The sequence below is a fragment of the Vibrio sp. FF266 genome (assembly GCF_041439695.1).
Lineage (GTDB): Bacteria > Pseudomonadota > Gammaproteobacteria > Enterobacterales > Vibrionaceae > Vibrio > Vibrio tasmaniensis_A.
Map to the genome: position 1 here is coordinate 1 of NZ_JBGOOO010000031.1, position 51,130 is coordinate 51,130.

Annotated in this window: 47 protein-coding genes and 3 pseudogenes; 27 read left to right on the top strand and 23 right to left on the bottom strand. The window is 44.2% G+C overall.

The window, feature by feature from the left end:
• The 15 genes and pseudogenes from ACED59_RS18760 to ACED59_RS18830 all read right to left on the bottom strand — a co-directional run.
• A pseudogene (locus ACED59_RS18760) lies at positions 1–457 on the bottom strand (flagellin); the annotation flags it as partial.
• Positions 458–1,104: 647 nt separating this feature from the next.
• On the bottom strand, positions 1,105–2,304 hold the full coding sequence (locus tag ACED59_RS18765) for a flagellin (RefSeq protein WP_009848564.1): 1,200 nt from the start codon (positions 2,302–2,304) through the stop codon (positions 1,105–1,107).
• 401 nt (positions 2,305–2,705) lie between these two features.
• Positions 2,706–3,896: a flagellar hook-associated protein FlgL gene (flgL, locus tag ACED59_RS18770; RefSeq protein ID WP_017099165.1), complete on the bottom strand. Its 1,191-nt coding sequence runs from the start codon at positions 3,894–3,896 to the stop codon at positions 2,706–2,708.
• 9 nt (positions 3,897–3,905) lie between these two features.
• Positions 3,906–5,786 carry a flagellar hook-associated protein FlgK gene (gene flgK, locus ACED59_RS18775; RefSeq protein ID WP_009848566.1) on the bottom strand — a complete coding sequence of 627 codons (1,881 nt, stop codon included), beginning with the start codon at positions 5,784–5,786 and terminating at the stop codon, positions 3,906–3,908.
• A gap of 220 nt (positions 5,787–6,006) precedes the next feature.
• Positions 6,007–6,948 (bottom strand): flagellar assembly peptidoglycan hydrolase FlgJ, encoded by a 942-nt coding sequence (gene flgJ / locus ACED59_RS18780; protein ID WP_017099164.1) that lies wholly within the window; start codon positions 6,946–6,948, stop codon positions 6,007–6,009.
• A 10-nt stretch (positions 6,949–6,958) separates the two neighbouring features.
• The gene (locus tag ACED59_RS18785) at positions 6,959–8,050 is read right to left on the bottom strand and encodes a flagellar basal body P-ring protein FlgI (protein WP_009848568.1); all 1,092 of its coding nucleotides are present in this window, start codon (positions 8,048–8,050) and stop codon (positions 6,959–6,961) included.
• A gap of 93 nt (positions 8,051–8,143) precedes the next feature.
• Positions 8,144–8,920, bottom strand: a complete 777-nt coding sequence (flgH, locus tag ACED59_RS18790) for a flagellar basal body L-ring protein FlgH (protein ID WP_009848569.1) — start codon at positions 8,918–8,920, stop codon at positions 8,144–8,146.
• Positions 8,921–8,991: 71 nt separating this feature from the next.
• The gene (flgG, locus tag ACED59_RS18795; RefSeq protein ID WP_009848570.1) at positions 8,992–9,780 is read right to left on the bottom strand and encodes a flagellar basal-body rod protein FlgG; all 789 of its coding nucleotides are present in this window, start codon (positions 9,778–9,780) and stop codon (positions 8,992–8,994) included.
• A 21-nt stretch (positions 9,781–9,801) separates the two neighbouring features.
• Complete coding sequence (gene flgF / locus ACED59_RS18800; protein WP_009848571.1) at positions 9,802–10,551, bottom strand: flagellar basal-body rod protein FlgF; 750 nt, start codon at positions 10,549–10,551, stop codon at positions 9,802–9,804.
• A gap of 269 nt (positions 10,552–10,820) precedes the next feature.
• Entirely contained in the window at positions 10,821–12,125 is a 1,305-nt protein-coding gene (gene flgE / locus ACED59_RS18805) for a flagellar hook protein FlgE (RefSeq protein WP_009848572.1), read from the bottom strand.
• A gap of 45 nt (positions 12,126–12,170) precedes the next feature.
• Positions 12,171–12,881, bottom strand: coding sequence for a flagellar hook assembly protein FlgD (flgD, locus tag ACED59_RS18810; protein ID WP_009848573.1), 711 nt, complete (start codon positions 12,879–12,881; stop codon positions 12,171–12,173).
• 17 nt (positions 12,882–12,898) lie between these two features.
• The gene (flgC, locus tag ACED59_RS18815; RefSeq protein WP_009848574.1) at positions 12,899–13,312 is read right to left on the bottom strand and encodes a flagellar basal body rod protein FlgC; all 414 of its coding nucleotides are present in this window, start codon (positions 13,310–13,312) and stop codon (positions 12,899–12,901) included.
• Positions 13,313–13,316: 4 nt separating this feature from the next.
• Positions 13,317–13,712: a flagellar basal body rod protein FlgB gene (gene flgB / locus ACED59_RS18820; protein WP_009848575.1), complete on the bottom strand. Its 396-nt coding sequence runs from the start codon at positions 13,710–13,712 to the stop codon at positions 13,317–13,319.
• 255 nt (positions 13,713–13,967) lie between these two features.
• On the bottom strand, positions 13,968–14,795 hold the full coding sequence (locus ACED59_RS18825) for a protein-glutamate O-methyltransferase (RefSeq protein ID WP_009848576.1): 828 nt from the start codon (positions 14,793–14,795) through the stop codon (positions 13,968–13,970).
• Positions 14,796–14,806: 11 nt separating this feature from the next.
• Complete coding sequence (locus ACED59_RS18830; protein WP_009848577.1) at positions 14,807–15,733, bottom strand: chemotaxis protein CheV; 927 nt, start codon at positions 15,731–15,733, stop codon at positions 14,807–14,809.
• A gap of 76 nt (positions 15,734–15,809) precedes the next feature.
• On the opposite strand from ACED59_RS18830, the gene flgA reads away from it, so the two are divergent.
• The 3 genes from flgA to ACED59_RS18845 all read left to right on the top strand — a co-directional run bounded on the left by flgA (position 15,810) and on the right by ACED59_RS18845 (position 17,541).
• Positions 15,810–16,556: a flagellar basal body P-ring formation chaperone FlgA gene (flgA, locus tag ACED59_RS18835; RefSeq protein ID WP_017099163.1), complete on the top strand. Its 747-nt coding sequence runs from the start codon at positions 15,810–15,812 to the stop codon at positions 16,554–16,556.
• Positions 16,557–16,733: 177 nt separating this feature from the next.
• Positions 16,734–17,051 carry a flagellar biosynthesis anti-sigma factor FlgM gene (gene flgM, locus ACED59_RS18840; RefSeq protein WP_029224079.1) on the top strand — a complete coding sequence of 106 codons (318 nt, stop codon included), beginning with the start codon at positions 16,734–16,736 and terminating at the stop codon, positions 17,049–17,051.
• A 64-nt stretch (positions 17,052–17,115) separates the two neighbouring features.
• Positions 17,116–17,541, top strand: coding sequence for a flagella synthesis protein FlgN (locus tag ACED59_RS18845; RefSeq protein WP_017099161.1), 426 nt, complete (start codon positions 17,116–17,118; stop codon positions 17,539–17,541).
• Between the two features lie 254 nt (positions 17,542–17,795).
• On the opposite strand, the gene flgP is transcribed toward ACED59_RS18845, so the two are convergent.
• Positions 17,796–18,227, bottom strand: a complete 432-nt coding sequence (gene flgP / locus ACED59_RS18850; protein ID WP_012603423.1) for a flagellar assembly lipoprotein FlgP — start codon at positions 18,225–18,227, stop codon at positions 17,796–17,798.
• A 9-nt stretch (positions 18,228–18,236) separates the two neighbouring features.
• Positions 18,237–18,872: a FlgO family outer membrane protein gene (locus ACED59_RS18855; protein WP_012603422.1), complete on the bottom strand. Its 636-nt coding sequence runs from the start codon at positions 18,870–18,872 to the stop codon at positions 18,237–18,239.
• 192 nt (positions 18,873–19,064) lie between these two features.
• Here ACED59_RS18855 and ACED59_RS18860 point away from each other — a divergent pair, with 192 nt between their 5' ends.
• Positions 19,065–20,198, top strand: a complete 1,134-nt coding sequence (locus ACED59_RS18860; protein ID WP_017099160.1) for a flagellar assembly protein FlgT — start codon at positions 19,065–19,067, stop codon at positions 20,196–20,198.
• 139 nt (positions 20,199–20,337) lie between these two features.
• Complete coding sequence (locus ACED59_RS18865) at positions 20,338–20,844, top strand: hypothetical protein (RefSeq protein ID WP_009848584.1); 507 nt, start codon at positions 20,338–20,340, stop codon at positions 20,842–20,844.
• 170 nt (positions 20,845–21,014) lie between these two features.
• On the opposite strand, the gene ACED59_RS18870 is transcribed toward ACED59_RS18865, so the two are convergent.
• Genes ACED59_RS18870 through ACED59_RS18880 form a run of 3 tightly spaced genes read right to left on the bottom strand, consistent with a single transcriptional unit; the run spans position 21,015 to position 23,773 of the window.
• On the bottom strand, positions 21,015–22,256 hold the full coding sequence (locus ACED59_RS18870; protein WP_017099159.1) for an NAD(P)/FAD-dependent oxidoreductase: 1,242 nt from the start codon (positions 22,254–22,256) through the stop codon (positions 21,015–21,017).
• Between the two features lie 24 nt (positions 22,257–22,280).
• On the bottom strand, positions 22,281–23,354 hold the full coding sequence (locus ACED59_RS18875) for a methyltransferase (RefSeq protein WP_009848586.1): 1,074 nt from the start codon (positions 23,352–23,354) through the stop codon (positions 22,281–22,283).
• A gap of 29 nt (positions 23,355–23,383) precedes the next feature.
• On the bottom strand, positions 23,384–23,773 hold the full coding sequence (locus ACED59_RS18880) for a hypothetical protein (RefSeq protein ID WP_017099158.1): 390 nt from the start codon (positions 23,771–23,773) through the stop codon (positions 23,384–23,386).
• A gap of 71 nt (positions 23,774–23,844) precedes the next feature.
• On the opposite strand from ACED59_RS18880, the gene ACED59_RS18885 reads away from it, so the two are divergent.
• The 18 genes and pseudogenes from ACED59_RS18885 (at position 23,845) to ACED59_RS18970 (ending at position 39,583) form a co-directional block, all read left to right on the top strand.
• Positions 23,845–24,624, top strand: coding sequence for a beta-ketoacyl synthase chain length factor (locus ACED59_RS18885; protein WP_017099157.1), 780 nt, complete (start codon positions 23,845–23,847; stop codon positions 24,622–24,624).
• Positions 24,621–25,391: a 1-acyl-sn-glycerol-3-phosphate acyltransferase gene (locus ACED59_RS18890; RefSeq protein WP_012603417.1), complete on the top strand. Its 771-nt coding sequence runs from the start codon at positions 24,621–24,623 to the stop codon at positions 25,389–25,391. Before ACED59_RS18885 ends, ACED59_RS18890 begins: the two co-directional genes overlap by 4 nt.
• Positions 25,392–25,497: 106 nt before the next feature.
• The gene (locus ACED59_RS18895; RefSeq protein ID WP_009848590.1) at positions 25,498–25,758 is read left to right on the top strand and encodes a phosphopantetheine-binding protein; all 261 of its coding nucleotides are present in this window, start codon (positions 25,498–25,500) and stop codon (positions 25,756–25,758) included.
• Between the two features lie 10 nt (positions 25,759–25,768).
• Positions 25,769–26,026 carry an acyl carrier protein gene (locus tag ACED59_RS18900; RefSeq protein ID WP_009848591.1) on the top strand — a complete coding sequence of 86 codons (258 nt, stop codon included), beginning with the start codon at positions 25,769–25,771 and terminating at the stop codon, positions 26,024–26,026.
• Entirely contained in the window at positions 26,026–26,583 is a 558-nt protein-coding gene (locus ACED59_RS18905; RefSeq protein WP_012603416.1) for a septation protein IspZ, read from the top strand. Before ACED59_RS18900 ends, ACED59_RS18905 begins: the two co-directional genes overlap by 1 nt.
• 6 nt (positions 26,584–26,589) lie before the next feature.
• Positions 26,590–27,972, top strand: coding sequence for an AMP-binding protein (locus ACED59_RS18910; protein WP_017099156.1), 1,383 nt, complete (start codon positions 26,590–26,592; stop codon positions 27,970–27,972).
• 87 nt (positions 27,973–28,059) lie between these two features.
• Entirely contained in the window at positions 28,060–28,422 is a 363-nt protein-coding gene (locus ACED59_RS18915) for a 3-hydroxyacyl-ACP dehydratase (protein WP_017099155.1), read from the top strand.
• A pseudogene (locus tag ACED59_RS18920) lies at positions 28,415–29,207 on the top strand (glycosyltransferase family 2 protein); the annotation flags it as partial. The gene ACED59_RS18915 and the pseudogene ACED59_RS18920, both read left to right, overlap by 8 nt.
• A 62-nt stretch (positions 29,208–29,269) precedes the next feature.
• A pseudogene (locus ACED59_RS18925) lies at positions 29,270–30,235 on the top strand (glycosyltransferase family 2 protein); the annotation flags it as partial.
• The gene (gene hutH / locus ACED59_RS18930; RefSeq protein WP_017099153.1) at positions 30,213–31,760 is read left to right on the top strand and encodes a histidine ammonia-lyase; all 1,548 of its coding nucleotides are present in this window, start codon (positions 30,213–30,215) and stop codon (positions 31,758–31,760) included. The pseudogene ACED59_RS18925 and the gene hutH, both read left to right, overlap by 23 nt.
• A 39-nt stretch (positions 31,761–31,799) precedes the next feature.
• Positions 31,800–32,330: a thioesterase family protein gene (locus ACED59_RS18935; RefSeq protein ID WP_012603411.1), complete on the top strand. Its 531-nt coding sequence runs from the start codon at positions 31,800–31,802 to the stop codon at positions 32,328–32,330.
• Positions 32,317–33,015 carry an outer membrane lipoprotein carrier protein LolA gene (locus tag ACED59_RS18940; protein WP_012603410.1) on the top strand — a complete coding sequence of 233 codons (699 nt, stop codon included), beginning with the start codon at positions 32,317–32,319 and terminating at the stop codon, positions 33,013–33,015. Before ACED59_RS18935 ends, ACED59_RS18940 begins: the two co-directional genes overlap by 14 nt.
• Entirely contained in the window at positions 32,987–35,359 is a 2,373-nt protein-coding gene (locus ACED59_RS18945; RefSeq protein WP_017099152.1) for an MMPL family transporter, read from the top strand. Before ACED59_RS18940 ends, ACED59_RS18945 begins: the two co-directional genes overlap by 29 nt.
• Positions 35,356–35,979 (top strand): DUF3261 domain-containing protein, encoded by a 624-nt coding sequence (locus ACED59_RS18950; RefSeq protein WP_017099151.1) that lies wholly within the window; start codon positions 35,356–35,358, stop codon positions 35,977–35,979. The genes ACED59_RS18945 and ACED59_RS18950 overlap by 4 nt, the downstream gene beginning before the upstream one ends.
• 5 nt (positions 35,980–35,984) lie before the next feature.
• On the top strand, positions 35,985–37,184 hold the full coding sequence (locus ACED59_RS18955) for a beta-ketoacyl-[acyl-carrier-protein] synthase family protein (RefSeq protein WP_017099150.1): 1,200 nt from the start codon (positions 35,985–35,987) through the stop codon (positions 37,182–37,184).
• Positions 37,177–37,641 (top strand): hotdog family protein, encoded by a 465-nt coding sequence (locus ACED59_RS18960; RefSeq protein ID WP_017099149.1) that lies wholly within the window; start codon positions 37,177–37,179, stop codon positions 37,639–37,641. Before ACED59_RS18955 ends, ACED59_RS18960 begins: the two co-directional genes overlap by 8 nt.
• The gene (locus ACED59_RS18965) at positions 37,638–38,363 is read left to right on the top strand and encodes a 3-ketoacyl-ACP reductase FabG2 (protein WP_017099148.1); all 726 of its coding nucleotides are present in this window, start codon (positions 37,638–37,640) and stop codon (positions 38,361–38,363) included. The genes ACED59_RS18960 and ACED59_RS18965 overlap by 4 nt, the downstream gene beginning before the upstream one ends.
• The gene (locus ACED59_RS18970; RefSeq protein WP_017099147.1) at positions 38,360–39,583 is read left to right on the top strand and encodes a beta-ketoacyl-ACP synthase; all 1,224 of its coding nucleotides are present in this window, start codon (positions 38,360–38,362) and stop codon (positions 39,581–39,583) included. Before ACED59_RS18965 ends, ACED59_RS18970 begins: the two co-directional genes overlap by 4 nt.
• A gap of 83 nt (positions 39,584–39,666) precedes the next feature.
• Here the strand turns inward: ACED59_RS18970 and gltX are convergent, their stop codons facing one another.
• Positions 39,667–41,094, bottom strand: a complete 1,428-nt coding sequence (gltX, locus tag ACED59_RS18975; protein ID WP_017099146.1) for a glutamate--tRNA ligase — start codon at positions 41,092–41,094, stop codon at positions 39,667–39,669.
• 318 nt (positions 41,095–41,412) lie between these two features.
• Between gltX and ACED59_RS18980 the strand changes: the two genes are divergently transcribed.
• Together ACED59_RS18980 and ACED59_RS18985 are read left to right on the top strand one after the other, a co-directional pair.
• A complete protein-coding gene (locus ACED59_RS18980; protein WP_029224078.1) occupies positions 41,413–44,196 on the top strand; it encodes a heavy metal translocating P-type ATPase in 2,784 nt (927 codons plus the stop codon).
• Positions 44,186–44,626 (top strand): DUF411 domain-containing protein, encoded by a 441-nt coding sequence (locus tag ACED59_RS18985; protein ID WP_029223113.1) that lies wholly within the window; start codon positions 44,186–44,188, stop codon positions 44,624–44,626. Before ACED59_RS18980 ends, ACED59_RS18985 begins: the two co-directional genes overlap by 11 nt.
• A 249-nt stretch (positions 44,627–44,875) precedes the next feature.
• Here the strand turns inward: ACED59_RS18985 and ACED59_RS18990 are convergent, their stop codons facing one another.
• Both ACED59_RS18990 and ACED59_RS18995 read right to left on the bottom strand, forming a co-directional pair.
• A complete protein-coding gene (locus ACED59_RS18990; protein ID WP_009848608.1) occupies positions 44,876–45,589 on the bottom strand; it encodes an oligogalacturonate-specific porin KdgM family protein in 714 nt (237 codons plus the stop codon).
• Positions 45,590–46,125: 536 nt separating this feature from the next.
• Positions 46,126–48,780, bottom strand: a complete 2,655-nt coding sequence (locus tag ACED59_RS18995; protein ID WP_017099142.1) for a beta-N-acetylhexosaminidase — start codon at positions 48,778–48,780, stop codon at positions 46,126–46,128.
• 404 nt (positions 48,781–49,184) lie between these two features.
• On the opposite strand from ACED59_RS18995, the gene ACED59_RS19000 reads away from it, so the two are divergent.
• Together ACED59_RS19000 and ACED59_RS19005 are read left to right on the top strand one after the other, a co-directional pair.
• Positions 49,185–50,072, top strand: a complete 888-nt coding sequence (locus ACED59_RS19000; protein WP_017099141.1) for a TraB/GumN family protein — start codon at positions 49,185–49,187, stop codon at positions 50,070–50,072.
• Between the two features lie 121 nt (positions 50,073–50,193).
• Positions 50,194–50,616 carry a hypothetical protein gene (locus ACED59_RS19005; protein ID WP_017099139.1) on the top strand — a complete coding sequence of 141 codons (423 nt, stop codon included), beginning with the start codon at positions 50,194–50,196 and terminating at the stop codon, positions 50,614–50,616.
• The last annotated feature ends 514 nt before the right edge of the window (positions 50,617–51,130 follow it).

Below are 51,130 nucleotides of genomic sequence, written 5' to 3' on the forward strand. Positions count from 1 at the left end.
TGTCTGCACCAATTTGGAATGACTTAGTACCGTGAGTACCGTTAAGCAGCTTGTTACCACCAAAAGAGGTTGTTTCAGCAATACGATTTAGTTCATCGTTCAGTGCTGTAACTTCTTCTTGGATTGCAACACGGTCAGCTTTTGTATTCGAACCGTTTGTTGATTGCAGAGACAAGTCACGCATACGTTGCAGAATGTTTGATGTTTCATTCATCGCACCTTCTGCCGTTTGAGCGATAGAGATACCATCGTTCGCGTTACGTACAGCAACATCAAGACCACGACTCTGAACGTTCAAACGGTTCGAGATTTGTAGGCCTGCAGCGTCATCTTTTGCGCTGTTGATTTTAGAACCTGAAGATAGGCGTTCCATTGATGTTTGTTGAGCGCTGTTTGCACTGTTTAGGTAACGTTGTGCTGTCATTGCTGATACGTTGGTATTTACATTCACTGCCATGGTGATTTCTCCAATTGATTTTCCGGTATAGCGGTTTCCGACGTCTCGGAAAACCAAGTAGTTATCTCTAAGTTACTTTTAATAACGGCTCAAAATTCAGAAGCTTTAGAAAAACTTTCAAAAAACCACAAATTAAATATTAAAATCAAATTTATCAGGCACTTAAAATCTCAAATTTTCTATAACAGTGGCAGTCTTCAATTGAGAACGCATTTAAAAAGTGTTTAAAAAACACACTAATCACTATTTGAGTTACCCAATGTAGATAAATGAATAGTCGCCAAAGAGTTCAGATTGGTATGCTTCTTATACAAAGAGTTGAGTTGTTTGTCGTGAAACAGGTAAGTGAGATCGAGGTTTTACGGATTTGAAAAGTAAACTAGACGCTCTAAAAGAAAACAAAAGTGTAGAAATAGAAAGGAAAAAGCCCCTTTTCCTGTGAAGGAACCGGGGCTAGTTGGCGTGTCAGAGCCTGTGCGGAGATCATCGAGAAATGAACACATTTCCGACACGCCGTTGCATTCTTACCGTAAAAATGGATAGCAGGTGAGAGATGAGAGAGCTAAACACCCAATAGTAAGTATGCTTGCCAGTATCCCTCGCTAAGCGGTTCACGTCTGAACACGAATAGCGAGTTCAACCAATAACTATTGCAATAGTGATATTGCAGAGTTAGGCAACTGTTTTGCTTGAGCTAGTATAGATGTACCAGCTTGTTGCAGAATTTGAGCTTTGGTCATTTGCGTTGTCTCTTTCGCAAAGTCCGTATCTTTGATTCGGCTGTTTGAAGCGTCTACGTTCTCTTGAACGTTTGCCAAGTTATTAATACTGTGGCTTAGACGGTTTTGTTTCGCACCCAAATCAGCACGCTGTGAATCAACGTACTGCATTGCAGAGTCGATGACACTGATTGCGTTTTGTGAACCAGCTACAGTATTCAAATCGACATCTTGAACTAATGTCGTTCGACCTACAGCAGGTGCAGGTACAACTTTGCCATCCGCCGTGGTTGTGGTTTCCTGGCCTTCAGGAGCATCATTTTTGAAGCCTAGTTCAGAGGCTAAACCACCCGAGATTCTCATCTCACCATCTAAATCTGGCTCGGCAACAAATACCTGTATGCGACCTTCATCAGTAACCGATGCGTTAATTAAATCAGATTGACCATTAATGTAAGTTGCGAGTTCTTCGATATCGTCGCCGGCTTTAGCGCTTATATCGAGAGTAATCTCTTCACCCGCTTTAGTTTTGAATTCAAACTTAAGATCTTTTGCTGCTACTGGTACTTCCCAGCTTTTATCTTTAGCGTTTTCAGTGTCGAATGTTGTTCCGCCCATACGGAAATCATCCGCACGAATACTAGTCAGCGCCATAATCATCGCTTCACCAGAGTTTGAACCAATCTGGAATGAAGCTTCACCAAATGAACCATTCAATAAACGACGGCCACCGAAAGCTGTTGTCTCTGCGATACGGTTAAGTTCATCTTGAAGAGCCATTGTCTCTTCGTTTAATGCTTGACGCTCTGCTGGTGAGTTAGTGCCGTTTGATGACTGAATCGCTAGATCACGCATACGCTGTAGTATGTTCGTTGATTCGTTCATCGCGCCTTCTGCAGTTTGAGCAATCGAAATGCCATCATTTGCATTACGCATTGCTACATCAAGACCACGAGACTGTGCTGTTAAACGGTTTGATATTTGTAGGCCAGCTGCATCATCTTTTGCACTGTTGATCTTATGGCCTGATGACAAACGTTCCATAGAAGTCGCTAGTTCATTAGACGATTTATTCAAGTATCGTTGTGCTGTCATAGCAGATACGTTAGTGCTTACATTAATAGCCATATTGCTCTCCTTATGAGTTCGCAAAATTTCTGCGAAGCGGCCAGCTTTACTCTCATATGGATAAGCACTGACCGTGTATTACGCGATAAACCCTAGATAAGGTTTAAGATCTGTATTAATCATTTATGAAAAGTATAAAAGCATGTTGTGTGCCAACTTTTATTTTAATTTCAATAAATTTAAAATAAACATAAAAAACAAACACTTAAAAATGAATTACTATAAAAGCCAATTATATTAAGTAGAGAAAACAAGAGATTGATATCTCTCGTTGCCGTTTTTTGCCGCTATTTTTCAAACATGCCACTTTGAATAAAAAAGCGGCAATCGATAGAATCATTCGCACGTATGGCATAGCACATACGGCAGAGAACTAACCCCAGATTAACGACTGTTCACAGCTAAATATAATTAAACAAGGTCAGGTCTTTGGTCTTGCCAAACGCTTGTTGTGAAGCTTGTAACGCTCGAGAGTTTTCATTGAATTCAATGATGGCTTTCGAATAGTCCAAGTCTTCAAAGTTGCTTTTTGCTTTCGCTAAAGACAACTTAAAATCTTCATGTTGCTGCTCTTGAATATCCAACGTACTCAAACGTGCACCGACATCCGTTCTCGCCTTAGTCAAATGAATAAACGCGGCATGAAATTCTTCTGTCATTTGGTGCAGTTTTGCCGTTGCCGATGCATCCGATACTGGATTTTCAGCCTGTTCGGCGGTCTCTTTGAATGTATCAAAAATAGAAAATGTCTTTCTCGGCTCTAAAGTGATCGAGTCACCCTTCGTGATCTGCCCCTTGAATTGGATATTCAGACCTTCATAGACAACACCTTTCGAAGGATCAAAATCTTCCGAGGCAACCACTTCGCCATCTTTTTCAAGCTGGTAAGCGAACTTGCCTGTTTGCATATCAACAAAAGTCACTTTATAAGTAGAACTATCGTCAGCTTTATTGGTTGCGCGCCCTAGTAATAACTCAGAGGCTGGTTCAAGATCATATTGAGGCTCGTAGTCACCAAACGGGTTATCTATTTCCATAAACAACTTACTGCCCGGATCATTCATTGCCATTTCAAAGCTCGTTGCTACTCGCATCTTTCTTTGATAGTCATCACCTTGATAAGAAACGTTCCCTTCATTATCTTGAAAAAATGGCTGGCTCTTGGGCTTGGTTCCTGAAAATGTGTAGTTACCTGACTCATCTTGAGTATTAGCTAAATGCAGAAGATTATTCGATAACTCTTGAATTTCACGTTTCTTCGCTAAGCGGTCTTCCGGAGAAAGTGCACCGTTAATCATTTCCATCACGGTTCGTTTTGCTTCATCCGCGAACCCTTCCGAGTTGGCGACCATGACTTCATGATGTTCAAGGCGGTTTCTAATTAGAGTGATCGCATCGACATACTGTTTAAGTTGCTCAGATTGCTGACCGATGTTTTGTAAATAATGCGTCGCCAAAGGATCATCACTCGCCGACTGTAATTTCTTACCGGAAGCCAGTTGTGCTTGATTATGATGCACCTTGTTTTCTTGGCGGCGAAAGTCATTTTGTACTGACTGATAATTATGAAAGCTAGAAATACGAGTCAACATTTATATCTCCTACCTCAAAGCCAAAATAGTATTAAACGTATCATTGGCGGCTTGCATGATGCGTGAAGAAGCCATGTACGCTTGCTGAAATTTCATCATATTTGCCGCTTCTTCATCTAGGTTCACCCCAGAGACTGAAGCAATACGTTCTTGAGCTGACTCTTTTTCTAGCCTAGCAATATCACTCAAGCGATTTGCCGTTGAAGATTTCAAGCCCGTATTGGTATTCAAGTTGTGGTAAAGATCTAAAATCGTAGACTCACCATCATCCAAGACTTTGCCTGTTTGGAGATCTTGCAATTTACGCAAGTTGCCATTGTCACCTTCTGATGGGACAAGGTTTGCCGTAAATTTATCGTTTGCCACCGCGCCCGGTGTAAGTTCAAACGTTGTGCCATTAATTGTCACTGGGCCTTGTGGTGGATACGGTTGAGGCTGCATAAGTATGTTGCCCTTAGGATCGGTAACTGCAAACTGTTCGCCCTTTGGTGACACGATCACTTCAAATTCTCGTAATTGACCTGCCGCCAAAATTTTGAAACCTGCAGTGCCTTTGGCAAAGGTAGTTGATGCCTCATAGCTTTGCGCCGCAATATCTTTAGGGTCTTTGGTTTCCATCTGAATCTGCGCGGCAAAATTGCGGGTTGGGCGTAGTAAAAGCTTCTCACCCAGTTCAGGCGGATTTCGAACTTCCACTCGCATGCCATCTAAATAAAAGGCATTGCCGGTTGAATTAGTGCTAACTTTTACCGTTTCGCCATCTGGCTTAATCACCACATAATCGCTGCCATCGTATTTCAGACCATACTCGCCGCCTTTCAGAGCAGAAGTATCATCAATATAGACCGCGACATCCGCTTTTGACTGTCCGTGAGCAGTAACACGAGACTTAGCCACTAACTCAGAGTTCACATCGGTAAACAGGTTTTTACCTACATTGCCATTGAGATCCAAACCTTGCGATTGCAGTGCATTGACCTCGTATGAAAACGCGGTCGCCAAACGACCAAGCTCATCCATAACTGCAGGAATATGTTCATCACGCATGTCTAACATCGCGCCGATTTGTCCATCAATATCGCGGTTAGTAATCGCCTTTAATGACTTTCCTTCTACGATAGCAAGACGACGCTGATGTGCATCTGGTACGCCATCGATCATTTTCAGTTGGCTCGCTTCTGTACCAGAAACTAAGGTATGACCATTACCGATATGGACATTAAAGCCTTCATTATTAGCTCGTGGTGTCACCGTCACTTTAGTGTAACCAGAAAGCTCATTAACTAGCTGTTCGTGCTGATCTTGTAGATCATTATGAGGTCCAGGAGTTCGTACCATTAGTCGCTGAAGATCACGGATCTCGTATGCAATTTGGTTAACTCGCTCGATACCCATGTCTAATTTCTTATTCGCAGAATCAGACTGTTGACGAACGGTTTCATGAAATTCATTTAACGTTTTACTCAATAACCCAGCTTTTTCTATGACGACTTTTCGTGTACCCACATCATTCGGGGTATCAGCGAGCGTCTTAACAGAATCAAACCACTCATTAAGGTTCTCTGGGATTTTCTTCGAAACAACCGATGACAACATGCTTGACAGCATATCCAGGTTAGCTTCGGTATCCGCTTTGTTAGCGGCATTGGTTGTTGATAGGTTAAGTTCCTTGACGGCAAATTGGTCCCACGAGCGGCGAACATTTTCCACATGCACACCCATACCGTAGGTTTGACCACCGTACTGGCGCGGGTCATTCACACCTTGAACCACAGACTGGCGGCTATAGCCTTCTGTGTTGGCGTTAGAAATGTTATGACCAGTGGTGTTTAGCTGTCTCTGAGCAGTAAGAACACTTTGTGCTCCTACATTCAGAAGATCCGACGCCATAATGCCCCCAAAAAACTTAACAAAATCAGCATGAACTGATTAACTACTACAGCTTATTATTAAGATATTTAGCAATATATGTGCCAATAGAAATAACGGAGAGTTAAAAGACAATAATTTGTTGAAGTGTAAGGAGAAAACTATGGATGGTGCGTAAGACTGAAGGGGCGGATAAGAAAAGAGCCTGCCGGTGGCAAGCTCTCGAGTGCATTCAATAACGCTATTTCATCTCATCAATCTTAGCTTTAACTCGTAAAACTTTGTCGGCATAGTTAGGGTCGGTTGCGTAACCCGCCTGGTGAATGCCTTTGATGAAATTCTCAGAGTTACCTTGATGCTGCAATGCCGTTTCGTATCTTGGATTTTCGTTCAAGAACTTCACGTAATCATCAAAGCTATCTTCGAAATTAGAGTAAGAACGGAAAGAAGCAGACTCTTTAACGGCTGTTTTACCATGGAACTCTAGAGTTTGAGTAGCAACCTTATCGCCCTTCCAACTTCTATCGGCTTTGATATTGAATAGGTTGTTGCTGTTGCCCAAAGAGTTCTTAATCATCTTAGAACCCCAACCTGTTTCAAGTGCCGCTTGTGCCAATAGCAGTGATGAATCGACACCGAGCGCACTCGCTGCTTTTTCAGCGTAAGGCTTCATTGAGGCAACAAACGATTCTGGAGAATCGAAGGAAACTGGTTGTTTGGCTACTGACACGTCTGTTGCTGACATAGCTTGCACAGATTGAACTTCGGGTGTTCTATCTTGTGAACGCCCCGAGTACTGCGGTCTTTGCAGAGAGGTATCAAAGCCTTCATTGCGAACCTTATCTTCAGTTGCATCATTTGCTTGGCCAGCGCTTAACTGAGCTACGATCATGTCCGCAAGACCGAGCGAACCTGACGCACTGAGTTCACTCGCCATTTGGTCATCTTGCATCTGACGATAAAACTGTTCATTCTGGCTGTTTAACATATCTGACTTAAAGCTCGAGTTCGCATCACGCATCGACTTAAACAACATCGAGGTAAAAATAGATTCAAACTGTTTTGCTGCAGCGGTTAGCGCTTCTTTTTCACTGCCTTCTTCACCGCTTACCGCTTGTTGACGAAGACGGTCTAGGCTACCAATATCGTGAATAAAGCCGATGTCACTGTTATTTTTAATCATGCTTTATCCCTTAAATAATGATCAACTGACCTTCAATTGCACCCGCTTGTTTCAGTGCTTGAAGGATTGCCATTAAATCAGAAGGTGCGGCGCCGACTTCATTGACAGCGCGTACCAAATCATCGAGCGTTAAACCGGGTTCGAACTTGAACATTTTACCATCGGCTTCGGTTACTTCGATGTCCGAATCAGGAACGACTACCGTTTGACCACCAGAGAATGCGTTAGGTTGACTTACGTTTAGATTTTCTTTGATTGCGACTGTCATGCCGCCGTGGGTTACTGCTGCTGCTTTTAAGCGCACATGCTTACCAACAACAATAGTACCGGTACGAGAGTTAACAATGATTTTTGCAGAGCCCTCTGCAGGGTCAAATTCGATGTTTTCGATGGCAGACAAGAAAGCCACACGTTGGCTGATTTCACGTGGAGCACGAACTTTTACAGAAGTCGCATCTACCGCAGACGCCATTTGAGGGCCTAGAAAATTATTAACCGCATCAGCTAAACGCTGAGCCGTAGTAAAATCAGATTGGATTAAGTTGAAAGTGATGTAGTCACCACGACCAAATGGGGTTGGGATTTCTTGCTCTACCGTCGCACCGCTAGAGATGATACCGACGTTTGGGTTGTTACCAACGAGCTTAGAACCATCGTTGCCTTGAGCACTAAAACCACTCACAACCAAATTACCTTGTGCCACAGCGTACACTTGACCGTCCAGACCTTTAAGAAAAGTCTGCAGCAAAGTACCACCACGAAGGCTTTTTGCTGAACCAATAGACGACACCGTTACGTCTACTTCCTGACCTTGCTTGGAGAATGCCGGAAGTTCAGCGGTAACGATTACCGCCGCAACGTTTTTGGTTTTTGGCTTGGTGCCAGGCGGCAATTGAATGCCAAAATTTTGCAGCATTGCGTTAAACGTTTGATCGGTAAAGGGAGTTGTCTCACCGGTGCCCGGCAAACCCGTCACCAAACCATAACCGACAAGTTGGTTACTACGAACACCCGCTACTTTTGCCACGTCTTTTATACGCGCGGCATGAGCACTGGAGGCAAGAAATAGCATGCCGAAGAGTACGAGTGTTAGTTTTTTCATTGAGTAACCTGTCTGTATTGCTTTAATTTATAATGAGTTAGCTTGAAATTAGATAATTCTGAAAGTGTCAGTATGTCGACACAGTCTCAAGCTCTACAAAGATACATTAAAGAATCGTGCCAAGAACCCAGGTTCTTGCATATCTTTCTGCACACCCGTACCTGAGTACTGAATTCGTGCATTCGAAACACGGTTCGAAGCAATGGTATTCTCAAAGTCGATATCATCAGGGCGGATGGTGCCACTTAAGCGAATGTACTCATCACCCGTATTCAACGTCATCCACTTTTCACCACGAACCACTAGGTTGCCATTAGCTAATACTTCAATAACTTCAACCGTAATGTAACCGCTGATGCTGTTACTTTGGTTAGCTGATGCATCTCCAGCAAAGGTGTTGGTGTTACTCAGATCGTAAGAAAAGTTGTATTTACCAAGTTCTAGGTTTTCACCGCCTACAGCTAACGGTTCCATCGATGCATCGTTCGATTTAGACATATCTGCATTAGCTTTTTTAGTCGCTCGCGTATTCTCATCTAACGCAACTGTAATAATGTCACCAATACCGCGAGGTTTTGAGTCGTCATACATGCTACCAATGTGGTTAGCATTGAACAGTGAGCCTGTTGCTGCCGCATAATGCTCTTGTTTTTTCTTCGGGTTAATTGGCGCCCATGCAGGATCACCAGCAATAGGGTCCGTTCTATCTCGAAGTGTGTCGATAATACCAGAGCTTTCCTGGGCCGACTTGTCGCCTTCTACGGCATCAACCACTGTGGTTGCGTTCTCTTGCGCCGGAGTTTCAATTGGAGCCAATGGGGCGCAGCCAGTCATAGACAAAAATAGGGCTAAACAAACAATACGTTTCATGGCGACATACTCTCAGCGGGCAATGGTAAACAGAACGATCAAAAGAAATAAGTAAACAGCGAATTAACTAGCTACAGTTGTTGGTTAACGAAGCTCATCATCTTATCTACCGCCGAGATAACTTTTGAGTTCATTTCGTATACACGTTGAGCTTCAATCATGTTAACCAACTCTTCAGTTACGTTTACATTGGATGCTTCAAGCATAGACTGACGAACATTACCTAAGCCATTCAACCCCGGAACACCCTCTTGCGGGTCACCACTTGCACCTGTAGGCAAGTAAAGGTTTTGGCCAATGGGCTCTAAACCACCTGGGTTTACGAAATCAGTAATAGTGATTTGACCAACCACGACGTTGTCTTGCTGACCACGTAGACGAACCGACACCTCACCATCGTTCCCAACCGTTACCGAGATCGCGTCTTCAGGAATAACGATTTCGGGTTGTAGGGCATAACCTTGACCCGATGTTACGATCGCGCCGTCACCGTTCAATGTGAACTGACCATTACGGCTGTAACCTGTTTCACCGTCTGGCATCTCAACTTGGAAGAAACCGTCGCCTTCAATCATCATATCTAGGCTATTCGACGTTGTTTGTGCGTTACCGTGAGTGTGCACCTTTTGGGTTGCAACTACCTTAGAACCAGCACCCAACATCAAACCACTTGGCAACTCAGTATTCTGAGACGATTGGCCACCTGGTTGGTTAATATTCTGATAGAACAGATCTTCAAACACCGCGCGGCTCTTTTTAAAACCAATGGTTGAGGCGTTGGCAAGGTTGTTTGAAATTGTTGAAATATTGGTTTGTTGGGCGTCTAAACCGGTTTTACTTACCCATAATGCTGGATGCATAGTAATTTCCTTAAAATTCTATTAGCTCATACGAAGCAGTGAATCAGACGACTTGTCCATTTCCTCTGCTGTGCTCATCATCTTGACCTGCATTTCAAACTGACGTTGTAAGTCAATTAAGCTGGTCATTTCACCTACGGCATTTACGTTACTGCCTTCGATAGCACCTTTAAGCAACGTTACCGCTGCATCTGCTTCGTATGCCTGATCTGGGTTTTTCGAACGGAAGAGGCCATTCGTATCTTTAAACAAGCTTTGGTTATCTGGACGCACAAGCTTAATACGATCAACTACGGCTAATTCTTCAGCTGGAGCGCCTTGAGGAATCACCGAAATCGTACCATCAGTACCAATTTCTACTTTACTGATTGGGATTGGGAGCGTGATTGGTGCGTCGTTTTCCCCAAGCACTAAATGGCCACTTGCGTTGGTAAGTAGACCGTTTTGGTCAACCCTTAGGTTACCGTTACGAGTTAAACCTTCACGACCAGTGTTGTCCATAACTGAAATCCAACCATCACCTTGAATGGTGACGTCTAGATCTCGGCCTGTAGTAACCACACTACCCTGAGCGAAATTATGACCCGGACGCTCTGTCATGCTGAAAACACGAGTAGGCATACCTTCGCCATACGCTTGCATTGAACGTGCCTGTGCTAAATCAGCACGGAAACCCGTTGTACTTACATTGGCAAGGTTGTTCGAACGCAGCTGCAAAGCCTGCATATTTTGCTTAGCGCCGCTCATGGCAAGAAACAGTGCGCGATCCATAATTTTGCTCCAAAAATCATTTTCTGGAACTAATAAAGCAAACACTATGCCAATATTTTTAACTGTTATTTATCAAAAACTTAAACGGAGAAACAACAAAAAAAACTGACCATAAAGGATCATTGAGGAAGAATTGTTGCCAGAGGCATTACCGGGCGGCAATAGGGGCGGCAAATAGAAAAACAAACAGCCATACGTAATTCATCAACAATACCCAATTCAATAACATTGAATTGGGTATTCGCAGATGATTCAAACGCTCGAAACGATTAACGAATCTGAAGAATATTCTGTTGTAGTTGGTTGTGTACTTCTAGAGAACGAGAGTTCGCTTGGAAGTTACGTTGAGCAGAAATCAAATCAACCAATTCTTGAGTCATATCGATATTCGACTGCTCTAGTGAGCCATTGTTGATACTACCAAATGAACCTTTATTTGATTCACCCCAGATTTTATCACCTGAAGCGTTAGTAGAATCCCATTGAGTGCCGCCTTTCTTATCTAGACCATGCTCATTAGGTACACGAACTAAACCTACGCGGCCTAGTATCACATTTTCACCGTTTGAGTAACTGCCTAGAACACTGCCGTACTCATCGAAATCGATTTTCGTTAAGAAACCAGTTGTCGCGCCATCTTCATCAAACCTAGACAGTTCGAATGGAGCGGCAAACTGAGTTGAAGAATCCAGACCAAAGTTAAGTACCTGTGTCGGATCTGCACCGTTCAAATCAATTGCGTTCTCACCAGCGCCGATAGGATCAGATAGAATTGGCTGACCACTGTTAAGGCTTGCTAAGGTACCGTCATTGTTGAATTTCATGGTGTGACCAACATGACCTGCTGAATTCGTCGCGTCGCCACCAGTAATATTTACCGGCTTCTCGCCCGTTTCATCTGACATGGTGTAGTACGTTTGCCAAGTATTCGGTTGAGTCTGATCTTTTAGGTAGTAAGTCGTTAACTTGTAAGACTGTCCCATAGAATCGTAGACCGTCGAAGACGTTGCACGGTTATAGGTATCTGGATCTTTGAAGTCAAATGTTGCCGGGTCTTTAAGATCACCGTTCGCAGGAAGGTTAACCCCTACTTCAATGTTTTCTGTCTGTTTAGGCTTACCAAACTCAGCTGGAATGTCGAGAGGCTTTGGTGCATAAGAAAGAACTTCACCCGAGTTTGGATCGACATCATAACCTAAAAGAAACTCATCATTGGCCGTAACCATGTAGTTGTCTTTGTTTAGGTGAAATGCACCATTACGCGTTAGTTCATTGATCTCTGGCACCATACGGTCTTTCGATACTGCAAAGAAACCAGTACCACTTACACGCAAGTCCATTGGGTTATTCGTATAGATACTTGAACCTTCATGGAACTGTTGTGCCACTTGGCTAGCTTGCGCACCACCTCCTGGCGTCGTTTTTGCGTTAGTGAACAACGAGCTTGAGTAAACATCCCCGAACTCCGCACGAGACTCTTTAAAGCCAAATGTGTTTGCGTTCGCAATGTTGTTACTGGTTGTATTCAGGTCTAACTGTGCAGCGGATAGACCGCTTAAAGATACATATGACATTCCAATATTCTCCTAATCTAGCTAGCATAATCACTCTAAAAAGAGCTACGCTTTACCAACTTCTAGTACTTCAGCAAGTCGTACTGGCGATGTAAAACCAGCCAGATTGAGTAGTACGTTGCCATCACCTTTACCAAGAAGCACACTGTTCACGTTCGCATAACTCGACACTTGGAACTCTGTGTTCTCACCTTCCAATAAACCCGACGCTTTCACGTTGTATTTACCGGCCGGCAATGGATTACCGTCTTCGTCTTTTCCGTCCCACTCAACACGCGTGTCACCAGATGGTTTTGAGCCGATATCAAAAGTGCGAACCAATTGGCCAACTTCATTCTCAACACGGACCATTACATTGTCCATTGCCTGAGGAAGCTTAACCATTGACGCCATACCGCCATCACCTTGTTTCACACCTGCCGCTCCAGGAACCAATACATCGCGGCCAACCAAAGAAGATGCCTGCAGTGCTTGGTTAGAGGTCATTGATGAATTCAAGCTTTCAAACTGTGTATTCATTTTGCCAATGCCATCTACGGTCGCAAATGAAGCCATTTGCGCAATCATCTGGTCATTGCTAACCGGCTTAAAAGGGTCTTGTTGTGCAAGTTGCTTAGTCAACAACGATAAGAAGTCATCTTGTTTAAGATCTTGCTTACCTGTCGTTTCATCGGGCTTCTTAGCACCATCTTGAAGACTCTTCAGCTGGTCAACATAGGACAAGCCGCTTTGACCAACATTGTTGATTCCAGCCATTTGCTACCTCCTTATCCTTATTGACCCATCTGCAGCGTACGCAGCAGCATTTGTTTACTCGAGTCAGCAACCTGTACGTTTGTTTGATACGCACGTGATGCTGAAATCATGTTTGCCATTTCTTCCATAACGTTAACGTTAGGCTTATAGATGTAGCCTTCGTTGTTCGCTAACGGGTGATCTGGGTTGTACTCCGCATTCAGCGGTTTATCGCTTTCTACGATACCTAATACTTTTACTGGCACAGTGTGACCACTATTACGTGCCTGATTTAACTCAGCGCCAAACACTGCGTGACGAGCCTTGTAAGTGTCTTTAGCAGAGCTACTTACACTGTCTGCGTTAGCAAGGTTACTTGAGGTAGTATTTAGACGAACAGATTCAGCACTCATCGCAGAACCAGTCACATTGAATACATTAAATAAGCTCATCTAGTTATTCCCCTTTTATCGCTTTAGTTAAATTCTTGAACTTACTTCCTAAGAAGTCGAGAGAGGCTTGATGCCTAATTTGGTTTTGCATGAAAAGATTTCGTTCCAAATCCAAATCAACCGTATTGCCATCTCCAGTATCAGGTTGCGTAGGAATTCGATACTTCGTTTCCCCATTCACCGTTGTTGAGGCAGAAATATGCCGACCGTCTGTTCGGCTAAGACCAATGCTTGCCCCAGAACTTGCCGCCTGCAGTGATTTATTAAAGTCTAATCCCTTTGCTTTATACCCAGGCGTGTTAGCTTGCGCGATATTGGTGGAAAGCACCTCAGCGTTACGCTCACGTACACCAACTGTGTGCTGGTGAATGCCTAAAGCATTGTCAAAAGAAATAGCCATGTAAACCTCAACTCAAGAACTGACTGTTATGAAATAACCCAAGCAATATATATACCAACTTTAAAAATAAAGTGGCCGACCATTACTTTTACAGGTTACTCGTGGGTAAACTTGCAATATACAAGCCAACAAATAGAGTAAATTGGAATGTCACTCTGACTTAAAGATATAGATTAAATGAGAAAAAGAAAACCCAGCACTTGGCTGGGTTTTAAATCTGGACAGTAATATTGCACCTTAAAGTGGTGACACTAATTACTTTAATTTGTAGATGATGCCTGGATTACAGCGAACCATTTCAAAACGATCTGTTAAGCCGGTTAACGATTCAGACGCACCCAATAACAGGTAACCACCAGGATTCAGGCTATTTGCCATCTGGTTAAGTACTTTTGACTTCATATCCGGAGAGAAATAAATCAACACGTTACGACAAAAGATAATGTCGAATTTGCCTAACAGTGCATAGCTCTCCATCAAGTTCTGAGGACGGAAGTTTACCATTCGCTTAACGTTGTCTTTCACTTTCATACGACCATCGCCAGCATCTTCAAAGAAAGTGCGACGGCGCTCAGGAGAAAGTCCTCGGCCCAAGGCAAGGTTGTCATAAGCGCCAGTGCGGCACATATCTAACATACTTGCTGAAATATCAGTAGCGGTAATCGATACATTTGGCAACATACCCGGCTTACGTGCTTGGGTCTCAAGTATCGTCATAGCCATTGAGTATGGTTCTTGACCTGAAGAGCTTGCCGCAGACCAAATCTTGATAGGACGTTTATTTGCCGCTATTTCCGGTAGAAGTTTATCCGCTAGTACAGCAAACGGATAAGTATCTCGGAACCAAAGTGTCTCGTTAGTCGTCATAGCATCCACTGCCGCCACTCTCAACTCACGGTTTCGACCTGTCACTACATCTCTTAGCAAATCAGACAATGAAGCAACATTAAACTTCGTTACTAATGGGCTTAAACGACTGCGCACTAAATACTGCTTACTGTCACCTAATACAATGCCACATTGAGATTCTAAGAAACGGCTGAAATCGCGATACTCTTGATCACTTATTGTTATAGCAGTCATTAATGTCTCTTTTAGTTAGTTAACGCAGCTTTAACCGCGCCACCAAGCTCATCAGGATTGAATTTCGCGATGAAGGAGTTAGCCCCTACACGCTCAACCATGGCTTGGTTAAATACACCACTCAATGATGAGTGCAAAATTACGTATAAATCTTTTAGTTCTGCGTGACGACGAATCTCAGCAGTCAGCGTGTATCCATCCATTTCAGGCATTTCAATATCTGAAATCACCAATGAAATTTGATCGTAAATACTGCCTTCCGATGCCATTTTCATCAGAGTCTCATAGGCTTCTTTACCATCTTTGACAGCAATGACCTCAAAACCAATAGATTCTATAGCACGTTGAACCTGCTTACGAGCAACCGTCGAGTCATCAGCAATCAAGATTCGGCGAACCAATTCTTTCTCTTGTTCAACTTCTGCAATTTCCTCTGCGATTCTGCTATCCATGGTTTCATCAACAGGTGAGATCTCAGCAAGAATCTTTTCAACATCCAGAATTTCAACCAATTCATTATCGATGTTGGTTACCGCTGTTAGGTAATTATCTTTACCTGAACCATCTGGTGGTGGAAGAATAGCTTCCCAGTGCATATTAACAATTCTATCTACAGAGCTTACGAGGAATGCTTGGATAGTACGGTTAAATTCAGCAATCACCACAAAGCACTTATCGATATCAGATGTAGGACGTCCGCCTACCGCTAGGCTCAAATCAATGACAGAAACTGTCTGACCACGAATATGAGCCACACCTTTTACGAGATGATGTAAATTTGGCATTAAAGTCAGACGAGGGCATTGTAAAACCTCTTTCACTTTAAATACATTAATACCGTAACGCTGACGCCCCATTAGGCGAAAGGTTAGTAATTCTAATCGGTTTTGACCGACGAGTTGCGTACGCTGATTCACTGAATCAAGAATACCCGTCATGAGCTCATCTCCATATCAAACTTTTTGGATAGAAAGTGTTAGTCTACTGCAGGCTACGAACCACTAGAGAAATAAAATGACATATCATAAAGCAAACATATATCTTTTTTCCATAGCTATGTGTAGAACTATTTTTAAAACTGTCGCTAAGTTTATCGGCATTCTAACAATATTGTTTAGTTTTTTTACACACGCGGCAACGCCGGAACAAATTGACATGATCCAATCAGCGGCTGAGCAACACATCCTTGACTCGGTGGAGCAACCGCGAGGCGGTGAACTTTTTGTTAATTCCGCTAATGTAGACTCTAGAATCAAAGCAACAAATTGTCCTATCCCCCTTGAGACAAGTGCCTCTACAACAACCAACACTCGCAGCAGCATTACTGTTTTAGTTCGTTGTGTTCCTGATGAATGGCGTGTTTACGTGCCAGTGCGCCTTTCAATGTCAGTACCACTTGTCACAACGACTCGCTCACTGGCGAGAGGCGAAATTGTCGGTCAATACGACGTCACGACTACGATGATTTCTCTCAACAAATTTCGTCGCCAAGGCTTTACCACCCCACAACAAGTCATCGGTGCTAAGGTAAAAAAGAACCTAAGACCCGGTGATGTTGTCGAAAGAGGCGATATTTGTGTCGTATGCCGAAATGAGAAGGTTATCATACAGGCAGTAAAAGGTGGCATGACCATTACCACCAAAGGTACTGCACTTACCGATGGCTCAATGGGTGATCAAGTTAGGGTGAAAAATGACAAATCACAGCGTATAATCGAAGGTATTGTTACCAGCATGTCTGAAGTCACGGTTTACTTTTAACACTTCACTTTAAAGTGTCGGTATCGTTAGCGCTTTTATTCTCAACTCTAACATCCAATTATAACGGTTGAGGTGTTTGGTTCGTTTTCGACTATTGAGCTAAAAATTGCTAAAGTATTCTCACCCATGGTCGATATTGACTGTACAGGTTCCCATTTTGAAGAAAAAGGCTTAACTATGGCAGGTATTGATAATATTCGTTCAGGGCAAACCCTAGCGAGCACTAACCGCTCAGCAGTGCGCTCTGATTCTAAGTCTGAGGCATCAAGATCTGATGTATCATCTAAATCACCAGCAAGCAAAGATGCGGTTTCACTCAGCCAACAAGGCAAGGCGATTGGTCAACTCCATCAAGAGATGGCAGCACAACCAAGTTTCGATTCAGTGAAAGTCGCGGCAATAAAAGAAGCGATCGCAAATGGTTCATACACTGTTGATCCAGAAAAGTTGGCCGACAACATGATGAAATTTGAAAACGAATTAAAAGGTCTTTAAGCAAACATTAGCTTTTAAATAAAGTTATTACTTTAAAATACAAGAGGTTATAGTAGGTTACATTATGGCGGCACTAGCAGATTTAGTTAATTTCCAACTTCAAAATGCCAAAGCCTTATCTGAATTATTGAGTTCAGAGAAAATCGCTATTACAAGCCGACAATCAAGCGATATTGAGCGAATAGCCAAAGAGAAAGTGGTTCTTGTTGAACAACTAAGATCAACCGATCAACGAATCGCTGCCCATACTAATATATCTGAACTGACCGAGAGCCCTGAACTTGCTCAGTTAGTCACAACCATCAAATCCATAGTGCACGACTGCCATCAAGCGAACTTGGTAAATGGCGAAGCCTTGAATCGAGCACACCTTAGCTTCAAAAAACTCAGCAATATGATGCAGCAAAGTCACGGCAAAATTGGCATGACCTACAATGCCGGAGGCCAAACGCATACAATTTCTACGCTAGGAACCAACGTTAAAGCCTAGTTAGGTAAACCACCTCCCTCTCATATCTGTATCTGTATCTGTATCTGTATCTCAGCCTACCCTTCTCGTTACACTAGTCAAATCTCCCACTAAACCTGTGAATGTACTCCCCAAGCCGATAAACAAAAAAGCGGCAAGTACTTTAATACTTGCCGCTTTCTTATTCATATCCGTTACTGGTTGCCGTTACGCCATCTGGAAAGCGAATAGCAGCCAATATAACAGGAGAAACCTATAACTAGACGACCCTTAAACTAGAACAACGTTTGTTGTCTCTTCTCAGGCACTGGCTGAACTTCGCCATAATTACGCAGTTGTTCCATTTTTTGGATGTCTAACCGCAGTTCAGTCACATAGCTGTCGCCAACAGGGTAACTGCGCACCACTTCAGCACCACGGATAACACCATCAACCGCGCCTGAAGTTCTCTCAGTACCAAGACGCTGATCTTCAAGCTCAGCTCGACCACTCACGCGCATACCATACACTTGCTCGGCAAGTTCACGATACGCATCAATTTTAGAGGCTCTCATTGCTCGAATACGTTTCTCTTCGTCATTACGACCTTTCTGCTCGCTGACACTCGCGTAGCCAACCGCAACCAAAAAGTCATTAGGTCTCATGCTTTGTAATGGTTGGCAGCCGACAAGCAATAAAGCGGCAACAACAAATATTAACTTCTTCATCACGAACTCCTAAGGGCGAAGAATAACAGTATGAGGCTGACTGATCGTTGGATCAGAACGAATAATAACCCCATCTTGAGTTCGAATACTGTTCAGAGTATCTAAGTCACGACCAATACGGTCTGCAGGTAAAAAGCCTTGTGCGGAAGCAACAACGATGCGAGTTTGCATTCCGACCACACGAGCATTCACTAGAACACCGCCTTCTTGACGAAGCATAGTTCCAGTCAAAACATACTGGACGTCTTGCTCTTGGGCTAAGTCTTTCCAATCGCGGCTAATAGCAAAATCCCCCTGGTGGGTCACTTGGATAGAGCCTGTGGTTTTAAAATCAACCACTTTAAAACCTCGACGCTGAAACTGATGAATGAAACCTTCTGATACCGAGTTTCCTAACCAACTGGTTGTGTCCATGTGTTGCAGATCGACAAACGAGGTAATGGCAATGGGTGTTCTGGCTGAAATACTCGTATTCGACAAGATCAAATCTTCGGTCATGCTTTCCACGAAAAAATCCATGGTATGACGCGGGCTGTCCATCAACATAAACGGACTGCCTGAATACTCAGATTTACCGTTATAGATTGGCGAATAAGCGCATGATGTCATTAACATGACACTCATTACTACGAGCCATTTTTTCATTCTCTTATCTCCAGATATATTTAGTGCTTGCTGTTCCAATATGTTCTCGCCATGACTCTTTTCAATGGATTACAATGTTGGAACAATCTTTGCTTTTCATTAATGGTTCAGATTATGAAAAACGCACTTGAGTCAGCTTTAAGCTTATAGATATTTGTTAAGCAATATTTATACCCAACTGGTAACGAATAGATGAAAAAAATAATTTATTACTTATTTTCAATAAGTTTACTGACAACCATCAGCTTCAGTACTCATGCCTCTTGGTATGAAGTTACCGGTACTGCAACCATCGTATCGTCAGAGGATGCGGCAAGGGTTCATGCCCTAGAGGATGCCGTTTACAAAGCCATACAGTTCTCTGGTGCTGACATCGGCAGTATTGCAAACCTCACCCCCTACTTAGATGCAAAAAAGAAAGAATTTCAATTTACCAATCATGAAGTGCGCTACATCTTAGTAGAAAAAGAGAAGAAACGCGGTGGCAATATAATGGTCACTGCAAGGATAGACATCTACCCTTCGGCAAGTGCTTGCCATGAAAGCCAATATAAGAAGACGTTTTTGGTCGGTAATATTGATGTAAGCTCTCCACAACAAGCTGTGATGGGCCGAATCTATAACATTGGTGATGATTTTGGCCATGTTGTTAACCGACAACTGGCGCAAGAATCTCGCAGTTTTGTCTCTGTTGGCACAACAAATTACGACATTGACAAGCGTCGACCGGAAGTGATCAAAATGATCGCACAAGATACGGGGGCACAGTACATCATAGGTGGTGACATCACCGACTTAACCGCAACCATTGAATCGAAGCTTTTGAAAGACGACATTATCAATCGCCAATTTGCGTTAGAAATGCAGGTATTCGATGGTAAAACAGGTCATCAGGTTTACAACCGAAGCTATCGTGAAGTAGCAAAATGGCCATTTGCGAAGACCAGTGAAATCGACACCCGCAGTGCTCGTTTCTGGGCATCAACCTATGGCAGTATGATGCTTCGTGTCAGTCGTAATATTATGTTGGATTTAGAATCGGAAGTATCTTGTAAAATCACGCTTCCTGAAGTTGCTGCTGTGTTTGGGAATATGGTGACCATTGATTTAGGACGAATACACGGTGTAGAACAAGGCGACAAACTTCAGCTTTGGCACACAGGTTCATTTATCGACCAAAGAGGCTTGCCACGCAATAAGGTCTCTCAAAGCGATATCACCCTGACGGTTTCTCGCGTTTATGAAAACGAAGCTGAACTCACCATTGATCAACCAAGCCTTGCGGGAAGCATTCAAATTGGTGATGTAATGCAGAAAATCATGTAGTTAGCAGCACCATCAACTCATGTTTTCTAATAAAGCCTTAGCAAAAGTACTAAGGCTTTATTTTTTTCATGAGGATTAGTTTCGGTTTCGCGGTATTTGTCGTAATCTTATTAATAACATAATCATCATTTAGCGAACTATGAGCCAGAATAATCTAATTGGTGCTACCGGTTACCGCTTTATCTCGAAAGGTAAGACCGCTTTTAAGATCCACATTCATACACCCGACGATACGGTATTACATCGTTCAGTTGGCTTTGTTCGTATGGGGGAAGACAAAGCACTCAAGAAAACCATCAAATTAAGAGATGAGCTAGGTAGACAGCTTTGGGGCAAGTTTTGGCCAAAGGTCCTCAAAGAACCCTATCTCATGACACGTCTGCCTCATAGTTTAGAGCCTAAAATTGTATTTAAGCCTAATCCAACGCAGAGTGACCCTGAACATCGCGACGAGTGCTACATAGCGAAATGGCGTGTTTTCTCTGAGAATGGTGATTACAAATATAGAACAAAAGTATGCTCTATACGAAAACACGGTCGACTCGCAGCCTACAGCCAAACCAAACGAGCACTGCTTGAAGCTCACAAAGATGTGATTGAGCTGCTTATCTTTATGGGACGATTGAACAGCATTGATCTGAAGTAGTATCAACCTCGATAACTTCGTTAGAAACTTTGGATTCTGACGTACTGGAGTTGGTACTCGAGCTGAGAGGCTGATTATCAGATACAAAAACAGCCGCGCATTGCGGCTGTTTTGATTTATGGCTAACCATAGTGACCATTTAGCATGCTATTACATACTAAATAGACCATCTAGCTTCGGCATATCTCTGCCAGCGTCTTCAATCGACGTTTTGACTCGTTTACATATGGGTTGCTTTGATCCCATGCGTAGCCCGCCAAAATCGAACATACCATTTGCTTTATCTTCGGGTTTGGTTCTTGATAGAAAATCACATCCTGAAGAGCCCCCGAGTACCACCCTTCAACATACGTTCTGAAAGTATTTACCCCAATCATCAATGGTTCAGCGTATTCACGATCCCAGTCGACTTTCTCACCATTGAGTTGTTTTTCCACACACTCAACCACAAACTGAGCCGACTTCATCGCAATAGTCACTCCCGATGAAAATACAGGGTCAAGAAATTCCCCTGCATTACCCAGTAATGCATACTTATCGGTTGCAAGATGTTTAACGTTGACAGAATAGCCACCAATTTCGCCTGCGGGATTTGGATACTCCGCATTTGCCAAAATCTCGGCCAAGCCCGACTCTTCTGTTGCCAGCTGCTTAATCGCCGAAATCTTGTCTTCTGGGTATGATTCAAAGAATTTAGGTTCCCCTACCACACCGAATGAAGAGACTCCGTTACTGAAGGGAATCAACCAATACCAAACATCAGGATTGGTTGGATGTACCGAGACCAAAATTTTACTGCGATCGTATTCAAGATCAGTATCCGTTGCTGAGATATGATCATTAATATGTGTGAAGATAGCTTTGCGCGGAGGAAGTCGTGATGGCTCTTCTAAATCGAGCATCTTGGGTAACACTCGACCAAAACCACTACCATCAAGGACGTATTGAGCCTCTAGCTGATAACGCTCTCCACCCTGTATTTGTACATCTAGTACAGTACGGTCTTCAGCGAAGTTAATGCCTATCAGTTCATGTTGGTAATCAATGGTAACACCCTGCGCTTCAGCACAGTCTGCCATTACCTTATCAAAAGTACCTCGTTGAACCTGAAACGTCGTTCCCGGCCCAGAAGAGAACTTATCTTCAAAATTAAACGCCGTATAAACACCATTTTTACGAAAAGCCGCGCCATCTTTAAATTGGAAGTTAGCATTAGCCACAGCTTCGCTCATGCCCGCTTGTTCGATCACTTCCATGCACGCAGGTAACAGGCTTTCACCAATAGAAAAACGGGGGAAAAGGCTCTTTTCAATCACTCGAACATCGATGCCTTTTTTATGAAGCAAAGACGCAGCAATAGACCCAGATGGGCCAGCTCCGATGATCACTACTTGAGTTGACAGTTTTTTCATTAATTTAAGCCATGTTTACCATGATTATTTCGCGCTAGCTTTCAGCTCCAGAAGCGTATGCCCAAGACCGATATCGTCGGTACGAGTCACCACATCAAAGCCAGCCTCTTCCACTATCTCTAGGAAATCTTCACTGCGGTAAAAGCGGCTGTTGCCGTTGGCCAAGCAAGTGAAGTAGAGAGACGTCGCATTTAAGCTATAAGAAGCCGCATCGTATTTCTGTGCATCCCAAAACAGTTCAAGGATATAAACAGTCGCGTCTTCTGACATATGAGAGCGAACACGCTTTAATATGCTAAGAATTTCCATTGGCGAGAAACAATCAAGGAACTGACTCATCCACCACACATCCGTACCTGTCGGCAGCGCTTGCTGTTTATCAAGCATGTTAGCGGGGAATGGAGTCACTCGGTCTTGATGACCGTGCTGTGTTGCGTTTGCCATTGCCATTTCTAATTGCTGCGGCAAATCGACAATCGTCACCTCGACATCAGAGTCGTAGTTACAACATTGCATTGCCCACTTACCTGTATTACCGCCAATATCCACCAGCGATTTAGGCTTCTTACTGAAAACTTTCTCAAGCAACACGGGGAAAGAACGATCTGAGTAGAAATGATCAAACTTAAACCAGCTCTCTTTTGCTTTTTCTGGTAATTGAGACAAACCTTGATAAATCGTTTCCCAATCACCCAGCTCTTTCAGGCCTGCAGGTGTACCTTCTTCTATTGCTTCGGTTAAATGCATCATCGCGGCATAACAAACATCAGCCGTGAAATCCATATTTGCGTTGGTCATGCCATCGTGCAATAGATAGAAGCCTAGGTTAGCCATTTTATAATGGGGCTTATCCCAAGTAACGATATGAGCACTCAACGCCATATCAAGCAGAACTTTGACACCGTATTCGGATACACCCGTTGCTTGAGAAATAGTTTCAGCGGGTAAACCATCATTGCCCGCGTCATCTAACGCTTTCAAAATACCTAAATCACGAAGTGTACGAGCTGTATGAAAAACAATAGGAGCAAAAGACAATTTTTGCGCTTCTGTTTTTGCTTCTAATGCGTTAAATGGATCTAATTTATATTCCGACACGAAAAACCTAACTTTAAAATAATAGAGAGCTACATAGCAGCCATTTGTGCAAGCTTGCGTTTAATATCAACGTTCAAGTTATTAACCCAACGGTTGTAATTACGGTGTATTTCACCATCGTCGTACTTCAAATTCTCTGATTCGACGTAAAGAATAGAGTAAAACTTATCATTATATGGAATATCAACCACAGCATGATGTGAACGGACATACAGTTCAGCACGGATTAGGCCTGGCTTAATTTCTGAAACCAACCAACCTCGGTTCTCAGCAGACTCATAAATCGCTGATTTCACCTGTTTACTTTGAAGATTCAAAACAACTGGAGTATCCTCAACATTCATTACAGGTTGGACACGTCCACAGCCTGCAAGAACGAGTATAAATAACATTGAAACGGCTATTTTTAGTAATTTCATTTAAACTCCTTACCCGTGTTTATTTATAAGCATGCATAGTATTAGTTAGACCCAAAGTAAATCAATACTCTATGTCAAATCAATCCCAATTAATGTCGTTTAATATTGAAAAATGGTCAGCAAATTCGCCAGGCCTCTATTCCGTTGCCGAGTGGCAAACGTGGAGCACTCATTTAGATTGGCCACAAAATGGCTCAACCGAATTTAAAGCCATCCCTCCTATGATGCGCCGCCGAATGAGCCTGCAAAGCAAACTGGCCGTCCAAACCGCATTAACTCTATTAAAAGATACCTCGATTGATTATCTGGTTTTTGCCAGTCGGCATGGTGAGCTCCACCGAACAGCCACTTTAATTCAATCAATATTAGAAGGTGACGATGCCTCTCCAATGGCGTTTTCCCAATCGGTACACAACACCGCTGCAGGTCTAACAACGATTGCTGCAAAAGCACCGATTCCACTGACCTCTATCGCTGCTGGGCAAGATACCTTTCACAACGCCCTGATTGAAGCTTATCTTTACCTACATCAGTATCCGTCACATCGTGTACTCGTCATTGACTTCGACCAACCTCTGCCTGATGTATATCGAGAATACGAAAATCAGCACTATGCTGACTACGCTCTAGGTTTAGTAGTCACTGCAGGCAGTGACTACTCAGTTTCGAGAGCAGTAACAAGTAAACCAATCGCTAGCCCCCCCAAAGTTAGAGACAGCTCAGCCGCTGATTTACCACAAGGCCTACAAACGCTACAACATATCCTATTGGGAACACAGCATTGGACTATTGCTGGTAAGCACCAAAACTGGTCCTGGGTCAATAACGCCCAAGCAGGTGCACAGAAATGAGCAAAGTAGGCCAATGTTGGCGAGTATTCGCGACGGGGCTCTGCTTTACCATCTTTGGTTTGGGAGGCTTAGTCTTAAGCTTCTTAATCTTACCTTCGATCGCCCTAACGACTCGCAACGTCATAGAAAGAGAGCTCAAAGCACAACGATTAATCCGTTTCTCATTCAATGCATTCTGCCAAATAATGAAGTTCACAGGCGCGATTGATTACCAAATTGATGGCGCCGAACTGCTCCGCGAAGATCGCAACTGCATCATTGTCGCCAATCACCCTAGCTTGATTGACTATGTACTAATCGCCTCTCAACTTCCTCAATGTGATTGTCTTGTTAAAGCGGCAATATGGGAAAACCCGTTTATGAAGAGGATTGTCAAAGCAGCGGGATACATACCCAACCAAACCCCTGACGATCTTTTAGAACGCTGTGAAGAACGCTTTTCGCGTGGAAATGTATTGTTAGTTTTCCCTGAAGGAACTCGCACAACGCCAGGAATTGAACCATCCTTACAACGTGGTGCGGCACAAATTGCCACTCGAACACAAACCGATTTACGCGTGATTCATATTACAGTTTCTCCGACATTCTTAACAAAAGAGAAAAAATGGTATCAAGTTCCTGCCACTAAACCCTTTTTTCATATCGCAGTGAAAGGTAAAATAGACGTCGCACCCTTTATTGAGAATTCAAACAACTTAACTTCGGCAGCAAGGCGCCTCAATCAACACCTTGCACAGACTATTTTTCCTTCCGAAGAGAATATTTAGCTCATCAATAAAACAACTGGTGATATCAGCGTTTCGAAAATACATCACATAATGTAGAATCGCCCCCCTTGAAGTAGCATTTAGATAAAGTACTAAGTAGGCCTAAGTGGAAACATTACACAACGAACTAAAACAACTGATTATCGACGCACTGAATCTTGAAGATATGAGCATTGATGAAATTGAAACGGAAGCACCACTGTTTGGTGATGGACTTGGATTAGATTCTATCGATGCCCTTGAGCTCGGCCTTGCTATCAAGAAAAAGTACAACATTGTTATCGATGCCGACGATTCAAACACTCGCCAGCATTTTGCATCGGTTGAAAACCTAGCTAACTACATTTCATCTAAAACAAACAACTAGACAGATCTTTATGACACAAGCTAACCAACAAGAAGTATTCAACCAGGTTAAAGATGCGCTTATCGAGCTGTTTGAGCTTGATGCTGAAGATATCACTCCAGAAGCACACCTTTATCTCGACCTCGATCTCGACAGCATTGATGCCGTTGATTTGGTCGTTCACTTACAGAACGTTACAGGTAAGAAGATCAAGCCTGAAGAGTTCAAAGCAGTACGCACCGTTAATGACGTTGTCGAGTCTGTGGTTGAACTATTGAAGGACGCATAATGCGTCCTCTGCTGACTTTACTGTCGGCAATCATACTTTTCACTTATCCAATAGCGGTTTACTTTGGACTCAACAAGTTTGGCCTACAAACCGTTGGTATAGTCTTAGCCGCTATTTTTGCTGTCCGCATTTTCACCGGTGGTCAGGCTAAAATCAAAGAGCTAAAACACCTAGCTTGGATTAGCGGAAGTGCCGGAATTGTTCTGCTGGCATTAGGGTTAACCTTCAAACAGCACGGCTGGCTAACTTATTACCCCGTCATCGTTAATGTTTGTATGCTGGTTGTGTTCGCCTCGAGCCTATGGCAACCGCAAACGATTATCGAGCGGCTTGCTCGCCTCCAAGAGCCAGAACTTCCACAAAGTGGCGTTGATTACACACGAACAGTCACCAAAGTTTGGTGTCTGTTCTTTGTTATCAATGGCTCTATCGCCCTTTACACCTGCTTCCAACCTCTTGAAATATGGACCCTATACAATGGCTTACTCAGCTATGTATTTGCGGGGTTGCTCTTTGCAGGAGAGTGGGTAGTAAGACAGCGCATTCGTCAGAGTTAAATTGTTATGACACAAACCATCTCTTACACTTCCTTGTCTGAACTTCTTAGTCAGAACAGATCGCCTGATTCTATTGTCTGCTTTGACGACAATAGCGAGATTTCGTGGCAAACATTTAACGACGACTTATCTCAACTCGTACAGCTTTTATCTTCATCCCCTTTTCAACGAGTTGCGATTTGCACCCAAGACAGCTACCTATTTTCAGTGGCCTTTTTAGCGTGCGCAGCCAGCAACAAACACATCATCTTGCCAGGTAACTATCAACCGTGTGCGCTTGCCGAGCTGAGTGAGCATTTTGACTGTCTGTTGGTCGATGATGCGATTGGTGCAGTGGAAATAAATGAAGTTCGCAATATCCAAACCTTATTAGACACCGAAATACGAGAACCTCTAACCGATAATCTTCCCGCCATTGAGTTAGCAGCAATCCAATTGACCCTGTTTACTTCAGGTTCAAGCGGTACGCCGAAGGCAATCAATAAAACACTAGAACACCTAGATATTGAAATCGCTCAGCTAGATAAAAACTGGGGCGCCTTGCTTAAAGACAACCAAATCCACAGCACCGTATCACACCAACATATCTATGGTCTGTTGTTTCGAATCTTATGGCCACTTTGTTCTGGAGTTCCATTTTCTCGAAACAATCTCGAATACCCGGAACAGATCCTGTCTCACGCTAACAAGCAGAGCGTGTTGATCAGCAGCCCTGCGCTACTCAAACGATTAAAACACGAGACAAAGTCTACGCATCTAGCGGGGGTGTTCTCTTCTGGTGGCCCTTTACCTACCGAGTCGGCTCATCAATCACGAGATCTGCTTGGGCATTTACCTATCGAGGTGTTTGGCAGCACAGAAACCGGCGGCATCGCGTTTCGTCAGCAACAGAGCGTTCAAACACCTTGGCAGCTTTTTGACTGTATTAAGGCTAGTCTTAATAGTGAGAATTGCATTAAGTTATTGTCGCCGTACATCGACAAAAACAACTGGTATCAAACCGCAGATGAGTGCGAAATGGTCTCAGAGAATCAATTTATATTGAAAGGCCGAACCGACCGAGTGATCAAGATAGAAGAAAAACGAGTATCACTGGTTGAAGTTGAAAAGCGACTGGAGCAACTACCTTGGATAAGCGAGTGTGTGGTCATTCCCTTTGAAGAGCCTGAACGCTTAATTTTAGCATCGGTTTTGGTATTATCAGAGGAAGGCCAAGTGACTCTCGCAACCATGAGTAAAGGTAAATTCTGGTTAATGTTACGTTCAGAACTCAGAAAATGGTTAGAGCCAATCGCTATTCCAAGAAAGTATCGTGTTGTTGATGAGATCCCCCTCAACAGCCAAGGCAAGCGACTAACCTCTCACATAGAGCAGCTCGTCAAATCATAAAAATCACTGGTCGCATTTTATACTGAGATTATCTTTTATATTTTTGTCAGAAGACCCATTTTAGCCCAAGGATTCTAAGCACACGCTATGGATAAGAGAAAACCAAACGTCATTGCTGTTGACACTGTAGAGAAAGAATCGACCCTGACACTCCATGTTACCGGAGACATCACCGATTTTAAGGGGCACTTTAAGAGCTTCCCTATTCTTCCCGGTGTGACACAAATTGACTGGGCACTTCACTATGCTGTCCAAAAGTTAAATGTCCCTGGTTACTTTAAAGGTATGGAGGTCATCAAATTCCAAGAGCCTATCCTTCCTGACGCCACAATCCAGCTATCACTCAAATGGGATGCTGACAAAGACAAGCTGAGCTTCAGCTACACCTCAAACAACGGTGAACAGACCCACTCTTCAGGAAAAATGAAGCTGGGAGAGAAAAGTGAATAGCGCTCCTGCTGAGGCTGCTTCTCAACACGTAACAAAAGAAAGCAACTACAAAGCTTGCTTCCTAATCCCGTGCTTTAACCACGGTGAAACCATGCCTGCAGTGGTGTCGTCACTCCATCATTTTGAGTTGCCGATTATCATCGTTGACGATGGCAGTGAACTCACCACGAAACAGTTTCTGGCTCCCCTAGTAGAGAATTCAAACGTAACCTTGGTGACGCTAGAGCAGAACCAAGGTAAAGGCGGTGCCGTAAAGGCTGGCATCAAACGAGCACAGGATCTCGGCTTTAGTCATGCCATTCAGATTGACGCTGACGGTCAACATGACCTAGACGCCCTACCCGCATTAATCGAAGCGTCACAAGCTAAGCCCCAGCGCCTGATCTCAGGTCAGCCTGTCTATGACGATAGCGTACCGAAGGCAAGGCTCTACGGGCGCTACGCGACACATATTTGGGTGTGGATAGAAACTCTATCTCTCTCGATTAAAGACAGCATGTGTGGCTTTAGAGTGTATCCAATCGATAAGACACAAACAGTACTGAATAAATACGATGTCGGTTCGAGAATGGACTTCGATATCGAGATTCTGGTTCGCTTATACTGGGAAGGTTGCGACATTGACTTCATTGAGACGCGAGTCATCTACCCTGAAAATGGTGTCTCTCATTTCGATGCGCTGCGGGACAACGTAAAAATCAGTTGGATGCATACTCGACTGTTCTTCGGCATGCTGCCAAGAGCCCCTAAGCTGATTGCTCGTCACTTCAAATCAAATTCTGAAGATCACCTAACAAGTTCGACACAATTTTCAGAAAGCAATCAGGCGCAGCAGACACCAAATAGCACTGAACAGCCTCATTGGTCCAGAACTCAAGAGCGCGGCACAGTTCTCGGTATCAAACTGTTGTTAGCTGTGTACTCACTATTAGGCCGAGGTGTATTCAACCTAATTTTGCGCGGTGTGATGCGTTACTACCATTTGACAGGCAAGCGCGCGCGAAACGCTTCTGAGCAATACCTATTCCAGCTTAAGACATACGCAGAGCAACAGAATATTGAGTTACCCGCTGAATTAACCAGTTATAACCACCTGCTTTCGTTTGGCCATACCATGCTAGACAAATTAGCCGCATGGAAAGGTGATTTTTCAGTCGATAACCTGACCATTCATGGTCAAGAGCAATTCGAAAGTATGGTGGAAAACCAGCAAGGTGTGCTAATCCTGGGTTCTCACCTTGGTAATATCGAGTTGTGCCGTGCTTTGGGACGTCGACACTCACACATCAAAATCAATGCGCTGGTCTTCACGGAACACGCCGAACGCTTTAATTCGGTGATGAAAGCAGTAAACCCACAATCTGATTTAAACCTGATTCAGGTGACATCGATGGGCCCTGATACCGCCATCTTGTTGCAACAAAAATTGGAGCAAGGTGAATGGATTGTGATCGTTGGCGATAGAACCTCCACCAGCAAAGAGAGTCGCTCAGTATGGGCAGAGTTCTTGGGTAAAGAAGCTCCCTTCCCTCAAGGGCCATTTATGTTAGCCTCTGTTCTCAAAGCGCCAGTATTCTTATTGTTTGGCCTACGAGATGACTCACAAACCAAACCGCATTTTAATGTCTATTTTGAGCATTTCAGCGACAAGATAGAGCTACCAAGGAAGACTCGCGAACAATCTTTACAGCAAGTCGTGCAGAAATACGCAGACCGACTTCAGCACTACACACTGAAAGCACCGCTTCAGTGGTACAACTTTTTTAACTTTTGGACATTGAGCAAGCACCATGACGAAAACAAATCCAAATAGCATCACCTTTGGTGCCGAACGCCTCACGATTGAGGATGTTGTCGCTATTTCACAAGGCGCAAAAGCCTCGATGAACTCAAGCAATGAGTTCACATCAAAGATCGACCGCGGTGTCGCTTTTTTAGAACGCCTATTGAAAGAAGAAGGCGTGATCTATGGTGTGACAACGGGCTACGGTGACTCATGTACCGTTGCAATTCCGCCAAACCTTGTTGATGAATTACCACTGCATCTAACGCGCTTTCATGGCTGTGGTTTAGGCGAAATACTGTCTCACGAACAATCTCGTGCAGTATTAGCGACACGTCTTTGTTCATTGTCACAAGGTGTCTCTGGTGTGACTCACGATTTGCTCAACCAGATCGTCACTCTGATCAACCAAGATATCTCGCCGCGCATTCCTCAAGAAGGATCGGTTGGTGCCAGTGGTGATTTAACGCCGCTGTCTTATCTGGCAGCTGCACTGATTGGTGAGCGCGATGTCATCTACAAAGGTGAAGTTCGCCCTACTAGTGACGTTTACAAAGAGCTAGGGATTAACCCTATCAAGCTTAAGCCAAAAGAAGGCTTGGCATTGATGAATGGCACGTCAGTAATGACGGCTTTGGCTTGTATCGCCTACAAACGTGCAGAATACCTAGCTCAGCTATCGACTAAGATCACCGCAATGGTGTCTGTAGGTATGCAAGGCAACGATTTCCATTTCGATGAAGCGCTGTTTGCAGTTAAGCCTCATCCGGGTCAACAGCAAGTTGCTGCATGGCTACGTGATGACTTACAAGCGGATCGTCCGCCACGCAACAGTGATCGCCTACAAGATCGTTACTCACTGCGTTGTGCTCCACATGTGATTGGTGTGGTTCAAGACTCTCTGCCTTGGCTACGCCAAATGATTGAGAACGAGCTCAACAGCGCTAACGATAACCCAATTATCGATGGCGACAATGAGCGCGTACTGCACGGTGGACACTTCTACGGTGGCCACATCGCAATGGCAATGGATACGCTAAAAACAGCAGTAGCCAACCTTGCAGATCTACTTGATCGCCAAATGGCGCAGTTGATGGATTACAAGTTCAACAACGGCTTACCATTTAACCTAACGGGTGCTGAAGGCGAACGTAAACCAATCAACCACGGTTTCAAAGCGGTACAGATTGGCGTTTCAGCTTGGACAGCAGAAGCATTGAAACACACCATGCCAGCAAGCGTGTTCTCTCGTTCAACCGAGTGTCACAACCAAGACAAAGTCAGCATGGGCACCATTGCGGCTCGTGACTGCTTACGCGTTCTTGAACTGACTGAACAAGTAGCGGCAGCATCACTTCTGGCGGGGACACAAGCGCTTGAGCTTCGTAAACGCCATAATGAGCTTGATGAGCACCACATGAGTGAAAACCTAAAGCACATTCGCGACGAAGTGCTTAAAGAGTTTGAATTTATCGTAGAAGATCGACCACTTGAAGGCGATCTACGCCACTTCATTGCTCGTATTCAAAGTCAACACTGGTCACTTTACTCCTAGAGTAGCTAACCCTTTACGCAATATTGTTGAGAGCGATTTATGTCTGAAATCCTTCATCCATTAAAATCAGAGGTTACTTTAGTAACCTCATTCCAAGATGCCGACCCAATGGGCGTGATCTACCATGGCAACTACTTCCGATTTTTTGAAGAAGTTAGGCGCATCATGATGGATAAGATTGAGTACAACTACCATGAGATGAAGGATTCGGGCTACATGTGGCCGATCATCGACACGCGCGTAAAGTACATCAAAGCAATACCGTTTAATCATCAGATCACGGTATCCGCTAAGTTAACTGAATGGGAAAACCGCTTGCGTGTTGACTACGAAATTCACGATGCCAACACCGGTGCTCGTATGACACGCGCTCACACCATGCAGGTTGCAGTAACCATTGAAGAGCAAGAGATGTGTTTTGCTTCGCCGAAAGTGTTTACCGATAAAATCGAACACTGGCATCAATTTGGCTGCTTACCCCAATCAACTGAGCAGCAATCAAACGATCACCAATCAGAGCAACCGCAAGTACCTAACACACAGCAGCAGGTGAAACATGAGTCTGTTTAAACACGGGCGTAAGCAAATCAGTATCGCACTGCTAGGGCTTGCTTCAATGATGGCGAGCCACTTTGCTGGCGCTAGCGAGAACACGAATGCTGTCGGCTCTATTACAGAACTACAAACCGTGTTAAGCGAAAATAGTATCGTTCGTGGTGAGTTTACTCAAACACGTAACATGGAAATGTTCGCCCAACCTCTAACATCACAAGGTACTTTCCTGTTAGACAAGTCGAATGGTTTGCTTTGGACACAAGCGACCCCCTTTCCTGTGAGCTTGGTGCTAACCGATAACAAACTGAGCCAAAGATTTGCCGATCAACCCGCTAAGATCATTACCGATAAAGAAAACCCAATGGCATTTTATTTCAGCCATATATTCCTGTCGGTGTTTCACGGGGACACGCAAAAACTTCAAGAGCAATTCTCACTGTCATTTGAACCAGCGACTGAGAAAAATTCTGATGAAAGTGCAAACTCAAGTTCAGAAGACACACGATGGACACTCACTCTAAAGCCAAAGAATGCGCCAATGAACGCGGTGTTTGAAGCCATCACACTGCAAGGAAAAGGTGACATTGAACGTATCGAACTTAGAGAAGTTCGTGGGGACAGCACTGTGATCGAATTTAGCCAGTTAAGCCATCTACCGGAAGTATTATCAGATGCTGAAGCGCAACAATTCCAATTCTAGCCTAGCCCTTGCTTGGCTTGTTGTCGTAATACTGTTTAGCGGATTGTTAATAAAACAATTCGCTTTTTCTTCGTCGGTACCGATTGAAAGCAACATTCTAAAGTTACTACCAGAAAACCAGCAAGACCCAATGGTAGAGCAAGCCTTCCAGCAGATATCCAGCTCGATGAGCGAGCAAGTAGTGTTTATCATAAGCGCCTCCGACGTCGAACAAGCCATGACAGCGACTGATGCTTTTGAAAAAGCCCTCAACCAAAGATCTTTCTCAAATCAGCCAACTCTGTTTAAGCAAGTTCAAGGCAAGATCAACGCCAGCACGCAAAGCCAATGGAGCGATTTCTATTTTCGTCACCGAGCTCAACTTCTAACTCAACAACAAAAAGAGACGCTGACACACTCGCCGGATTCGCGAGCTCAATATGTCATTCAGTCTTTGTACAATCCGTTCTCAGGCGTCACCGCAGCAGAGCTATCTCTCGACCCATTCTTGTTATTTCGCGACTACATCAGTGCTGTTGGCGTTCAATCAAGTAACTTTGTTCTGAAAGAGGGATACCTCACCGCTCAATCTAATGAGCAAACTCATATTTTGGTGACGGCGACTCTGGCAGGCTCACCTTATAGCTTGGCGATTCAAGAACAACTTCCTGATCTTGATTCAATTGAGCGCGAGATCGAAAAGCAGTTTGGTGTCAAAGTGCAGCATACCGGTGTGGTGTTCTACGCCAATTACGGTACCGAAAGCGCGAAATCAGAAATCAGTACCATTGGTTTGGGCTCATTGGCCGGTGTAATTTTATTGGTGTGGCTGACATTTCGTAGCGCCCTCCCACTTGCCTTGTCTTTGCTTTCAATCAGTACCGGATTATTGGTTGCGCTGGCAAGCACCGTCGCTATCTTCGGCAAGATTCACCTGTTTAGTTTGGTATTCGGTGCCAGCTTAATTGGCGTATCCATCGACTACTCTTTCCATTACCTAACCGATCGTTTGGCGGCTGGTAATCAATGGCAAAGTGAAAAAGGCTTGAAACATATTATCGTTGCGATCACCTTGGGTCTGATCACCAGCTTGATTGGCTACCTAGGTCTGTTGGTGGCACCTTTCCCGGGATTGCAGCAACTTGCTCTGTTTTCGTCGATTGGACTGATCGCAGCTTACGCCAGTGTGGTGTGTTGGTATCCGGTTTTAGCGGCAAAACCAAGCCAAGAACGCCCTCTTCCCTTGTCGAAGCTTTGGCATACTTGGTTAAGCCTCTGGAGCAACCAAAAATTTAGAATTGGCTTACCATTAATAGTGACTGTCGTTAGTTTGATATCACTCAGCCAAATTCGCTACGACGACGATATTCGTCAACTTCAAGCGATGCCTGATCAACTAAAACAGCAAGAACAAGCCATTACTGAGATATCAGGATTAGGCAGTGGTCAAAATATGCTGCTGGTGACCGCCAACAGCGATCAAAAACTGCTAAAAAAACTGGCTGAGATCACTACGAGCTTAGATTCTTTGGTCGATAGCCAAGGTATCTCCGGATATCGCAGCATCAATCAACAGTTGCTAAGCAAGCAACAACAACATGATAACTATCAGTTAGTTGAGCAACTCTATGGCCAACAAAGCCATATCTTACAGAACACTCTTGGTTGGCCTAGCTTTCCAGAGTTACCAAAGTTCGAGGCAATCACGGTATCTGGATTTTTAGAATCACCAGTGTCAGAACCTGTTCGACCACTTTGGTTAAAGCCGATAGACGGACAAGCAGCGTCAGTCATTTTGATCAAAGACGTCACAAATTCAGAACTGTTCTCTCAATGGCTTGATTCAAGCTTTGCTCAGCAGCAAGGTGTTAAATACCTCAATAAAGCCGATGAAATCTCTGCTCTCTTTGCGGAATATAGAGTCAAGATCACCGAGCTATTATTGATAGCTTTGGCCGCTATTGGGATGGTGTTAGGTTGGCGCTACGGTGTGAAGCAAAGCCTATTAATGCTGTTGCCTTCATTAATTGCCGGAGTCGCTGGTTTAGCGGTCACGGGCATTTTAGGCTCGACACTGAATCTGTTTAACCTGCTTGGACTGATTCTAATTTTAGGGATTGGTATCGACTATACCCTGTTCTTTGCTGAGCAGAAGAAATCACTAAGCACCTTATTGGCGATTACTTTGTCAGGCCTCACGACGTTACTCTCGTTTGGCTTATTATCGTTGAGTCAAACTCATGCCATTCATAGTTTCGGTGTTACCGTCCTAACTGGTATTTTCGTCGCGTGGTTGCTTTCGCCACTTGCAATCAACAACCAACAAGCAGCGGAAAAATCAAACTCTCGAGAGGCTTTTAGATGAACAAAACAATCAAGATAGCGCTCGCCGTTGGATTGGGCTTACTACTCAGCGCTTGTTCGATGGTGTCTCAACAGCCTACAGGCGCAAGTGTCGCAATCGACAAAGACACAGAGCTCACCTTGCCGCTACCTGCTGAACTGGGATACTCATTTACGGCAAGCCAGCTGATCAGCGCAACATGGCAAGATGATACGCAACAACTTCCTGTTCAAGTCGAAGTCACATCAGACAAAGTCGTGTTGGCGGGTTTCTCCTCTTGGGGTACTCGCATTCTATCGCTGCAATACCAAAACCAAACGATTGATACTCAAGTTCTATCTGGTCTTGGCGCTACCCTGCCGCTACCCGAGCAAGTACTATTTAATTTGATGCTGACTCTATGGCCAGTTGAAGCATGGGCTCAACCTTTACAAGACATCGGTTGGTATTTGGTCGATACCGAAAACAGCCGCACCGTCTTTGATGAAAACCAACAGCCAATCATTGAAATTGATTACCAAGCAGAGCCCGGAGCACATAAAACGGCAGGCAATATTGTTTTCAAACATTTGATTCAAGGCTACACCATCACCATTCAAACGTTGAACTCAACGATTGTCGACAACCCAAGTAAGAGCTAAACATCATGCCTATTTATATCCAAGACTGTGGTTTCCACTCCGCATTAGGCTCAAGCATTGCTGACATTCATAGCTGCCTCAGCAATGAATGCGACTCCAATATGGTTGAAGTGAGCGACATGCTAAACGACGGTAAGCCGACGGTCGTTGGTAAGGTCGCAGGTGATTTACCGGAAATTCCATCAGTTCAAGCGGAATACGCCACTCGCAACAATCAACTGGCGTTATCGGCTGTTAATCAAATCAAAGACTCTATCGAGCAAGCAAAATCACAATTTGGTGCCGATAGAATTGCTGTAGTTATCGGCACAAGCACCTCGGGAATTTCTGATGGTGAAACGGCATTTAAACACAAACTCGAACATGGCTCTTTCCCCGAAGATTTCCACTATTCCAAACAAGAGCTAGGGAACACCTCTGAGTTTGTTAGTCAATATTGCTCATTAACCGGGCCAAGTTATGCGATCTCGACCGCTTGCTCATCAAGTGGCCGTGTATTTATTACTGCCCAACGTTTGTTAGATTCAGGAATGGCTGATGCTGTGTTGGTTGGAGGTGTCGATACACTATGTAAACTGACACTCAATGGCTTTCATGGTCTTGAAGCGCTATCAACCACACATTGTAAGCCCTTTAGCGCCTCTCGTGATGGCATCAACATCGGAGAAGCTGCGGCATTTATGTTGCTTAGCAAGACAAAACCAACCGCTACCAATACAACTCAAAGCACTTCGAATATAGCCCTATTAGGCTATGGCGACAGCTCCGACGCACACCATATTTCCGCGCCCCATCCAGAAGGGAACGGTGCAGAACAAGCAATGAGAAAGGCGTTAGATTCTGCACAGTTACGAGCAAAAGACATCGGTTATATTAATGCCCATGGCACCGCAACTCCACTCAATGATTCAATGGAAAGCAAAGCCATCCATCGTATTTTTGCAAACAAGGTTCCCGTCAGTTCAACCAAGCCTCTAACAGGACATACTCTTGGAGCGGCAAGTGCGATAGAGGCTGCAATTGCGTGGCATATTCTAAAATATGACTTACCACTCCCCTTACAAAAATGTCAGTATAAAGCTGAAGATATTGAGATTGATTTGGTAAACTGTTCCCAGAAACTTAAAGTAAAGAACATCTTAAGCAACTCGTTCGCTTTTGGTGGCAACAACATTAGCCTGATTTTTGGTGTAGTAAATGACTGATATCCCTTCTGTAGACCAACTTCTCCCACACGATGATCCGATGATATTAATCGATCGAGCTATCAACGTTGAGGCATTGTCGATTCACTGCCAGGTCGATATTGGCGCGCACAACCTATTCTTTGACGTCGAATCTCAAACGGTCCCAGCTTATGTTGGCATCGAGTTTATGGCGCAGTCTGTTGCAGCTTGGTCTGGATACCATGCGCTGAAAAACGGCACTACTCCTCCAATCGGCTTCTTACTCGGTTCTCGTCGCTACAAGTCACTGTGTGATGAATTTACTCAAGGTCAAACCCTTGATATCTATGCTGAACAACTCATGGAAGACAGTGGCATGGCTGTGTTTATCGCCAGAGTCGAATACCAAGGCGAGTTAGTGGCTCAATGCCAACTCAACGTCTACGTTCCGACCGAACAAAAATTACAAGAAATGAAAACTAGGAGCCCATCATGAGCCGTCAGGTTTTAGTCACTGGTGCCAGTAAAGGCATTGGTAAAGCGATCGCTATTCAACTCGCGAAAGACGGTTTTGAAATCGCCGTTCATTACATGGGTGACAAGCAAGGTGCTGAAGACACATTAAAGTCGATCACTGAGCTCGGTGCTGCAGGACGTCTGATCCAATTTGATATCAGCAATCGCAGCGAATGTCGCGAAACGCTTGAGTCAGATATTGCCGAACACGGCGCTTACTATGGTGTGGTGAATAATGCCGGTATTACTCGTGACACGGCATTCCCAGCTATGACTGAAGAAGAGTGGGATGGTGTTATCCATACCAACCTCGACAGCTTCTACAACGTACTTCACCCGTGCGTGATGCCAATGGTTCAAAAACGCAAAGGCGGTCGAATCGTTACTCTGGCTTCTGTATCCGGCATCATGGGTAACCGCGGTCAAACCAACTATGCCGCAGCAAAAGCAGGTGTGATTGGCGCAACTAAGTCTCTGGCTCTAGAGCTCGCAAAACGCAAGATAACGGTAAACTGTGTCGCTCCTGGTCTAATCGATACCGGGATGGTTGATGAGCATGTAAAAGAGCATGCGCTACCTCAAGTTCCATTACGCCGCATGGGTGAACCAGAAGAAGTAGCAGGCCTAGTCAGCTACCTAATGTCGGATATTGCCGGCTACGTAACTCGCCAAGTGATTTCAGTTAATGGAGGCTTAGTATGACCCGCCGCGTTGTTGTAACTGGCATGTCAGGCGTTACCGCTTTTGGCAACGATTGGCAGCACATCGAGCCAAAACTAAAAGCATGTGAAAATGCGACCCAGTACATGCCTAGCTTTGAGCAGTACGATGGCCTCAACACAAAGCTTGCCGCACCTATTGATGACTTCCAACTACCTAAGCACTATAAGCGCAAACAGGTTCGTGGCATGGGCCGCGTGTCTCGCCTAGCAACAGTAGCGACCGAAAATGCACTAGAGCAAGCAGGACTGATTGGCCACGACGTTTTGACTAATGGCGAAACAGGCATTGCCTATGGTTCTTCAACCGGCAGTACTGACGCTGTTGGTGCATTTGGCGTGATGCTTAACGAGAAATCGACACGAGCTATCACCGCAACGACTTACGTTCAGATGATGCCACACACCGCAGCGGTCAACGTCGGGCTATTCTTTGGCTTACGTGGACGTGTGATTCCCACCAGCAGTGCCTGTACTTCAGGTAGCCAAGCGATTGGCTACGCCTATGAAGCAATCAAACACGGTTACCAAACCGTGATGGTTGCCGGTGGTGGTGAAGAGCTATGCCCAACCGAATCTGCCGTTTTCGATACCCTTTTTGCTACCAGTTTAAAAAACGACACGCCAGAAAAATCCCCTAGCCCTTACGACAGTGAGCGCGATGGCCTGGTTATCGGTGAAGGCGCAGGTACACTTGTTCTTGAAGAGTATGAACATGCTGTGGCTCGTGGCGCAAAGATCTACGCTGAGATCATCGGTTTTGCCAGCAACTGCGATGCAGCTCATGTGACTCAACCTCAGATGGAAACCATGCAAATCTGTATGGAGAAAGCGCTGAAAGATGCACAGCTTCCTGCTGAAAAAATTGGTTATGTTTCGGCGCACGGAACGGCAACAGATAAAGGCGATATTGCAGAAAGTAATGCGACCGCGAACATTTTTGGTGAAGTGCCAATCAGCTCATTGAAAAGCTACTTTGGCCATACGCTTGGTGCATGTGGTGCGATTGAAGCTTGGTTGAGCCTAGAGATGATGCATTCTGGCTGGTTCAGCCCAACATTGAACCTTGAAAACATCGACGAACGCTGCGGTAAACTCGATTACATCACAGGTTCTGGTCGCGAATTGGATGTTGAATACCTGATGAGCAATAACTTTGCCTTTGGCGGGATCAACACCTCCATCATATTCAAAAAAATCTGAGCTTAGCTAGATAAAACTCAAGACAAATAAAAAGGGTCAGTAACCAAGTTACTGACCCTTTTTTCAATCTAGCTAATACTCAATTAAGCGTTAGCTTCACGCTCAGCGATGAACTCAAGAGCCATCTTGATGCGAGCGATTACGCGCTCTTTACCAACAAGCTCCATCACTGCATCAACAGAAGGAGACTGGCCGCCACCTGTTACTGCTACGCGAAGTGGCATACCGATTTTACCCATGCCGACCTCTAGCTCTTCACATACTGCTGCAATCACACCATCTTTGATGTTTGCAGTAGTGAAATCCTCAAGCGCTTCAACCTTAGCAAGAGCAAGCTCTAGTGGGCCTTTAGCAACACCACGTAGGTGCTTCTTCGCTGCGCCAGCTTCAAACTCAGAGAAATCTTCGTAGAAGTAACGAGACTGTTCAGCAAGTTCGATAAGCGTATTACAACGCTCGCCAACTAGCGTGATCACTTCAGTGATAGCCGGGCCATTTGTTGTATCGACCTTTTGTGCATCTAGGTGCCATTGCAGGTATTTAGCAACGTACTCAGGCTCAGAAGTCTTGATGTAGTGGTTGTTCAACCAAAGTAGCTTATCAGTGTTGAATGCAGAAGCAGACTTGCTGATAGCGTTCAGGCTGAAGAATTCAATCATCTCTTCTTGAGAGAAGATCTCTTGGTCACCGTGAGACCAACCTAAACGAACTAGGTAGTTGTTTAGTGCATTTGGTAGGTAACCTTCGTCGCGGTATTGCATTACAGAAACAGCACCGTGACGCTTAGAAAGTTTCGCACCGTCATCACCAAGAATCATTGCACAGTGAGCGAAAGTTGGAACTGGCGCGCCTAGTGCTTCATAGATGTTGATTTGACGAGGTGTGTTGTTGATGTGATCTTCACCACGTACAACGTGTGTAATACCCATGTCCCAGTCATCCACTACAACAACGAAGTTGTATGTTGGTGCACCGTCTGTACGACGAATGATTAGGTCATCAAGTTGGCTGTTAGAGATTTCGATGCGACCACGGATTTGGTCATCAAAGACTACACTGCCTTCTTTAGGGTTACGGAAACGGATAACGCACGCATCACCTTCTTTTGCTGCTTCGTTTGCTGCAACAATTTTAGGGTGGTTCGCATCGTAACGAGCCATCTCTTTGTTTTCTTCTTGCTCTGCACGAATTTCGTCAAGCAGCTCTTTAGACGCATAGCATTTGAAAGCTTTGTCTTCAGCAAGTAGCTTATCAACCATTTCGTTGTAACGGTCAAAACGCTTAGATTGGTAGTAAGGACCTTCATCCCATTCCATACCCATCCATTGCATGCCTTCTAGAATTGCATCAACCGCTTCTTGAGAGTTACGCTCAAGGTCCGTGTCTTCGATACGTAGAACGAATTCACCACCTTGGTTCTTAGCGAATAGCCAAGAGTAAAGTGCAGTACGTGCACCACCAACGTGAAGATAGCCAGTTGGGCTAGGAGCAAAACGAGTTTTAACCGTCATTTAAATACCTTGATTATGTAGGTGATTCTTTTAGTGATTACCATTACAAAGCCTGCAACAGAAAAATATCACTAAATTTTGGGCGCTATTTTATCACCACCGCTTAAATCTACAATCAGTAGTGAATGATTAATGCGCTGATCTTGTACGAAAGCTATCGTAGAAGGAGAAAACCAATAGCTCAAGCACATGTCAAATGCTCTAAAACGGCAAATTATCGCCACGCTCGCGATAAACCTCATCTATTCCGTCACTCAATATTCCAGCAAATATCAAATTCTTGAATTTATGTTTGACCTTACCCTTACGGGAAGGTTTATGTTAGGGCTAGATGAAAATTGGAGTATCGATATGAACCATTACACAGCTGTGCTCAACGGCCTAAATTGCATGGGGTGTGCTAAGAAGGTCCGCACATTGTTTGACGATCTCGAGAATACGAAGATCAACGACATATCGCTGACCTACATCGATATTTCTACTCCTTTTAGTTACGTTGAACTCAACCAACAGTTAGCGACCCTTGGTTATTCCATGGGTAATTCGCTGCATCTTTCATTATCAGGGCTCAGCTGTGGTAAGTGCGTGAGTAAATTGACTCAAGCGCTTGAGCAGACCTCGCAAATCTCAGACCTAGAAGTCAGCAAACATGAATTGTCGTTGGTTACTCTGCTTTCAGAATCCGAGCTTATTGAGCTAATCGAAAGTGTGGGTTATCACGCGACTCCTTACTCTGAAATTAATGAGCCTTTATCTAATAAAGAATCAGAAGACGATAAAAAAACAGCGTCAGTGGAACCGACACAAGATAAACCTGCTGCTAGCCAATGTACCTATCACCTTGTTCTTGAGGGAATGACGTGTGCGAGTTGTGTTTCTTCGGTAGAGAAAGCGTTGAAAAAGAATGAGTTCGTCGACCAAGCTCAGATCAATCTCGCCGAACAGACAGCCTTGGTTTTCACCTCTAAAACACGTGACGTCATCGAAAGCGCTCTCATAGAATCGGTAAAAACCGCAGGTTATGGTGCCGAGTTCGTTGACGACGCGGCGACTCAACAACAAAAACAGCAAGAACAACAACTTCGTACCCAAAAAGCTTTCCTAAAGAATTCTGTAAGCGCGCTGTTTATCGGTGCCCCGCTGATGGCGTGGGGCCTGTTCGGTGGCAGCATGACCATTGCTACATTTCACGACCAATTGGCTTGGGGGTTGGTCGGAGTCGTCTGCTTGATACTGCTTGCGACCTCAGGACGCAGCTTCTTCACGAACGCTTGGCAATCACTGATGCACAAGCGTGCCACGATGGACACGTTAGTTGCTTTGGGTACAGGCGCTGCGTGGTTCTATTCAATGTTGGTTGTGCTGATTCCATCATGGTTCCCAGAACCATCACGCCATGTCTATTTTGAAGCGAGCGCAATGATTGTTGGCCTTATTTCTTTGGGTCACTACATTGAAGCCAAAGCCAAGGCACGCACCACCAAATCTTTGCAGGCACTGATTAATTTACAACCTCAAAAAGCGGTGGTTATCGTCGATGGTAAAGAGCAAACCATCGCCGTAGAGGTTATTCAAGTCGGTATGCACGTACGAGTGAAACCGGGAGAAAAAGTCCCTGTCGATGGTGTCGTGGTATCTGGCGAATCTTATATCGATGAATCGATGCTGACTGGCGAACCGCTTCCCAACGTTAAATCAATTAATGATGGCGTTTCAGCAGGTACCATTAATGGTGATGGCAGCTTAATCATTGAAGCTACGGGGATTGGCTCAAGCACCATGTTGGCTCGAATCATTCAGATGGTTCGCCAAGCACAAAGCAGCAAGCCTGCGATTGCGAAGCTTGCCGACTCTATCTCTGCCGTTTTCGTACCTGTTGTGGTCGCGATCGCAGCCATTACCGCCCTAGTTTGGTTTTTTGTTGGACCACAACCGAGTGCAAGTTACATGCTCGTGGTATCAACCACTGTACTGATCATCGCCTGTCCATGTGCCTTGGGCTTAGCGACACCGCTCTCTATTACTGTTGGCGTTGGCAAAGCCGCTGAGTTTGGTGTTCTGATCAAGGATGCCGATGTGTTGCAATCTGCAAGCAAAATCGATGCTGTCGTATTTGATAAAACAGGCACCCTAACCCAAGGTAAGCCAACCGTTCAGCAGGCCTTTTATGGCGACTTATCAGAACAAGAACTGCTGGCTTACGCCTATTCGGTAGAGGTAGGCTCAGAACACCCATTAGCGAAAACCGTTTGCCAATATGCTGAGAGCTTACAAGTTTCAGCACTACCCCACAGCGAATTTGAAAACCAACGAGGGCTTGGGGTTCAAGCAACAATTAACGGCAAGAAAGTTCAAGTAGGCTCGTTTAAGTTCCTAACCCAATTAGGTGTCAATACAGACATTGGCGCGGATTTCATCGAGCTTTGTCGTACACAAGCATGGACACCCATCTTCGTTGTAATCGATCAAAAACTGGAAGGCATATTGGGCATTTCAGACTCGTTAAAAATAGATAGCAAACAAGCCATTGCTCAACTAAAATCCGCCGGAATTCACACCGTACTATTAACAGGCGACAATGACTCTGTGGCTCAAGCAATAGGTAAAAACGTCGGTATCGACGAGGTTATCTCGGAAGTACTACCAGAGCAGAAAGCTCAACATATTGTTCAGCTGCAACAGCAATATAAGAGTGTTGCCATGGTCGGAGACGGTATTAACGATGCACCAGCTCTTGCTCAAGCGGATATAGGAATCGCAATGGGCAGTGGTAGTGATGTGGCGATTGAAAGTGCGCAAATGACGCTGCTCAACTCGTCGCCACTGTCTGTGAGTAATGCGATCGAGCTATCCCAGGCAACCGTGAGAAATATGAAGCAAAACCTGTTTGGTGCCTTCATCTATAACTCGCTGGGCATTCCTATCGCGGCCGGTGTGCTCTACCCATTTTTTGGATTTTTACTTAGCCCTGTCGTTGCAGGCGCTGCGATGGCGATGTCATCAATCACCGTAGTCAGCAATGCCAACAGATTAAGATTGTTCAAACCCACTCATTATAATATCAACAAAAACCAAATTCATGAGGTTCACCATGATTCGTAAAGTTATGACTCTTACTGCACTCGCTGCAATTTCAGGACAAGCTCTCGCTACTAATGTACTAAACCATAAGTCTCCATATTGTGGCTGCTGCACAGAATGGACAGAACACATGCAAGACGCCGGTTTCGATGTCACAGAGAAACTCCATGATGACATGAACCCAATCAAGCAGAAGTTAGGAGTAACGCCAGAACTGGCTTCTTGCCATACGGCAGAGATCGACGGTTACGTATTTGAGGGGCACATTCCTGCAGAGGACGTGAAAGCCTTTTTAGAGAACCCACCACGCAATGCGATTGGCTTGGCGGTTCCAGGCATGCCAATGGGCTCTCCGGGCATGGAGTATGGCGATAAGAAAGACGAGTATTCTGTGTATGCGTTTAACGAGAAAGGTCAGGTGTTTGAATACCGTCATTACAACGGAAAATAGAGCGTAATTAGACCTACGAACAGCAATAAAAATAGAGCCTAGCATTAAGCAAACCCAAGACTGTGGTTTACTTACTAGGCTCTTTGCTTTTGGACAGTAAAGCAAATCTTGTCGCGGCACCAACCGGGCTGTTAGTACCGCTATGTTTTCGTCGCTAGTTAGCAAAAACTCTATTTAACAAAAAAGCTAATTAGCGAAGAAACTCACTTGGCTAATAATCTAATCGATTAAGCAGCCAAGTGAGTCAGCTTAGAAGCCGTAAGATGCACCGAATACGAATGCGTTGTTTGTTTTAGACGCGCCGTTCGCGAAATCAACTCCGTTAGCTTGGCTACGGAATTCGAAGTAAGGTTGAACACCTTGACGAGTCCATGTTGCACGAAGCTCGTGATCCATAGCTTCAGCATCAATCATGTATACGTTGTTGTAGCTAAGCGCTAGGTCTTCGTTTACAGAGTAAGCAATGCGGTTATCCATGCGGTAATCAGTGTCAGCATCTGCAGAAGTGTCATCGATATGTGCACGAGTACGGTTACTAATAGAGATACCGTTGTCGAAGTTGTAACCAATTTTAACCAGTGGACGGAACTGAATGCTCTCGCCAGCAGAGAAGACATGTTGGTAACCCGCTGCAACCCATAGGTTGTCAGTGATATTGAAAGCTTGCTCACCACCAACAGTGATGAATGCATTTGCTTGACCAGTTGTTGCGTCGCCACCAGTTTCAGCAGCAGTTAGACCTTCAAGGTCGCCAAGTTGGATGCCATCAAACTCAGTGTAAACAGTTAAACCGCCTAGAGAGTTGTCAAACGTGTGGCCAGCTTCTAGAGTCGAAGTCATATCAGAACCGTGGATACGGCCATCGTCGTGAAATTGGATATTACCTGTAACGTAAGAAGAACCAGCGAAAGCACTAGAAGCGAAAGCAAGAGAAAGTGCACTTAGAGCGATAATTTTTTTCATAGTAAACTGCCTTAGTTTAAATTTTTCAGCGACATATCTTCGGTATATCATTCACCTTCGCCGCTTGAGTAATTGGTAGCCTCCCTGGCATGAAATCTATCTTGCTCGATTTAATTTACGTTTCAAAATAAAAGGGCAAGCAGAGTGATCTCTCTCACCATCAAAAAAGGGAAAGTTATTTAACTTAAATAAATCAATAACTTAAAAACATAAAAATAGATAAAAAAAGAAACCCAATAATCAAAACGGATCAAGATCACGTTATTTCACGGCATAAAATTAGATTCAGTTGTTTCAATCACACCTGATTTATAGTTTTTTATGGCGGACTTATTTTTTGAAGAGAAGAATGAGAAGTGCGTCACTTTTGCGATGAAGCTCACCTTATGTGCATTGTTGACGTTATAAACAAAGGTTATTTCTATATGTTTCAGTTTAAGGAATGTACCGAACTTAGTTTGGACGAAAAAAAAGCTCCCACTTTTATCTGAGTAAGATAATAGTTAGGGAGCTCATCTATTAATGTTGCTTATCGATTATTTCACCGAAGTCACTCGACTTACTTTCTCGCCACTTTCAGAGATAGAGCGGATGTAAGTTTCGCCTGAAACCGAAGGACGTTGTTGCTCATCGTACGTTAACCAGTTTTCACCATCCGCTGAGTATTGAAGCTCTACGCCAGGGAATTGAACGTTCATCGCTAGCTTGCCATCAATAACTTTTGCCCCCGGAACTGGTAGTCGGTAATCAATACCCGCCTTCTCAAGCTTAGCCAGTTCACGTTGACCAACAATATTCGCGAAGCGATTAAAGTCGTTGTTTAAAGACTGCTTATTTACTAGGTCGGTATCTTGAGAGTATTCAACGCCCACTTTGTAGTCGTTTTCCCAATCAGCTCTGTGCCATGCGCGCTCTGCTGCTGCAAGTACGCGAGGGAACACCATGTATTCATACTGCTCGTCGGTACGTACTGTTTCAGACCAAAGCTGTGCAGACAAGCCGTAGAAAGGTTTTGCTTCAATCTCGCCTTTACCAGTGAAGCCATTGCCGTCACGGTCTAATGAGGTTTCCGCGTTTTGTGGCATGTTTTCTGGTGCGAAGCCAAACATCTTACGAGTATCCGTTGCACGCGTTGCCCAGTAGTAACCTCGCTCTGCTGCGTCAACTTCGTATGGCATATCCATGTATACGTAATCTGGGTTAGAGACAATCACGTCATAACCTTTCGCTGACCAGTCGTACACTGATGAAGTGCCGCCCCAGTAAAGAACGTCCCAGAAGTTAACGCGAGTAGTTTCAGTAGCGAAGCCAGATTCACCCTCTTCCACATACTTCAAGCCATCTTGCCAAGCTTGGAAGTGAGGAATGCCTTTGTCTGCAACAATTTTTGATACTTCTTTTGCAAAGTAGCCAGGCAGGTGACCAAAATCACTCACTGAACCATCAGCAATCAAAGACTGACATTGTGGAGACTGTTGGAATGGCTTGTCTTGCTTGTCTAGCTCAATGTTACCTTTCCATGCCACTTTGTCTTGAGCATCAACATCTTGAAAGCCTGCGCCTAGCTTGATGTTTTTCGCTTCATCACCACCAAAGTGCCAAGTCGTTAGCGGCATACCCGCTTCATTGTGCATTGCTGCAATTTCAGTAATCACTTTATCAACAAAGCGAGTCGATGATTCCATACATGGGTTGATGAAGCTGTGCTTATCGTAGAACTGAATAGTCGTCACGTTTGAAGTATCTTGTGGATCCATCAAGCGATATTCACTTGCTTCAGCTTCTTTGCCTTCCGCCATTAGGCGGGTGTAACGCGCTTCCATTGATACCACAGCAGAACGAGCGTGTGCTGGCATATCAATTTCTGGAATTACTTCGATGCTGCGCGCTTTTGCGTAGCTTAAGATCTCGACGTAATCCGCTTTACTAAAGAAACCAGAGCCAAAGTTGTCTGTTGTTGGACCTGAACCTAGCTGAGGCAGTAAACAGCTTTGCTCTTCCAAATCAAAACAACGATTAGACCCTACATCCGTTAGCTCTGGTAAACCTGGGATTTCTAAACGCCAACCTTCATCATCAGTTAAGTGAAGGTGAAGTTTATTCATCTTGTATGCAGCCATTTGATCTAGCGTCGCTAGGATGGCATCTTTTGAGTGAAAGTTTCGAGCAACATCCACCATCACACCACGGTAATCAAAGCGTGGTGCATCTTTGATCGACAGTTGTGGTAGTGATTCAGCGTTCTGACTGTCTATTAGGCCAAAAATAGACTGAACTGCGTAGAAAGCACCTGTTTTATCAAACGCTTTAATCGCAATCCCCTCTTCCGAGATGCTTAGTTCATAAGCGCCAGATTTTGCTAAATCACCCGTAAACTGAGTAGGAACAACGGCAACACTAACAGGTAGGTCGCCACTCACATCTACGTTTACCACATCTGCACGTTCTTCAATTGCAGCGAACTGCTCAGCATCGAATGCCTCTTTAGGTAGGGCAATACCACCAGCAATACTCACTGAACCTTCCCCCGCTTCTACCGACATTGGGGTTGGCAAAAGCGTTGTTGAAACGTCTTGCGTTGCTAGATCCGCATTCTTTTCGAAACGCGTAACCGCAGTCGCCATGACATTGTTGTCATCAGGTGTACGCTTAAGGTTGTTTCCTTCCAAACCTGTTACGAACGACGCGACATCTTCAGTATTCAATGAAGCAATCATCTTAGGTTCTGCGTTTGGCGCAGTTACGAATGCACCCGGCATAAAGTCAGTTTCAAACAGTTGCCAGTACTCACTCGTTAACGGAAGAATCACTTCTTCACCAGCGGCAAAACCATCGAACTTATCTGTAGGTTCTAGTTTGTGTAGGTCACCCGTTACACGAGTGATTTTAAATTGTTCGTTATCAACATCTAAAATAAGGCGAATACTATGGAAGTAGATAGTCCAATCTTTCGAATCAATCGCTTCACCGTCATTGGTCAGGGTCATGTTCACTTTATTACATGACGCCCACTCAGCACCTAGGTCCTGACAAGCCATGCCTTCATTCGCACCGTGATTGGTTAGAATTTCATATTGCACATCAAGGTTATCAGCCAGTGCATTAACCACCTGTTGCTCAGGTGCTTGCGTTACAGCACAACCCGTCAAACCAGCCAGTACCGCTACAGATAGTAAGTTTCTCTTCAACATCGTATTCACCCATAAATTTAAAATTGAGTCAGAAGCAAAGTGGAGCGCTTCGAAAGTTAGATAAACTATATGGGCTTATTTTTTGCCGTGAATTAAATCAGGTTAATAAAGTGATCGGCTTCAAATCTCAAAAACACTGATAAAATTAATTATATTAAAATCATAAAGTTACAACCTACGGCACTTCCGTCATTTTTATTTTGACGTAAAAACTGAGAATTGAATCACAATCTTTTTAAAGGATTTCATAAAATCGTGTTGTTGGTAGGGAGAAAGGTTTAAGAGTTTGTTCGTGTTGTTATACTTTTCGTACAAACAACGTGACATCGTTCTCAAAAAAAACCGTTAAAAAACGCCGTCAAAATCAATTTTAACGAGTTCATATCTTTTAATAGGAGCTTTCCTTGCGCACATTTTTGTACGTAACTTTATTCGTTCTCGCATTTTCAGCCAAACAAGCTGCGGCCGAGCCTCTTTATTGGCAAGCCAAAAAGGATGATCTGACGCTTACTATCTTAGGTTCTGTGCACGTTGGGGATAAAAGTATGTACCCACTTCCTTCGGCAATCACCGACGCGCTAAAAAACAGTGATGGCTTAGTTATCGAAACGGATATAAGAAAGACAGAGGGTGTCGTTTATCCGACGACCAAAGTGACCACCGCTGATGTATTAAACAAACAACAAAAACAATTATTAACCGACATATCAAAATCATTGGGTATGCCAACGCAACAACTGCTTAACTCACCGCCTTGGGCAACCTCTCTATCGATACAGATGCAGCAGTTAAAAAAACTTGGTTATGGCTCCGCCGGCGGCGTTGATGCGACGCTAGCTTACAAAGCGACTATCCAAGATGTTCCCGTTATCAGCTTAGAGCCGCTTCAATTCCAAATAGACCTGATGACAAAACAAAAGGACGACGGTAAGGAGTGGTTAGTCAGTAGCCTTGAAGAATTTGACCAAACTGATCGTGTGGTTCATTGCTTAATCGAAAGTTGGAAAGCGGGTGATTTAGCGAAGCTGGAAGCTTTCGCAGAGCTGTCTGAGATGTCACCTGAACTAGAGAAAGCATTTTTAACCGATCGCAATATAGACTGGGCAAACAAACTATCCGCCAATGATTGGAAACTTGACTCGAAAGATAGCTACTTAATTGTGGTTGGCGCCTTGCACCTAATAGGAGAAGGTAACTTATTGCAGTTGTTAGAAGAGAAAGGTTTCAATGTCACTCAACAATCACAAAGCCAACAGGCCCGGTGTCAATTTGAGACTAGTGACGACAACTAACTAAATTCGATACCATGACCTTCTCATAATATAACCATTACCTAATAACTGAATCATTACACTTAATTGCACCATAACGGTGTTATTATCTTTCGCTCTTTTTATATACGGTGTTGTTCTCATGAAACTAGTACTCTTTGCTTTACCTTTAGCCCTAGCGATCCTCACGCCTACGGTAGTGACGGCTAAAGAAACTTGTACCATCGAACAGTTTCAGGCGATAGACATTCAACCGGATACAAAAGGCGGTGTGTTAGATAAAGAAAGCGGCCAGTTTCTGATCACTGAGAAGCCACCGATGCGCTGCGCCAATATTACGTTCATTACATCGACGACACGCAACCGTATCGCGAGCCAAATGAATAGAAAATTTGAAGCGAGCTTTTACGATGGCCAAACGAGTAACTCTCACTCGGTGACGTTTAATGAAGATGAAATACAGGCGGGTTACATTCGAATTGGTCGAAATAACCCTGTTGAAGCGTATGTTTGCTTTGTTACTTCAGAGACGCCAATCAAGAACATCACGTGTGATGTGAAGTAAACAGATTTTCGGCTGGCTTATTGAGTCAATCCTTTCTCTATGCGGGATGTTTAGAACAACAAGAGATTTCCGACTCACTCCTTCGTCGCTCTAGGGAATGACACATATACCAAAATACAAAAAAGCCGTAGCCCCCTCTATTACGAGAGTGCTACGGCTTTCTTCAATGTGGCAGTGAAGATCTTATTTTGAACATCAGGCGAACCCCACCTTGGTTCTGATCCTATTTCCTATGATCTAAAACGACGAAAGCCTGCTCATTGAGCAGGCTTTCTTAATGTGGCCAGTGAAGAGCTTATTTTGAACATCAGGCGAACCCCACTTTGGTTCTGATCCTATTTCCATGATCTAAAACGACGAAAGCCTGCTCATTGAGCAGGCTTTCTTAATGTGGTCGGTGAAGAGCTTATTTTGAATATCAGGCGAACCCCACCTTGGTTCTGATCCTATTTCCTATGCTCTAAAACGACGAAAGCCTGCTCATTGAGCAGGCTTTCTTAATGTGGTCGGTGAA

Coding starts and splice junctions, on each gene's coding strand:
- ACED59_RS18765 (WP_009848564.1), bottom strand. CDS start 2,304: ATGGCTATTAATGTAAGCACTAACGTATCTGCTATGACAGCACAACGA.
- flgL (WP_017099165.1), bottom strand. CDS start 3,896: ATGTTGACTCGTATTTCTAGCTTTCATAATTATCAGTCAGTACAAAAT.
- flgK (WP_009848566.1), bottom strand. CDS start 5,786: ATGGCGTCGGATCTTCTGAATGTAGGAGCACAAAGTGTTCTTACTGCT.
- flgJ (WP_017099164.1), bottom strand. CDS start 6,948: ATGATTAAAAATAACAGTGACATCGGCTTTATTCACGATATTGGTAGC.
- ACED59_RS18785 (WP_009848568.1), bottom strand. CDS start 8,050: ATGAAAAAACTAACACTCGTACTCTTCGGCATGCTATTTCTTGCCTCC.
- flgH (WP_009848569.1), bottom strand. CDS start 8,920: ATGAAACGTATTGTTTGTTTAGCCCTATTTTTGTCTATGACTGGCTGC.
- flgG (WP_009848570.1), bottom strand. CDS start 9,780: ATGCATCCAGCATTATGGGTAAGTAAAACCGGTTTAGACGCCCAACAA.
- flgF (WP_009848571.1), bottom strand. CDS start 10,551: ATGGATCGCGCACTGTTTCTTGCCATGAGCGGCGCTAAGCAAAATATG.
- flgE (WP_009848572.1), bottom strand. CDS start 12,125: ATGTCATATGTATCTTTAAGCGGTCTATCCGCTGCACAGTTAGACCTG.
- flgD (WP_009848573.1), bottom strand. CDS start 12,881: ATGGCTGGAATCAACAATGTTGGTCAAAGCGGCTTGTCCTATGTTGAC.
- flgC (WP_009848574.1), bottom strand. CDS start 13,312: ATGAGCTTATTTAATGTATTCAATGTGACTGGTTCTGCGATGAGTGCT.
- flgB (WP_009848575.1), bottom strand. CDS start 13,712: ATGGCTATTTCTTTTGACAATGCTTTAGGCATTCACCAGCACACAGTT.
- ACED59_RS18825 (WP_009848576.1), bottom strand. CDS start 14,795: ATGACTGCTATAACAATAAGTGATCAAGAGTATCGCGATTTCAGCCGT.
- ACED59_RS18830 (WP_009848577.1), bottom strand. CDS start 15,733: ATGACGGGTATTCTTGATTCAGTGAATCAGCGTACGCAACTCGTCGGT.
- flgA (WP_017099163.1), top strand. CDS start 15,810: ATGACATATCATAAAGCAAACATATATCTTTTTTCCATAGCTATGTGT.
- flgM (WP_029224079.1), top strand. CDS start 16,734: ATGGCAGGTATTGATAATATTCGTTCAGGGCAAACCCTAGCGAGCACT.
- ACED59_RS18845 (WP_017099161.1), top strand. CDS start 17,116: ATGGCGGCACTAGCAGATTTAGTTAATTTCCAACTTCAAAATGCCAAA.
- flgP (WP_012603423.1), bottom strand. CDS start 18,227: ATGAAGAAGTTAATATTTGTTGTTGCCGCTTTATTGCTTGTCGGCTGC.
- ACED59_RS18855 (WP_012603422.1), bottom strand. CDS start 18,872: ATGAAAAAATGGCTCGTAGTAATGAGTGTCATGTTAATGACATCATGC.
- ACED59_RS18860 (WP_017099160.1), top strand. CDS start 19,065: ATGAAAAAAATAATTTATTACTTATTTTCAATAAGTTTACTGACAACC.
- ACED59_RS18865 (WP_009848584.1), top strand. CDS start 20,338: ATGAGCCAGAATAATCTAATTGGTGCTACCGGTTACCGCTTTATCTCG.
- ACED59_RS18870 (WP_017099159.1), bottom strand. CDS start 22,256: ATGAAAAAACTGTCAACTCAAGTAGTGATCATCGGAGCTGGCCCATCT.
- ACED59_RS18880 (WP_017099158.1), bottom strand. CDS start 23,773: ATGAAATTACTAAAAATAGCCGTTTCAATGTTATTTATACTCGTTCTT.
- ACED59_RS18885 (WP_017099157.1), top strand. CDS start 23,845: ATGTCAAATCAATCCCAATTAATGTCGTTTAATATTGAAAAATGGTCA.
- ACED59_RS18890 (WP_012603417.1), top strand. CDS start 24,621: ATGAGCAAAGTAGGCCAATGTTGGCGAGTATTCGCGACGGGGCTCTGC.
- ACED59_RS18900 (WP_009848591.1), top strand. CDS start 25,769: ATGACACAAGCTAACCAACAAGAAGTATTCAACCAGGTTAAAGATGCG.
- ACED59_RS18905 (WP_012603416.1), top strand. CDS start 26,026: ATGCGTCCTCTGCTGACTTTACTGTCGGCAATCATACTTTTCACTTAT.
- ACED59_RS18910 (WP_017099156.1), top strand. CDS start 26,590: ATGACACAAACCATCTCTTACACTTCCTTGTCTGAACTTCTTAGTCAG.
- ACED59_RS18915 (WP_017099155.1), top strand. CDS start 28,060: ATGGATAAGAGAAAACCAAACGTCATTGCTGTTGACACTGTAGAGAAA.
- hutH (WP_017099153.1), top strand. CDS start 30,213: ATGACGAAAACAAATCCAAATAGCATCACCTTTGGTGCCGAACGCCTC.
- ACED59_RS18935 (WP_012603411.1), top strand. CDS start 31,800: ATGTCTGAAATCCTTCATCCATTAAAATCAGAGGTTACTTTAGTAACC.
- ACED59_RS18940 (WP_012603410.1), top strand. CDS start 32,317: ATGAGTCTGTTTAAACACGGGCGTAAGCAAATCAGTATCGCACTGCTA.
- ACED59_RS18945 (WP_017099152.1), top strand. CDS start 32,987: ATGCTGAAGCGCAACAATTCCAATTCTAGCCTAGCCCTTGCTTGGCTT.
- ACED59_RS18950 (WP_017099151.1), top strand. CDS start 35,356: ATGAACAAAACAATCAAGATAGCGCTCGCCGTTGGATTGGGCTTACTA.
- ACED59_RS18955 (WP_017099150.1), top strand. CDS start 35,985: ATGCCTATTTATATCCAAGACTGTGGTTTCCACTCCGCATTAGGCTCA.
- ACED59_RS18960 (WP_017099149.1), top strand. CDS start 37,177: ATGACTGATATCCCTTCTGTAGACCAACTTCTCCCACACGATGATCCG.
- ACED59_RS18965 (WP_017099148.1), top strand. CDS start 37,638: ATGAGCCGTCAGGTTTTAGTCACTGGTGCCAGTAAAGGCATTGGTAAA.
- ACED59_RS18970 (WP_017099147.1), top strand. CDS start 38,360: ATGACCCGCCGCGTTGTTGTAACTGGCATGTCAGGCGTTACCGCTTTT.
- gltX (WP_017099146.1), bottom strand. CDS start 41,094: ATGACGGTTAAAACTCGTTTTGCTCCTAGCCCAACTGGCTATCTTCAC.
- ACED59_RS18980 (WP_029224078.1), top strand. CDS start 41,413: ATGTTAGGGCTAGATGAAAATTGGAGTATCGATATGAACCATTACACA.
- ACED59_RS18985 (WP_029223113.1), top strand. CDS start 44,186: ATGATTCGTAAAGTTATGACTCTTACTGCACTCGCTGCAATTTCAGGA.
- ACED59_RS18990 (WP_009848608.1), bottom strand. CDS start 45,589: ATGAAAAAAATTATCGCTCTAAGTGCACTTTCTCTTGCTTTCGCTTCT.
- ACED59_RS18995 (WP_017099142.1), bottom strand. CDS start 48,780: ATGTTGAAGAGAAACTTACTATCTGTAGCGGTACTGGCTGGTTTGACG.
- ACED59_RS19005 (WP_017099139.1), top strand. CDS start 50,194: ATGAAACTAGTACTCTTTGCTTTACCTTTAGCCCTAGCGATCCTCACG.